We start from the raw sequence: 57,036 nt of genomic DNA on the forward strand, positions 1-57,036 counted from the left end.
AGCGCGAGGGCATCCACTCCGTGGGCGAGCTCGTGGCCCGCTCCGAGGCGGACCTGCTCGACATCCGCAACTTCGGTGCGAAGTCGATCGACGAGGTCAAGATGAAGCTGAACGGCATGGGTCTCGCGCTGAAGGACTCGCCTCCCGGCTTCGACCCGACCGCCGCCGCCGACGCCTTCGGCGCCGACGACGACGCGGACGCCGGGTTCGTCGAGACCGAGCAGTACTAAGAGCTCGGGCCCGACGGTTTGATTTTGGCTGCGCGTGCGGTTCGGTTGCTCGCGCAGTTCCTCGCGCCCCTTGTCGGGGCGCGTGCCACTGACTCCGGTACCTGATACGGCCGGGGCAGACAACAAGGAGAAACACCATGCCGAAGCCCACCAAGGGTGCCCGTATGGGCGGCAGCGCCGCGCACGAGAAGCTTCTTCTGGCGAACCTCGCCAAGCAGCTCTTCGAGTACGGCCGCATCACCACCACCGAGGCGAAGGCCCGTCGTCTGCGTCCCTACGCGGAGCGTCTGGTCACCAAGGCGAAGAAGGGTGACCTTCACAACCGCCGTCAGGTGCTTCAGGTGATCACCGACAAGAGCATCGTGCACACGCTCTTCACGGAGATCGGCCCGCGCTACGAGAACCGCCCCGGCGGTTACACCCGTATCACCAAGATCGGTAACCGTCGTGGCGACAACGCGCCCATGGCGATCATCGAGCTTGTCGAGGCCCTGACCGTGGCGCAGGCCGCCACCGGTGAGGCCGAGGCCGCCACGAAGCGCGCCGTCAAGGAAGACGCCCTCAAGAAGGACGACGCGCCCGTCGAGGACGCGAAGCCGGCTGAGGACGCTGCCGAGGAGTCCAAGGACGCCTGAGGCTCTGCCTTGCTGTGAGCGGGTCCGCCCTTCGGGGCGGGCCCGCTTTCGCGTGGTCGGCTTCCTGAGAGGATCTGTTCTGTGAGTGATGAAGTAGAGCCCGGGTTCGTGCGGGTGCGTCTCGACCTTTCGTACGACGGCAAGGACTTCTCCGGCTGGGCCAAGCAGCGGCAGGGGCAGCGGACCGTCCAGGGCGAGATCGAGGACGCGCTGCGGACCGTGACGCGGTCGCAGGAGACGTACGAGCTGACCGTCGCGGGGCGGACCGACAGCGGAGTGCACGCGCGGGGGCAGGTCGCCCACGTCGATCTGCCGGAGAGCGTGTGGGCCGAGCACAGCGACAAGCTGCTGCGCAGGCTCGCCGGGCGGCTGCCGCACGACGTGCGGGTCTGGAAGGTGGCCGAGGCCCCGGCGGGGTTCAACGCGCGGTTCGCGGCCGTGTGGCGGCGTTACGCCTATCGCGTGACCGACCACCCGGGCGGCGTCGACCCGTTGTTGCGCGGTCATGTGCTGTGGCACGACTGGGAGTTGGACCTCGACGCGATGAACGCCGCCGCCGAGAAGCTCGTCGGTGAGCACGACTTCGCGGCCTACTGCAAGAAGCGCGAGGGCGCCACGACCATCCGTACGCTCCAGGAACTGCGCTGGGAGCGGCGGGACGACGGGATTCTCGAGGCGACCGTGCGGGCCGACGCCTTCTGCCACAACATGGTGCGGTCCCTGGTCGGGGCCATGCTGTTCGTGGGCGACGGGCACCGGCCCGTGGAGTGGCCGGCCAAGGTGCTCGCCGCCGGGGTGCGGGACTCCGCCGTGCATGTCGTACGGCCGCACGGACTGACCCTTGAGGAAGTCGGTTACCCGGCCGACGAGTTGCTCGCCGCACGTGCCAAGGAGGCGCGCAACAAGCGGACGTTGCCCGGCGCCGGGTGCTGCTGAGCCCCGACCGCCGGGCTACTCGGGGGCGTTGGCCGCGGCGGAGGCCTGGGCCTCGCCCCGCCGGTTGATCTGGCCGAAGGCGAAGCGGGCGAGGTCGTCGCCGGTCGTGTAGACCTTGCGCTCCTTGGTCGTGACGTCCTTGTCGCTGGTGAAGCCGGACGTCGTGAAGTAGGCGTACCGGCCGTAGGCGTTGTAGGTGCCGCGGCAGACCGCCGTGCGGCAGAAGGCGGGCACGCCCTTGCCGGACAGCGAGAGGACCAGGCCTTCCTTCGCCTCTTCGTTGACCTTGGCGGCCTGGGCCGCCGTGTCGAAGACGGCGACGCCGACCGTGACGGCGATGTTGTCCTTCACGTAGCTGGCGCGGAAGAGCTGCGTGCAGTCGTTCTTGGTGAGGATCGCGCCGAGCTTGGCCTGCGTGACGCTCGCGCACTTCTTCGTGCCGTTCGTGGCGCCCTTCTTGTAGACGCGGTCGCCCGAGGTCAGCGACTTGCCGGGGAAGAGCGTGTCGGCGCTGAGCGGCGCCTTGTCCTTCTTGGCGCTGGAGATGAACTCCTTGGGGTCCGGCGGGGGCGGCGGCGTCGTCTCCTCGAAGGACGGGCCCGGGTTCGTGCTCGCGCCGGGGATGTCCGCGGTCGAGGGCAGCTCGCTGGCCGGTTTGTTCGACGCGGAGGTGTTGTCGCTGTTCGCGGAGACGACCGCGACGGCGACGGCGGCCGCGACCACGACGGTGGCGAGCGCGCCGCCGCCGATCATCAGCCATTTGCGGCGCCGGGTGCGCGATTCGGACGCCTCGGCGAGCGCCGCCCAGTCAGGGGTCTGTGAATCCCCTGGACCCCACTGAGGTCCCCCTTGCCCAAAGCTCATGCGCCGCATCTTAGACGGGGAGTTGGGGATGTTGAGCGGGGGCCGGGGGAGGGGCCCGGCCTAGCCTGATCCCTATGAATACGGGCAAAGCAGCTGTTAGTGGGTGGTTGTTGCGGCCGGTGACCTGGCACGCCTGGGCGGCGCTGGGGGCCGTGCTGCTCGCCGCGGTCGTCCGGGTGGGGCTGCGGGGCCCGGACGGCGGGATGGACAACGCCATCGTGGTGCGGGCGGCGGAGGCCTGGCTCGATGGGCGTTCGCCCTATGCCGACCGGCACTTCCTCTATCTGCCGGGAGCCGTACTCGCCGCGGTGCCGCAGGCGCTGCTGCCGCAGGCCGCGGTGCGGTTCCTCGTCCCGGCGGGGGTCACGGCCTGCCTGGTCTTCGGCTGGGGGTGTGCGCTGCGGATCCACGCGGTGGCGTGGCGCAGCCGGTTCGCGGTGCTCGGGCTGCTTGCGCTGGCCCTGGGGTTCGCGCCGTTCGGGCACCTGATCAAGCTCGGCAACTGGACCGTGGCGTCGGCGGCCGCGCTGCCGCTCGCGCTGCTCCTGGTGTGCCGGGGGAAGTGGCTGGCTGCGGGGCTCGTGATCGGGGCCGCGGTGGCCGTGAAGCCGCTGCTCGCGCCCGTGGTGCTGCTCTTCGTCTTCGCGCGGCGGTGGCGTGCGCTCGGGGGCGCGGTGCTCGTGCCGGCGGTGGTGTCGGTGGGGGCGGCGCTCGTGATGCCGGACCCGGCGGGGTTCTTCACGCGGACGCTGCCGTTCCTGCTGCGGGGCGACGACAGCTTCGTACGGCTCTACGAGGCGTCGCCCGCCGCGATCCTGCCGCGGCTCGGCGTGCCGCAGGGGGCGGCGACGCTGCTCGCCCTCGCGGCGGCGGCAGCGGGGGTGTGGTGCGCGTGGCGGCGCTGGCGGGACGGCGGGGGGCCCAGGGAGCCGCGGGTGGTCGAGACGGCCGTGATGCTGATGCTGGCGGCGTTCCTGGTCTCCAGGCCGTCGTACGACCACTATCTGCTCGTCGTCGTGCCGCTGCTGCTCGCGGGGGCGCTCGTGCCGGGGGCCGTGGCCCGGGGGAAGTGGTTCTGGCTTGCGCTCGTCCCGCAGATTCCCGGGTTCACCTGGCCTTGGCTGGAACCCGGCACCCGGCGGGCCTTCAGGGACTGCGTCACCCTGTGTGTGCTGGCCTTCACGGTCGCCCGCTCCTGTCTGCGGCACGGGGCGGTTACCCTGGATGGCGCAGAACCGCCCGAGGCGGTGGAGTCGGCGGTGCCGGTCTCCAGGTCCGCGTTTTGACCCGTGCGGGGCGCTGCGGGTACTCTCGGGGATTGTTATACGTATTGGCTTCGTCGTTCTCACGCGAAGGGCCTTACGTAGGTTCCCTGGAGCAGTTACCAGTGGCTCGCATACGGGCAGCGTCCCCGGCATTGTGAGCCCCAGCTGCATGATCGCCAAGATCGCTTCTGGGGTGCCGTGTGTCTGGACCCCATCCACTGAAGAAGCGAAGGCTACGAAGTGCGTACGTACAGCCCCAAGCCCGGCGATGTGACCCGCCAGTGGCACGTCATCGACGCTCAGGACATCGTCCTGGGCCGTCTGGCGACCACTGCCGCCAACCTCCTGCGGGGCAAGCACAAGGCGATCTACGCCCCCCACATGGACATGGGCGACTTCGTCATCATCATCAACGCCGACAAGGTTCACCTGTCCGGCAACAAGAAGACCCAGAAGATGGCGTACCGCCACTCCGGGTACCCGGGCGGTCTGCGTTCCGTCCGCTACGACGAGCTTCTTGCGAAGAACCCCGAGAAGGCCGTCGAGAAGGCCATCAAGGGCATGATCCCCAAGAACACCCTGGGCCGTCAGATGCTCTCGAAGCTGAAGATCTACGCGGGTGACCAGCACCCGCACGGCGCTCAGCAGCCGGTCCCGTTCGAGATCACCCAGGTCGCGCAGTAGTTCCGGCCACCCCCAAAGACGTAAAGAATTCTGAGGAGAATCGTGGCCGAGACCACCGTTGAGCAGCCGGTCGAAGAGACCGAGGTTGTTGACGTAGAGCAGTACACCACCGAGTCCGAGGCGCCCGTCGAGGGCGAGTACACCTCGGAGTCGAACGCCGCGCGCTTCGGCGACCCGCAGCCGGCCGCCGGCCTGGGCCGTCGCAAGAACGCCATCGCCCGCGTCCGGATCGTCCCGGGCACCGGCAAGTGGAAGGTCAACGGGCGCACGCTCGAGGACTACTTCCCGAACAAGGTCCACCAGCAGGAAGTCAACGAGCCCTTCAAGGTGCTCGAGCTCGACAACCGCTACGACGTCATCGCCCGCATCTCGGGTGGCGGCGTCTCCGGTCAGGCCGGTGCGCTCCGTCTCGGTGTCGCCCGTGCGCTGAACGAGGCCGACGTCGACAACAACCGCGCCGCCCTCAAGAAGGCCGGTTACCTCAAGCGTGACGACCGTGCGGTCGAGCGCAAGAAGGCCGGTCTCAAGAAGGCCCGCAAGGCTCCGCAGTACAGCAAGCGCTAATCTGCCTGCTTGTACTTTTCGTTCGCCCCGGCGGCACGTTGTGTGCTGCCGGGGCGTTCGTTTATCGGAAACCTGGTGATCCTGGTGATCCCGGGTCGGGACCCCGGTGATCCCGGGGTAGAAGTCCGGAGGAGGACAGCAGTGGGACGACTCTTCGGCACGGACGGCGTGCGCGGTGTCGCCAACGCGGATCTGACGGCCGAGCTCGCGCTCGGGCTCTCCGTGGCAGCGGCTCATGTGCTCGGCGAAGTGGGCACGTTCGAGGGCCATCGGCCGGTCGCGGTGGTCGGCAGGGACCCCCGCGCGTCGGGCGAGTTCCTGGAGGCCGCGGTGGTCGCCGGTCTCGCGAGCGCGGGCGTGGACGTCCAGCTCGTCGGTGTGCTGCCCACCCCCGCGGTGGCGCATCTCACCGGTGCGCTGGGCGCCGACCTCGGCGTGATGCTCTCCGCGAGCCACAACGCCATGCCGGACAACGGCATCAAGTTCTTCGCGCGCGGCGGCCACAAGCTGGCCGACGAGCTGGAGGACCGCATCGAGTCCGTGTACGAGGAGCACCGCACCGGTAATCCCTGGCAGCGCCCCACGGGCGCGGGCGTCGGCCGTGTTCAGACGTACGACCAGGGCCTCGACCAGTACGTGGCGCATCTCCTGGGCGTGCTGCCCAACCGCCTCGACGGACTGAAGATCGTCCTCGACGAGGCGCACGGAGCCGCCGCCCGCGTCTCGCCCGAGGCGTTCGCGCGCGCCGGTGCCGAGATCATCACGATCGGCGCCAAGCCGGACGGCCTGAACATCAACGACGGCTGCGGATCCACGCACCTGGGCCTCCTGAAGGCCGCCGTCGTCGAGCACGGCGCCGACTTCGGTGTCGCGCACGACGGCGACGCGGACCGCTGCCTGGCCGTGGACCACACGGGTGCCGAGATCGACGGGGACCAGATCCTCGCCGTCCTGGCGCTCGCCATGCGCGAGCACGGCACGCTGCGCGAGGGCACCGTCGTCGCGACGGTCATGTCGAACCTCGGCTTCAAGATCGCCATGGAGCGCGAGGGTCTCTCCCTGGTGCAGACCGCCGTCGGCGACCGCTATGTGCTCGAGTCGATGAAGCAGCACGGCTACGCGCTGGGCGGCGAGCAGTCCGGGCACGTGATCATCCTCGACCACGCGACCACGGGTGACGGCACGCTGACGGGTCTGCTGCTCGCGGCGCGCGTCGCCGAGACCGGGCGCAGCCTCGCCGACCTCGCCGGGGTCATGGAGCGGCTTCCGCAGGTCCTGATCAACGTGCCCGACGTCGACAAGTCGCGGGTCACCACCTCCGCCGAGCTGTCGGCCGCCGTCACCGAGGCCGAGCGCGAACTGGGCGCCACGGGACGGGTGCTGCTGCGTTCGTCCGGCACGGAGCCGTTGGTGCGCGTCATGGTCGAGGCCGCCGACATCGACCAGGCCCGGTCCGTGGCCGGGCGGCTCGCCGATGTGGTGAAGTCCGCGCTGGGCTAGGTCAGTTGTGACTTGGCGGTGCGCTCGTGCTGCCTGGCCCAGAAGAACTTCTGGGCCAGCAGCGTGAGGGTGCCCGCCAGGACGATGCCCAGCAGGTTGAGCAGGAGCTGTTCGGTGGAGCCCTGGGTCTGGCGCGCGTCCCCGTAGCTGAGCGCCACCGCCGCGTTGGCGGCCGCGGGGACCGTGGTCACCGAGATCGCGACGCCGACCAGGGCACCCGACTTCGCCGAGGTCAGCGAGAGCGTGCCCGCCGCGCCCGCGAGGACGGCCACGACGAACGAGAACCAGTCGGGCGCGTACACGAAGCCGGTGTTGGGGCGCTCCTGGTCCAGCTGCTTCTCGGTGAACAGGCCGACGGCGTCCATGAAGAAGCTGAAGCCGACCGTCACCGCCATGGCGATGGCGAAGCCCGCCAGGACCGCGATCAGGGAGCGCAGCGCGAGGCGCGGCGCACGCTGCACGATGGCCGTGCAGAAGCCCGCCAGGGGGCCGAACTCCGGGCCCACCGCCATCGCTCCGACGATCAGGATCGCGTTGTCGAGCACCACGCCGCAGGCCGCGATCATCGTGGCCAGCGTGATGAAGGCCACATACGTGATCGACAGCGTCGATTCCTCGTGCGTCACGTCGGAGAGCTGTTCCCACAGGACCGCGTCGGCGCCCTCGCCCGGTGCGTCGTCCTCCGCCTCGTCCGCGCGCCGGGAGAGCGAGAGGTCGATGTTCTCCAGCGCGATCGAGCCCGACTTGTCGATGCCCAGGGCGCGCAGGCCGCCGATCAGCGTGTCGCCCGCCTCCCGGGCGACGTCGCACATCACGACGTCACCCTCGGGGTCGCGGGCCGCTCCCGGCATGACGGCGAGGTGCGTGGCGCCGATGGTCTTCTCGATCAGGCGCACCACGTCGTCCGTCTTGTCCGCCGGGGTGATCAGGCGTAGATGCAGCATGGGCGCAGGGTAGCCGGGCCTTGGGGACCCTGGAGGTCAGAGCTTGCGCAGGCTCAGCTTGCGCACCTTGTGGTCGGCGCCCTTGCGGATGACCAGGGCGGCCCGGCCGCGGGTGGGGGCCACGTTCTCCAGGAGGTTGGGCTTGTTGATCGTGCGCCAGGTCGTACGGGCGTAGTCCAGGGCCTCTTCCTCCGAGACCTGGGTGTACTTGCGGAAGTACGAGGACGGGTCCTGGAACGCCGTGTCGCGCAGCTTCTTGAAGCGGTTCAGGTACCAGCGCTCGATGTCCTCGGCGCGCGCGTCCACGTACACGCTGAAGTCGAAGTAGTCGGCGAGGCCCACGCGGGTGCGGCCGTCCTTGCCGGGCAGGGCCGGCTGAAGGACGTTCAGGCCCTCGACGATGAGGATGTCGGGGCGGCGGACCGTCAGGCGCTGGTCCGGCACGATGTCGTAGATCAGGTGGGAGTAGACGGGCGCCGTCACCTCGTCCTTGCCCGCCTTGATGTCCGCGACGAAGCGGGTCAGGGCCCTTCTGTCGTACGACTCCGGGAAGCCCTTGCGGGACATCAGGCCGCGGGCCTGAAGCTCCTTGGTGGGCAGGAGGAAGCCGTCCGTCGTCACGCGCTCGACGCGGGGGTGCTCGGGCCAGCGGGAGAGGAGGGCCTGCAGGAGGCGCGCGACGGTCGACTTGCCGACGGCCACGGAGCCCGCGACTCCTATGACGAAGGGCGTGCCCGACTGGGAGCCCTTCTCGCCGAGGAAGGTGTTGAGCGCGCCGCGCAGGCCGTCCGTGGCGCCCACGTAGAGGTTCAGGAGGCGGGAGAGCGGGAGGTAGATGTCCCGCACCTCGTCCAGGTCGATGACGTCGCCGAGGCCGCGCAGCTTCTCCAGCTCCGCGGCGGTCAGGGGAAGCGGCGTCTTGTCACGCAGTGCGCTCCACTCGGTGCGGGTGAGGTCGACGTAGGGAGTCGCCTCCGGCCGGTGCCGGTGGGCGCTCCGCGCGGTCGGCGGGGGTTCGGAGACCGAAGAGATCACAGTCCATTGTTACGGCTGTTTGAACGGGCCGGGGGGTGGGGTGCGTCACCCCCCGCGGGGCTTGAACCGTTAGGGTGCCCGGCCTCGTAGGCTGCTGCTCGTGATTATTGGGGTCGGAATCGACGTGGCCGAGATCGAGCGGTTCGAGGCGGCGCTGGCGCGTACGGCGGGCATGGCAGGGCGGCTCTTCGTGGAGCGGGAGTTGCTGCTGCCGAGCGGGGAGCGGCGGGGGATCGCCTCGCTGGCGGCGCGGTTCGCGGCCAAGGAGGCGCTGGCCAAGGCGCTGGGGGCGCCGGGGGGCCTGCGGTGGACGGACGCGGAGGTGTTCGTCGAGGGGAGCGGGCAGCCGCGGCTGCGGGTGAAGGGGACGGTGGCCGCGCGGGCCGCCGAGCTGGGGGTGCGGTCGTGGCACGTCTCGCTCAGCCATGACGCGGGGGTGGCTTCGGCTGTGGTGATCGCTGAGGGGTAGGCGCTGTGTGCGGTGCTCGCGGCTGATCGCTGGGGGTAGGCGCTGTGTGCGGTGCTGGGTGACACTCGGGGTATGCGTACTGCGTACTCGGTGGAGACGGTCAGGGCCGCGGAGCGGGAGTTGATGGCGCGGGTGCCGGAAGGTGCCCTGATGCAGCGGGCCGCGGCGGGGCTCGCGGTGGTCTGTGCCGAGGTGCTCGGCAAGGTGTACGGCTCCCGGGTCGTGCTGCTCGTGGGGAGCGGGGACAACGGGGGCGACGCGCTGTACGCCGGGGCGCGGCTCGCGCGGCGCGGGGCGGGGGTTTCCGCGGTGCTGCTTTCGCCCGAACGGGTGCATGAGGGTGGGCTCCGCGCGTTGCGCAGGGCCGGGGGGCGGGTGGTCGCGCCCGACGGGGCCGAGGGGGTTCTCCGCGGGGCCGGTCTTGTCGTCGACGGGATCGTGGGCATCGGGGGCAAGGGTGGGCTGCGGGCCGCGGCTTCCCAACTCGTCGGTTCTGTACGGGAGTTGGGTGTGCCCGTGGTCGCCGTCGATCTGCCGAGCGGGGTCGACGCGGACAGCGGGGTGGTCGTCGGCGAGGCGGTGCGGGCCGATGTGACGGTGACCTTCGGGGCGTACAAGCCGGGGCTGTTGATCGATCCCGGGCGGGAGTACGCGGGGGTGGTGCGGCTGGTGGACATCGGGCTTGAGCTGGGTGGGGGTGCTGGCGGGGGCGCCGGTGGGGGTGCTGGTGGGGGTGCTGGTGGTGAGGTGGAGGCCCTTCAGTACGCCGATGTGGCCTCGCTCCTGCCCATGCCCACCGGGGAGAGCGACAAATACCGGCGGGGTGTCGTGGGGATCGTCGCCGGGTCGGCCCGCTACCCGGGGGCGGCGGTGCTTGCCGTCGCCGGTGCGTTGCGGGGCGGGGCCGGGGCGGTGCGGTACGTGGGGCATGCGGCGGATGCGGTGATCGCCCGCTTCCCGGAGACCCTCGTCTCCGCGGGGCCGCCGTCCAAGGCGGGGCGGGTGCAGGCCTGGGTGGCCGGTCCCGGGCTCGGGGACGATGCCGAGCGGCTGGCGGACGTGGTCGGGGCGGATGTGCCGGTGCTGATCGACGCTGACGGGTTGCGGCTGGCCGATGCGGGGGCGGTGCGGGGTCGGAGCGCGCCTACGTTGCTGACGCCGCATGCGGGGGAGGCGGCCGCGCTGTTGGGGGTGGCGCGGGAGGAGGTCGAGCGGGGACGCCTGGACGCTGTGCGGGAGTTGGCGGGGCGGTATGGGGCGACGGTGCTTCTGAAGGGGTCCACGACGCTGGTCGCGGCGCCTGGGCCTTCTGGTGGTGCCGCGGTGCGGGTGAACCCGACCGGGACGCCCTGGCTCGCCACGGCGGGCAGCGGGGACGTCCTTTCGGGGCTGGCGGGTGCGCTGCTGGCGGCGGGGCTCGATGCGGAGGACGCGGGGGCGGTGGGGGCGTATCTGCACGGCCTTGCCGGGCGGCATGCGGCGGATGGGGCGCCGGTGGGGGCACAGGACGTGGCGGAGGCGATTCCTGCGGCTTGGCGGGATGTACGGGGCTAGGCGGGGCCGGTCCGGCTGGGGATGCGGGGCCGTGCCGGTATGTCCGTCCTCGCTATCGTCGGGTGGCCGCTTGGTTGCTTCGGCGGGGGAGTGTTGGGAGCCGTGCTCCGGGCGGACATACCGGCCCGTCCCCTTGCGTCGCGCTGCCGTGTGCGGGGCGTGGGGGCGTGCTGCGGGGTCGGTCTGTGGGTGGGTGCGGTGCCGTGCCGGTATGTCCGTCCTCGCTATCGGCCGGTGGCCGCTTGGGTGCTTCGGCGGGGGAGTGCCGGGAGCCGTGCTCCGGGCGGACATACCGCCACGTCCCCTTGCGTCGCGCTGCCGCCTGCGGGTCGTGGGGGCGTGCTGCGGTCCCGGTCCGGCTGGGGGTGCGGGGCCGTGCCGGTATGTCCGTCCTCGCTATCGTCGGGTGGCCGCTTGGGTGCTTCGGTTCCGGAGTGTTGGGAGCCGTGCTCCGGGCGGACATACCGGCCCGTCCCCTCGCGCGCGCTGCCGACTGCAGCCGATCGGTCGTTGCTCCGGGGTAATCGGGTGAGTGGGCGGGAAAGGCTTGTTCGTTGCGGGTGAGGAGCCCTCCCTGGTTCACGCGGCTGCGTGAACATGTGGGTCGATGACGCGCGTGCCCTGTGGAAGACGCCGCACAAGGGCGACCGGGTCTATGCGTGGGGGCGCAGGCCCGGGGCCTGAGGCGCGCGGCTGCCGGGGTGTCAGCGGGCTCTGAGACACTGGTCGGCGTTATGACTGAGACCGCACCCTTGCGTGCCCGCGCCGAGATCGACCTGGCCGCCCTCCGGGCCAACGTGCGGACTCTGCGCGCCCACGCACCAGGCGCCGCCTTCATGGCCGTAGTGAAGGCCGACGCGTACGGCCATGGGATGGTGCCCTGCGCCCGGGCCGCCGTCGAGGCGGGCGCCACCTGGGTGGGCGCCGCGACCCCCGAGGAGGCGCTCGCGCTGCGGGCCGCCGGTATCCGGGGGCGTCTGATGTGCTGGCTGTGGACCCCGGGCGGGCCCTGGCGCGAGGGCGTCGAGGCCGATCTCGACATGTCGGTGAGCGGGCTCTGGGCGCTGCGCGAAGTGTCCGCCGCCGCGCGGGCCGCGGGCCGCACCGCGCGCATCCAGCTGAAGGCCGACACCGGGCTGGGGCGCAACGGCTGCATGCCCGCCGACTGGCCCGAGCTCGTCTCGCAGGCGATGCAGGCCGAGGCCGAGGGCCTGGTGCGCGTCACCGGCCTCTGGTCGCACTTCGCGTGTGCTGACGAGCCGGGGCATCCGTCCATCGCCGCCCAACTCGCGCTGTTCCGCGAGATGGTCGCCGCCGCCGAGGAGCGCGGCATCCGGCCCGAGGTGCGGCACATCGCCAACTCGCCCGGCACGCTCACGCTCCCGGAGACCCACTTCGATCTCGTACGTCCCGGGATCGCGATGTACGGCATCTCGCCCAGCCCCGAGGTGGGCACCCCGGAGGAGTTCGGCCTGCGGCCCGTCATGAGGCTCAGCGCCTCGCTCGCCCTCGTGAAGCACGCTCCGGGGGGTCATGGCGTGAGTTACGGGCATCACTACGTCACACCCGGTGAGACGACGTTGGGGCTCGTCCCGGTGGGGTACGGGGACGGGATCCCGCGGCACGCGTCCGGCACCGGACCCGTGCTCGTCGGCGGCAAGTTGCGGACGGTCGCGGGGCGCATCGCGATGGACCAGTTCGTGGTCGACCTCGGTGGTGACGAGCCCGCGGTGGGCTCCGAAGCCGTCCTGTTCGGCCCCGGCGACCGGGGCGAGCCGACCGCCGAGGACTGGGCACAGGCGGCGGGCACCATCGCGTACGAGATCGTCACCCGCATCGGATCGCGCGTTCCGCGCGTCTATGTGAACGAGTGACCGGCAGCGGGCGACCGGAGAGAGCGGCCAGGCGACTGAGGAGGAGCGGCACGTGAGCGAGACCAGCACGGGGGCGGCCGCACAAGCGGTGACGGAAGTCGCCGAGGCGGCCGGGAACTGGCGCAGGGCCGGCTTCGCCGGTGCCGCGATTGGTGTCGTCGCCGCGGGCGCCGCGGCCGGTGTCGCCATCGAGCGGCTGACCGTCGGCCGGGGCATGCGCAAGAAGGCGCGGCTCGCACTCGACGCGTCCGGGCCCTACGGCTCGCTGCGCGGCATGCCGGGCCAGGCGTACGCGGACGACGGCACCGAGCTGTCGTACGAGGTCGACGAGGTCGACAAGGCCTCGGCCGACAGCGCGCAGGCACCGCGTCGGCGCAGGCTCTTCGGGCGCAAGGCCCCCGCTCCCGTCACCGTCGTCTTCAGCCACGGCTACTGCCTGAGCCAGGACTCCTGGCACTTCCAGCGGGCGGCCCTGCGCGGTGTCGTGCGCTGTGTGTACTGGGACCAGCGCAGCCACGGCCGGTCGGGGCGCGGCGCGGCGCAGCTCACGGACGGGACGCCGGTCTCCATCGACCAGCTGGGGCGTGACCTGAAGGCCGTCATCGACGCGGCGGCGCCCGAGGGGCCGCTGGTCCTGGTCGGGCACTCCATGGGCGGCATGACGACGATGGCCCTCGCCGACCACTTCCCCGAGCTGATCCGCGAGCGCGTCGTCGGCGTCGCTCTGATCGGTACGTCGTCCGGGCGGCTCGGCAGCGTCAACTTCGGTCTGCCGGTCGCCGGGATGAACGCCGTGCGGCGCGTGCTGCCGGGTGTCCTGAAGGCGCTCGGCTCGCAGGCCGAGCTGGTGGAGAAGGGGCGGCGGGCCACCGCGGACCTCTTCGCCAGCATCATCAAACGCTATTCGTTCTCGTCCAGGGACGTGGACCCGGCGATCTCGCGGTTCGCCGAGCGGATGATCGAGTCGACGCCCATCGACGTGGTCGCGGAGTTCTACCCGGCGTTCGCCGAGCACGACAAGACGGAGGCGCTGAAGCACTTCGCCGAGCTTCCGGTGCTGGTCCTGGCCGGTGACAAGGACCTGGTCACGCCCAGCGAGCACAGCGAGGCCATCGCCGATCTGCTCCCGGACGCCGAGCTCGTGCTCGTCCCGGACGCCGGGCACCTGGTCATGCTGGAGCACCCCGAAGTGGTCACGGACCGCCTCGCGGACCTCCTCGGCCGCGTGGGCGCCGTTCCCACGGCGGCCGATGCACGCACCTCCAGCGGCTAACGTGGGTGGGCATGGAAGCACCGCACAACCCGGCCCCCGTGAACACGCTGGGCATCACCGTCACCTCCCCCGAGCAGATGGGCGACCTGGGCCGTCGCCTGGCCAAGCTGCTGCGCCCCGGTGACCTCGTGATGCTGACCGGCGAGCTCGGCGCGGGCAAGACGACACTGACCCGCGGCCTGGGCGAGGGCCTCGGCGTCCGGGGCGCCGTCACGTCCCCCACCTTCGTCATCGCCCGCGTCCATCCGTCCCTCTCCGACGGCCCGCCCCTGGTGCACGTGGACGCGTACCGCCTGGGCGGCGGGCTCGACGAGATGGAGGACCTCGACCTCGACGTCTCGCTGCCCGAATCGGTGATCGTCGTGGAGTGGGGTGACGGCAAGGTCGAGGAGCTCTCCGACGACCGGCTGCACGTCGTCATCGACCGTGCCGTCGGCGACACCACGGACGAGGTGCGCGAAGTGGCGCTGACCGGCGTCGGAACGCGGTGGGCCGAGGCCGACCTCACGCTGCTGTCGGCCTGAGCCTCGTCTTTTCGCCCGAACTTTCCGACAAGCCGTCGGCAAGATGTTGCGCGGCGCGCTCCGGGCGTGGTCACATGGATACCGGTACTGGTTAGGTCTACCTAACCACGTCTGCCCCCGGAGCCCAGGAGGCATCCATGTCGGCTTCAGAACGTGACGCACAGCCCCGGCCGCACGGGCTGTCGGGGCCATCGGGGATTTCCATGCGCGATCTGTTGGCGTCCTGCGCGGCCGCCAGCGCGGTCTCGACACCGCCGCGCGATCCCGCGCCCGCGGGGGACGTCCCTAGGGAACGACGACGACCTTCTTGCTGATCGTCGCGAACTCCCACATCGCGTTGCCGTCCTTGCGCGACTCGCGGATGCCGCCGGTCTTCTTCGACGGGTCCGGCTTCGGCGTCGAGCCGTCCACCGCCGCGCTGAAGCCGATCGCGATGCCGTCCACGTTCGCGAAGCGCACGACGTGCTCGATCGCCACGCCGTCCGTTCCGGTGACGGTGCCCGAGCGCGAGGTGACGGCGTACGTGCCGGGGACCGGGTCCACCGTGCTCGGCGTGACCTTGAACGTGCGCTGTGCCTTGCCGGATCCCGCGACCAGCCACACGCGGTCGTCGCCCACCGAGTAGACGACCCGCTCGCCCGCACCGGACTGCGCAGGGACCGCCGTCGGGTTCGCCTTGTCCTTGGGGGAGCGCGAGGCGGAGGCGGTGGGGGACTTGTCCGGCTTCTTGCCCAGGGAGTCCGGCGCGCTGGCCGAGGCCTGGTAGGCGAGGAAGCCGACCGCGGCGAGCGCGGCGGCGGTGAGCCCGGCCACGAATCCCGAGCTGCTCCTGGACAACTGCGCCACCCTCTTCGTACTCCGTACGGCTACGGGGTGACGTTAGCAGCAGGTGTGCGGCATCCTCGGTCGGCCGTGCTCCGGGCGCCGGAGCCGTAGGCTATTCGCGTGCTCTTGCTCGCTCTGGATACCGCCACTCCCGCCGTCACCGTCGCGCTGCACGACGGCTCGTCCGTCGTCGCAGCCTCCAGCCAGGTGGACGCCCGCCGCCACGGCGAGCTGCTGCTCCCCGCCGTCGACCGCGTGCTCGCCGACGCGGGGCTCAGACTCGACGCCGTGACCGGCATCGTCGTCGGCGTGGGCCCCGGCCCCTACACCGGTCTGCGTGTCGGCCTGATGACCGCCGACACCTTCGGCCTCGCGCTCGGCGTGCCGGTGCACGGGGTGTGCACGCTCGACGGCCTCGCGTACGAGTCCGGCATCGAGACCGGCCCCTTCGTCGTCGCCACGGACGCTCGCCGCAAGGAGGTCTACTGGGCGCGGTACGCGGACCCGCGCACCCGCCTCACCGAGGCCGCCGTGGACCGCCCCGCCGACATCGCGGACGAGGTGGCGGGCCTGCCCGCCGTCGGCGCGGGCGCGGTGCTCTACCCCGAGACCTTCCCGGACGCCCGCGCCCCCGAGCACGTGTCGGCGGCCTCGCTCGCGTCCCTCGCGGCGGAGAGGCTCGCCGCCGGCGAGGAGCTGCTGGCCCCCAGGCCGCTGTACCTGCGCCGCCCCGACGCGCAGGTCCCCAAGAACTACAAGGTGGTCACCCCCAAGTGACATCCGTGACGACAGTCGTCCTGCGCGAGATGCGCTGGTGGGACATCGAACCCGTCTTCGTCCTGGAGAAGGAGCTCTTCCCGGACGACGCCTGGTCGCGCGGCATGTTCTGGTCCGAGCTCGCCCACGCGCGCGGGCCGCTGGCCACCCGCCGCTATGTGGTGGCGACGGACGGGGACCGGCTCGTGGGGTACGCGGGGCTCGCGTCGGCCGGTGACCAGGCCGACGTGCAGACCATCGCGGTGGCCCCGAGCCACTGGGGCACGGGGCTCGGCTCCCGGCTCCTGACCGATCTGCTGTGCGCGGCCACCGCCTTCGAGTGCGGCGAGGTCATGCTCGAGGTGCGGGTCGACAACACCCGGGCGCAGAAGCTGTACGAGCGCTTCGGCTTCGAGCCCATCGGCTTCAGGCGCGGCTACTACCAGCCGGGCAACGTGGACGCCCTGGTGATGCGTCTGACCGATCCATCGACATCCGTACAAGGAACCGACACCCATGGCTGACTCGCGCGACCAACCTCTCGTTCTCGGCATCGAGACCTCCTGTGACGAGACCGGCGTCGGCATCGTCCGCGGCACCACGCTGCTCGCCGATGCCATCGCCTCCAGCGTCGACGAGCACGCCCGCTTCGGCGGTGTCGTGCCCGAGGTCGCGTCGCGGGCGCACCTGGAGGCGATGGTGCCGACCATCGACCGCGCCCTGAAGGAAGCGGGCGTGTCGGCGAAGGACCTGGACGGCATCGCGGTGACCGCGGGGCCCGGTCTCGCGGGCGCGCTGCTCGTGGGCGTCTCGGCGGCCAAGGCGTACGCGTACGCGCTCGGCAAGCCGCTCTACGGCGTGAACCACCTGGCCTCGCACATCTGCGTCGACCAGCTGGAGCACGGCACGCTGCCCGAGCCGACGATGGCGCTGCTCGTCTCCGGCGGCCACTCCTCGTTGCTGCTCTCCACCGACATCACCTCGGACGTACGCCCGCTGGGCGCGACCATCGACGACGCGGCGGGCGAGGCCTTCGACAAGATCGCGCGGGTGCTCGACCTGGGCTTCCCCGGCGGTCCCGTCATCGACCGGTACGCGAAGGAGGGCGACCCGAAGGCGATCGCCTTCCCGCGCGGTCTCACCGGGCCGCGCGACGCCGCGTACGACTTCTCCTTCTCCGGCCTGAAGACCTCCGTCGCGCGCTGGATCGAGGCCAAGCGGGCCGCGGGCGAGGAGGTTCCCGTCCGTGACGTGGCGGCGTCCTTCCAGGAGGCGGTCGTCGACGTGCTGACCCGCAAGGCCGTGCGGGCCTGCAAGGACGAGGGCGTGGACCACCTGATGATCGGCGGCGGCGTGGCCGCCAACACGCGGCTGCGCGCGCTGGCGCAGGAGCGGTGCGAGGCGGCCGGCATCCGGCTGCGGGTGCCGCGGCCGAAGCTGTGCACGGACAACGGCGCGATGGTGGCCGCGCTCGGCGCGGAGATGGTGGCACGCAATCGCTCGGCGTCCGACTGGGACCTGTCGGCCGACTCCTCGCTGCCGGTGACGGAGCCGCACGTGCCGGGCCACTACCACGGCCATGACCACGACCACGTGCACGAGGTCAGCAAGGAGAACCTGTACTCGTGACCGTCGCGCTGATGTGGGAGGCCCGCGCCGTCGAGGGCCGGGGCGAGGAACTGCTCGCGTGGGCCCGCGCCCAGCCCCTGGAGGGCACCCCGGTCCGCCGCGAGAGCTTCCGCGCCCCTCAGGACCGCGTCCTCGTCCTGACCTGGTGGGACGCCGCGTACGACGCCGACCTGCCCGAGCTGCCTGAGCCCGCGCCGGAGCTGGTGACGCGGGCGGTGCACCGGTGGCGCTTCGAGTCGGCGGGCCTGGACTGACGCGGCGACGCACGCCCGCGAATCCGCCCCCGGAAGAAAGTCCCGGAAATTTCCAAGACGGTGTCGATCGGGACGCCTGCCGTTCGACGCAGAGGTGAGAGGCGGGGGAAAGCCCCGCCCGTCGCGTGACCGGCAGGGCGCGCGACAGCCGAACGGAGACATGATCATGCCGCGCTTCCTGACGATGATCCGGGTCGACGAGAAGAACTCTCCCGAGGGCGGACCCAGCCCCGAGATGGGCGAGCGCATGGGCGCACTGCTCGAAGAGATCACCAAGGCCGGGGTGATGCTCGACACCGCGGGCCTCACGCCGAGCGCCCAGACCACCCAGGTGCACTGGAAGGGCGGGCAGGTGTCCGTCACGGACGGTCCGTTCACCGAGGCCAAGGAGGTCGTCGGCGGCTACTCGATCACGCAGTGCAAGGACAAGGCCGAGGCCGTCGAGTGGGCGAGCCGCTTCCTGAAGACCCACGACGAGCACTGGACCGTGACGGCGGAGGTCCGGGAGATCATCGAGGGCTGACGCGGCCGGTACCGGACCTTGGCGGTGCCCCGCGCAGGGTGCTCTGATGGGTGGCCGTGACGGCCCACTCTTCAGAGCACCCCCGCCAGGACGCTCCGCGCAGCGCCATCGAGACCGTCTTCCGGATCGAGTCCCCGCGCCTCGTCGCCGGTGTCGCGCGGATCGTGCGCGACGTGGGCATAGCGGAGGAGCTGGCCCAGGACGCGCTGGTCGCCGCGCTCGAGCAGTGGCCGCAGGCCGGTGTCCCCGACAATCCGGGCGCCTGGCTGATGACCACCGCCAAGCGCCGCGCCATCGACCTCGTACGCCGCAGGGAGCGCTACGCGCGCAAGCTCCAGGAGATGGGCCGAGACCTGGCGGCGGCCCCGCCGCACGTCGACGAACCCGCCGAACCCGCCGACCCCGACGACATCGACGACGATCTCCTGCGCCTGGTCTTCACCGCCTGTCACCCGGTGCTCTCCGCCGAGGCCCGCATCGCGCTCACGCTGCGGCTGCTCGGCGGCCTGACGACGCCGGAGATCGCCCGCGCGATGCTGGTCCCCGAGACGACGGTGGCCCAGCGCATCGTGCGCGCGAAGCGCACCCTCGCCGCCAAGGGCGTGGCCTTCGAAGTGCCGTACGGAGCCGAGCGCGAGGGCCGGCTCGGGTCGGTGCTCGACGTCATCTACCTCATCTTCAACGAGGGGTACGCGGCCACGGCGGGCGACGACTGGCTGCGGCCTTCGCTGTGCGAGGACGCGCTCCGCCTCGCCCGTGTCCTTGCCGGTCTGATGCCGCGCGAGCCCGAAGTGCACGGCCTGGCGGCGCTGTTGGAGCTCCAGGCGTCCCGCGCGGCGGCGCGCACCGGACCGAAGGGCGAGCCGGTGCTCCTGGCGGACCAGGACCGCCGCCACTGGAACCTGCCGCTGATCCGGCGTGGCTTCGCGGCGCTCGCCCGCGCGCACTCGGCGGCGCCGGGCGCGGCGGGCCCGTACGCTCTGCAGGCCGCGATCGCCGCCTGCCACGCGAACGCCTCCTCGTACGAGGACACGGACTGGTCCCAGATCGCCGTGCTGTACGAACTCCTCGCGGCCCGCACTCCCTCACCCGTGATCGAACTGAACCGCGCGGTGGCGGTGTCGATGGCATCGGGCCCGGCGGATGCGCTGCGCCTGGTGGACGCGCTCGCGGACGAACCCGCCCTGAAGGACTACCACTTGCTGCCGAGCGTGCGGGGCGACCTGCTGGTGAGGCTGGGGCGGGCGGCGGAGGCGCGGGAGGAGTTCGAGCGTGCGGCGGGGCTCACGCGCAACGAGCGGGAGCGGGAGCTTCTGCTGGGGCGGGCCGGAGAGTGCGGGTAGTTCCTCAAGCGCCGGAGGGGCCGCTCTCCGTGACCGGGTGTCCGATCAGCATGGCCGGCGCCCCCGCCACCCGCGTCAGGAAGACCGTCGCCGAGTTCTTGCCCTGCGGCTTCACCTTCCGGCGCAGCTCCTCCGGTTCCACCGCGGAGCCCCGCTTCTTCACCGTCAGGATTCCGACCTCGCGCTCCCGGAGGAGTGCCTTCAACTTCTTGACGCCGAAGGGCAGTTGATCGGTGATCTCGTACGCCACCGCGTACGGCGTCGCGTGTAGCGAGTCGGAGGTGACGTACGCGATGGTCTCGTCGATCAGGCCGCCCTCCACCCGCGCGGCCACCTCCGCCACCAGATGCGCACGGATGACGGCGCCGTCCGGCTCGTACAGATAGCGCCCCACCGCCCGCACCTGCGGGTCCGGCAGCATCGCGTCGAGCGGTGACCACAAGGAGGCGCCCGAGGGCAGCAGCGTCGCGCGGTGCGATGAGGGGGCGTCCGTGCCGAACCACAGCACGGCCTCCTTCACGTCCCCGCCGTCCGAGATCCACTCCGCGGCGGCCTCGGCGGGCACCGCCTCGTGCGGAATGCCGGGAGCGATCTTCAGGGCCGCGTGCGGGGCCTTGCGGGCGGCCTGGACGGCCCAGGAGAGGGGCGGGGAGTAGGCCTCGGGGTCGAAGATGCGGCCCCGTCCGCCGCGCCGCGCCGGGTCCACGAAGACCGCGTCGTACGAGGTCGTGTCGACCTCGGTGACATCGGCCTCGCGGACTTCGATCAACTCGGCGAGTCCCAGGGCGTCCGCGTTCGCGCGCGCCACCGCGCAGGTCAGCGGGTCGCGGTCGACGGCGAGGACGGCGATCCCGGCCCGCGCGAGGGCGATCGCGTCGCCGCCGATGCCGCAGCAGAGATCGGCCACGCTCCGGACGCCGAGGGACTCGAAGCTCTCGGCTCGGTGCGCGGCCACGCTCGTACGGGTCGCCTGCTCGACGCCGTTGGGCGTGAAGAACATCCGCCCCGCGTCCTCGGCCCCGAACTTCGCCACCGCCCGCCGGCGCAGCCGCGCCTGTGCGAGCACGGCCGTGACCAGCTCCGCCGGGTGCTCGCGGCGCAGGCGGGTGGCGACGGCCAGCTCCCGGGCCGGATCGGCCTCCCGCACCTCGTCGAGATCGAGCAGGGACCGGCCCTCGGCGGTGAGCAGCGCGGCGAAGGAGGTCAGGGCGGCGTCGAGGTCGTTCACCCGGCCCATTGTGGGCCAGTCGGTGGATGGTGCGCGCCCGGCGGCGGTGTCGCCCCTGTGGCACGCCTGTGAGCTGCAAAGATCCGGCGCCATGCAACTAGTACGACAAAACGACAAATTCAGTGCAAGACGGAAGGGCCGGGGGTGGGGTCCGGAGCGGGTCCGGGCGAGGGGCCGCATGTCGGGTCGTGTACGGGGCCGGGTGCGGGTCGGGGCCGCCGTGCTGACCGCCGCCGCGATCGCCTCCGGCTGTGCGTCGGGCGCCGACGGCGGCGCCAACCCCGCCCCCGGCCAGCAGCGCCTGGACGCGCCGCCCGCCCGCGCCCTCGACTCCTACGCCCAGAAGCTCCGCGTCGCCCAGGTCGCCCGCGCCGCCGCCGCGAAGCGCTGGGGACTGGCGAAGACCCCGCTGGCCGCACCGGCCGCCCCGGCGAAGAAGCCGTTGATCACCACCCGCAAGGGGTTCGAGGTCAAGGGGCAGGCGGGCCTGCCGCCCGTCTTCACGACCATCCCGACCAAGAAGAAGATCGTCTTCCTGACCATCGACGACGGCGCCGAGAAGGACCCGGCGCTGCTGAAGATGATGAGCGAACTGAAGATCCCGTACACCGCGTTCCTCAGCGACTACCTGGTCAAGGAGGACTACGGCTACTTCAAGAAGATGCAGTCCCGCGGTGTCTCGCTGAACAACCACACCCTCAACCACCGCTACATGCCGGGGCTTTCGTACGCGGGCCAGCGCCGCGAGATCTGCGGCATGCAGGACACCATCCAGAAGCGCTACGGCAAGCGGCCCGAGCTCTTCCGCCCGCCGTACGGCAACTACAACGTGGACACGCTGCGCGCCGCCAAGTCCTGCGGCATCAAGGCGGTCCCGCTGTGGGCGTCCGAGGCCTTCCCCAACCGCATGGACTGGCGCGAGTGGGACCGGGACCTGCACCCCGGCGACATCATCCTCACGCACTTCCGGGGGCGCGAGGACTGGAAGGGCACGATGCCCGACATGGTCCGCAAGGTCATGAAGACGGTCACCGACAAGGGGTACGCGGTGGCCAGGCTGGAGGACTACCTGTGACCGGGCGGGCGCGGGCGCACCACCACGTCGCCGCGGCCCTCGCGGCGGCCGTGCTCGCGCCCGCGCTGCTCACGGGGTGCGCGCAGTCGGTGGACCCGATCGAGCGGCTCGGCAGGAAGGCGGCGGAGAAGGTTCCCAGGCCGAAGCAGGCGTCACCGTCCGCCTGTGCGCCGCCCGCGGGACCGCAGAAATCCGGGCGGCGCCTGGCCACGGAGACGGAACCGCCCGCTGCCCCGGAGCGTTGCCCCGAGGGGCGTGGGGCCACCCCCGTACCCCTGAAACGCACCCCGTCCGGATAAGACCCGCGTCAGCGAATTAGCAGTCCGCTTGACCGAGTGCTAATCGGCGTCCTAGTCTCGGCGTTGGCACTCACCACTGGAGAGTGCCAACAGCGACGGGCAGGTCCGGCACCCGCGACGACGGATCCACCTGGTCGCCACCCCAGACTGTTAACCCCGTAGATCTCCGAAGGGGGAGACCGGATCGTGACGACCGCCAGCTCCAAGGTTGCCATTAAGCCGCTCGAGGACCGCATTGTGGTCCAGCCGCTCGACGCCGAGCAGACCACGGCCTCCGGCCTGGTCATTCCGGACACCGCGAAGGAGAAGCCCCAGGAGGGTGCTGTCCTCGCTGTGGGCCCGGGCCGCTTCGAGAACGGCGAGCGCCTGCCGCTCGACGTCAAGGTCGGCGACGTCGTTCTGTACAGCAAGTACGGCGGCACCGAGGTGAAGTACAACGGCGACGAGTACCTCGTCCTCTCGGCCCGCGACGTGCTCGCGATCGTCGAGAAGTAATTCACCTGCTTCACCAGTTTTGATTTTGAGCTGCGCCCCTGGTCACCCCGCTGATTGCCGGGCGGCGAGGGGCGCAGTTCGTTAAACCCGAGTTTCGAGAGGGCTGAACCGCTCCCATGGCGAAGATCCTGAAGTTCGACGAGGACGCCCGTCGCGCCCTCGAGCGCGGCGTCAACAAGCTTGCCGACACGGTCAAGGTGACGATCGGCCCCCGCGGCCGCAACGTCGTCATCGACAAGAAGTTCGGCGCCCCCACGATCACCAACGACGGCGTCACGATCGCCCGTGAGGTCGAGGTCGAGGACCCGTACGAGAACCTCGGCGCGCAGCTCGTCAAGGAGGTGGCGACCAAGACCAACGACATCGCGGGTGACGGCACCACCACCGCGACCGTGCTCGCCCAGGCCCTGGTCAAGGAAGGCCTGCGCAACGTAGCCGCCGGCGCCTCCCCGGCCGCCCTGAAGAAGGGCATCGACGCCGCCGTCAAGGCTGTGTCCGAGGAGCTTCTCGCGACCGCGCGCCCGATCGACGACAAGGCCGACATCGCGGCCGTCGCCGGTCTGTCCGCCCAGGACCCGCAGGTCGGCGAGCTCATCGCCGAGGCGATGGACAAGGTCGGCAAGGACGGTGTCATCACCGTCGAGGAGTCCAACACCTTCGGCCTGGAGCTGGACTTCACCGAGGGCATGGCCTTCGACAAGGGCTACCTGTCCCCGTACATGGTGTCCGACCAGGAGCGTATGGAGGCCGTCCTCGACGACCCGTACATCCTGATCCACCAGGGCAAGATCTCGTCCATCCAGGACCTGCTCCCGCTGCTCGAGAAGGTCATCCAGACCAACGCCTCGAAGCCGCTGCTGATCATCGCCGAGGACGTCGAGGGCGAGGCCCTGTCGACCCTGGTCGTGAACAAGATCCGCGGCACCTTCAACGCCGTCGCGGTGAAGGCCCCGGGCTTCGGCGACCGCCGCAAGGCCATGCTCGGTGACCTCGCCACCCTCACCGGCGGCACCGTCATCGCCGAAGAGGTCGGCCTCAAGCTCGACCAGGTCGGCCTGGACGTGCTCGGCACCGCCCGCCGCGTGACCATCACCAAGGACGACACCACCGTCGTCGACGGCGGCGGCGACGCCTCCGAGGTCGCGGGCCGCGTCAACCAGATCAAGGCCGAGATCGAGTCCACGGACTCGGACTGGGACCGCGAGAAGCTGCAGGAGCGCCTGGCGAAGCTCGCCGGTGGCGTCTGCGTGATCAAGGTCGGCGCCGCGACCGAGGTCGAGCTCAAGGAGAAGAAGCACCGTCTGGAGGACGCCATCTCCGCGACCCGCGCCGCGGTCGAGGAGGGCATCGTCTCCGGTGGTGGCTCCGCTCTGGTGCACGCCGTCAAGGTCCTCGAGGGCAACCTCGGCAAGACCGGCGACGAGGCCACGGGTGTCGCGGTCGTCCGCCGCGCCGCCGTCGAGCCGCTGCGCTGGATCGCCGAGAACGCCGGCCTCGAGGGCTACGTCATCACCTCGAAGGTCGCCGAGCTCGACAAGGGCTTCGGCTTCAACGCCGCGACCGGTGAGTACGGCGACCTGGTCAAGGCCGGCGTCATCGACCCGGTCAAGGTCACCCGCTCCGCCCTGGAGAACGCCGCGTCCATCGCGTCGCTGCTCCTCACGACCGAGACCCTGGTCGTCGAGAAGCCGGCCGAGGACGAGGGCGACGCCGCGGGCCACGGGCACGGTCACTCTCACTGACCCGTCGCTCCGCTGAGCTGAGCCGAGGCCCGGTGCCCCCTCGGGGGCGCCGGGCCTCGGTGTTTTTCGGATTCTCGTCTGCCGGGTTCCGCGCCGGTGCCGACCGCGTGTCGCGGTCCGCCCTCGCGCAGTTCCCCGCGCCCCTGACGGGGCGCTCCTTTGGGAGCTCTTACTGCGGGCCGTACTTGCGGCCGGTACGGGAGGTCACTCCGCCCAGCAGCGCCCTCGGCGTCACCTTCACCACGCCCATCAGCGCCTTGTAGCGGGGGTCCGGGATGGACAGGGTCTTGCCCCGCGCCAAGTCGGAAAGCGCCGCCGCGACCAGCTTGTCCGCGTCGAGCCACATCCACTTGGGGATGTTGGACGTCCCCATCCCGGCCCGCTCGTGGAACTCGGTCCGTACGAACCCGGGGCACAGGGCCATCAGCCGCACCCCGGAGCCGGCCAGGTCCTTCGCCGCGCCCTGCGTGAACTGCACGACCCACGCCTTCGACGCGCCGTACGTCCCGCGCGGCACGAACGCCGCCACCGACGCGACGTTGACGACGCCGCCGCGGCCGCGCTCGCGCATCGACTCCGTCGCCGCCGACGTCAGGCGCAGCACCGCCTCGCAGTGCACCTTCAGCATCGTCAACTCGTCCTCGATGGACACCTCCAGGTACCGGCCCTTGTTGCCGAACCCGGCGTTGTTCACCAGCAGGTCGACGGGGCTCCTGCGGTCCGCGAGCCGCTTCTCGACGGCGGCGATGCCGTCGTCCGTCGCGAGGTCCGCGGTGAGGACCTCGGCCTCGATGCCGTGCCGGTCGTGCAGTTCGGTCGCCTGTTCCCGCAGTCGCTCGGTGTTCCGTGCCACCAGGACCAGGTTGTGGCCGTCACCGGCGAGCCGCCGGGCGAAGGCCGCGCCGATACCGGCGGTCGATCCCGTAATCAGAGCCGTAGTCATGGCCCAAGGCTAGTGAGATCCGGTGACCGCCGTGTTACCCGGATGGCCGTCGGGACCGCCGTGCTTCTCCGCGTACTTCCGAGCCGTCTCGATCAGCTCGGGATGCAGCGCGTCCCCGGCGGCGAGCAGGCTCGGCAGCAGGTGCTTCTCCGTCATCACGGCCCTGAACTGGAGAGCGACGGTGATGTCGTGCGCCGGCCGGTGCACGACCTCGATCGTGTCCCCGCCCTGGATCTCACCCGGTTCGATCACCCGCAGATAGGCGCCGGGAGCGCCCTGTCGGGTGAAGCGCTTGACCCATTTCGTCTCGCCGAGATGGCCCTGGAACGTCTGGCAGGGAATGCGGCCCGACGTCACCTCGAGGAGCAGATCGGGGCCGACGCGCCAACGCTCGCCGATCTTCGCGCCGTTCACGTCGAGCCCGGACGTCGTGAGGTTCTCGCCGAAGGAGCCGTTGGCCAGCGGACGGCCGAGCAGACGCTCCCACTCGTCGAGGTCCTCGCGCGCGTAGGCGTACACCGCCTGGTCGTCGCCGCCGTGGTGCCGCCGGTCGCAGACCTCGTCCCCGGCCACCCCGCTCCCGGCGGCCCCCTTCGCGCCGGGAGCCGCCACCCGAACGGCCCCATCGGCGGGCTGCTTGTCGATGCCGGTGCCGCCCGAGGGAGCGTCGGTGTACTCCACGGCTTTGAACCGGCCCAGATTCACGGAGAGAAGCTTCATGGCGGAAGGCTAGGCGAGCTCGCTCAAAGTGGCGACGCATTATTGGGCGTTCGCCCCAAGCGTCACTTATGCTTCATTCATGATCGAGGCCCGTCATCTCCGCGTCCTGCGTGCCGTCGCCGCCACCGGCTCCTTCTCGGCCGCCGCGCGCGAGCTCGGCTGCACCCAGCCCGCCGTCAGCCAGCAGATGAAGGCGCTCGAAGCCTCCGCGGGTACGACGCTGCTGATCCGCACCGGGCGCGAGATGCGCCTGACCCAGGCGGGCGAGGCCCTGGTCCGGCACGCCGCCGGGATTCTGGCGGGGCTGACCGCCGCCGAGGAGGAGGTCGCCGCGATCGCGGGCCTGCGGGCGGGCCGGGTCCGCCTGGTCTCCTTCCCCAGCGGCAGCTCGACGCTGGTGCCGAGCGCGCTCGCCGCCCTGCGTGCCGCGCACCCCGGCACCCGGGTCTCGCTGGTGGAGGCCGAACCGCCGCGCTCGGTGGAGATGCTGCGCGAGGGCGACTGCGACGTGGCGCTCGCCTTCCGGTACGACGGCGCGTCCGCCGCCGAGGAATGGGACGACCTGGTCGTGCGCCCGCTGCTCGCCGACCGGCTCGTCGGCCTCGTGCCCGAGGGGCATCGGCTCGCCAGGGCGGATTCGGTCGCCATCGGGGAGCTGGCCGACGAGCCGTGGATCGCGGGCTGTCCGCGCTGCCGCAGGCAGCTGGTCGAGGTCTGTGAGGGGGCGGGATTCGTGCCCCGCATCGACTTCGCGACGGACGACTATCCGGCGGTGATCGGCCTGGTCGGCGCCGGCCTGGGAGTGGCGGTGCTCCCCGAGCTCGCCATCGAGTCCGTACGCCCCAAAGGTGCACGCACAGTGACGGTGGAGCCTGCCGTCCAGCGCGAGATCGTCGCGCTCACCCTGCCGGATCTGGCGCAGGTGCCCGCCGTGGCGGCCACCCTGGACCACCTGGCGCGGGCCGCGGAGCGCTGAGCGCCCGCGAAGAAACGTTCCTTCAAGTGCGCGTGACCATGCCGCCGCTCGACGAGGAAGCCGACGCCGACGGCGCGGACGTCGTGACGAGGCGGTTGCGGGCGCGGCCCATGAGCTCCTCGCGCTCGTCCTCGGTAAGACCGCCCCAGACGCCGTACGGCTCCCGTACCGCGAGGGCGTGAGCGGCGCACTCCGCGCGTACGGGGCACCTCATGCAGACCTCCTTGGCGGAGTTCTCACGTGCGCTGCGTGCCGCGCCCCGCTCGCCCTCGGGGTGGAAGAAGAGCGAGCTGTCGACCCCCCGGCAGGCGGCGAGGAGCTGCCAGTCCCAGAGATCTGCGTTCGGTCCGGGAAGGCGGGAGAAATCTGCCATTGCTTGTCTCCTGGTAGCCGTTCTGCGCGGATACGGTGCCCATGACCGTACATCTACTGTCTAAGGAGATGAAAATATGACTCATTGGAAAATCTAGCCACAGACACCAGCAAAAGGGAAGGAAGGCGGCTAAATGGGGCATGGGTTGTGATGAAAGGTTGAGGGTCTCTTGCGCTGCCTGCTCTGTGTCCGCGCCCTCACGTAGAGTGCCGAACGTGGCCCACCGCCCCGTAACTCTTTCGGGTGACCGTCGTTGAGAGTGCGAGGCGGTTGAAAGAACAAGCGCTCGGGCAGATGTCCGAGAGCGTCAACCGCACAGGTGACGAATATGTACCAGCCTGGAGGCTCAAGGTGACGCGCATCAGCTGCGGAGGGCGGCCATGACATCCGTCCTCGTCTGCGACGACTCCCCGCTTGCCCGAGAGGCGCTCCGCCGCGCGGTCGCGACCGTGCCCGGCGTCGAGCGCGTGACGACAGCGGCCAACGGCGAGGAAGTCCTCCGCCGCTGGGGCGCCGACCGCTCGGACCTGATTCTGATGGACGTACGCATGCCCGGACTGGGCGGCGTCGAGACGGTCCGGCGGCTGCTGTCCGCCGACCCCGGTGCGCGCATCATCATGCTCACCGTGGCCGAGGATCTGGACGGTGTCGCGCTCGCGGTCGCCGCCGGTGCCCGCGGCTATCTGCACAAGGACGCCTCGCGCGCCGAACTGCGGGCGACCGTGACCCAGGCGCTCGCCGACCCGACGTGGCGGCTCGCTCCGCGCAGACTGCGCTCGGCCGAGATGGGCGCGGCGCCCACACTCACCGCGCGTGAGATCCAAGTGCTCGAGGGCATGAGCCACGGCCGGTCGAACGCCGAGATCGGACGTGAGCTTTTTCTCTCCGAGGACACGGTCAAGACCCACGCCCGGCGGTTGTTCAAGAAGCTCGGCGCCTCGGACCGCGCGCACGCCGTGGCGCTCGGTTTCCGCTGGGGCCTGGTCCGATAGGTGTGCCGCCGTGCGGGCACGGCGACCCCCGCCCGCCGTGTGGTGGGCGGGGTGACGGACGCCCGTCGCTCCCTCTCGCGGGAGCGGTTGCCGTTGCTTCGCCGCCGATGCCGCATCCTTGAGGTGTGGAGTTCCTCGGGGACAGGTCGGTCGAGCGGGAGGGGAGGGCGCACGAGATGAGTTCCGGCGCACCTGCTCATAACGCTTCGGTGCACAACTACGGACGTGGTGCCACGGATCAATCGGCGCCAAGGCACCATGGACCGATGCGCGATGACAAGACGACGGTGATCGGTGCCCTCGTCCTTCGCGCGGTCGAGGGTGATGAGCAGGCCACGCACGATCTGCTGGCTCATGTGCACCCCCTGGCGCTGCGGTACTGCCGCACGCGGCTCTCCCGACTGCCGGGTGACGCACGGCACTTCGTGGAGGACCTGGCGCAGGAAGTGTGCGTCGCGGTCCTCCTCGCCCTGCCGCGTTACAAGGACACGGGGCGCCCCTTCGAGGCCTTCGTCTTCGCGATCGCCGCGCACAAGGTCGCCGACCTGCAGCGCGCGGCGATGCGCCATCCCGGTTCCACGGCGGTGCCGTCGGACGAGATGCCGGAGCGGCCCGACGACTCCCTCGGTCCCGAGGAGCGCGCGCTGCTCAGCAGCGACGCCGAATGGGCCAAGAAGCTCATGGCCAACCTTCCGGAGAACCAGCGCGAGCTGCTGCTCCTGAGGATCGCCGTCGGGCTCACCGCCGAGGAGACCGGGCAGATGCTGGGCATGTCGCCGGGGGCCGTGCGGGTCGCGCAGCATCGCGCGCTGAGCCGGCTGCGGGCACTGGCCGAGCAGTAACGATCACCGGTCGCCCGATCGTCGCCTTCCCTGTCCGTTCATGACGTATGAACGTACAAACATGGTCGATGATCTTGATCGTGGAATGAGACACCCTCCGTTCCCGTTAGCATGGACATCCGCACCGATCAAGGCCATTTGGGGAAGGTGTCATGACTGCAAACGTCGACGGAGTGCCCGAGAAGTTCGCGACGCTCGGGCTGACCTACGACGACGTGCTGCTGCTGCCCGGCGCGTCGGAAGTCCTCCCGAACGCGGTCGACACCTCGTCCCGTATCTCCCGCAACGTGCGCGTGAACATTCCGCTGCTGTCCGCGGCGATGGACAAGGTCACCGAGGCCCGCATGGCGATCGCCATGGCGCGCCAGGGTGGTGTCGGCGTGCTGCACCGCAACCTGTCGATCGAGGACCAGGTCAACCAGGTCGACCTGGTGAAGCGCTCCGAGTCCGGCATGGTCACCGACCCGATCACCGTGAACCCGGACGCCACGCTGGGCGAGGCCGACGCGCTGTGCGCCAAGTTCCGCATCAGCGGCGTCCCGGTGACCGACCCGGCGGGCAAGCTGCTCGGCATCGTCACCAACCGCGACATGGCCTTCGAGAACGACCGCAGCCGCCAGGTGCGCGAGGTCATGACGCCCATGCCGCTCGTGACCGGCAAGGTCGGCATCTCCGGCGTCGACGCCATGGAGCTGCTGCGCCGCCACAAGATCGAGAAGCTGCCGCTCGTCGACGACGCGGGCATCCTCAAGGGCCTCATCACGGTCAAGGACTTCAAGAAGGCCGAGCAGTACCCGAACGCGGCCAAGGACGCCGAGGGCCGTCTCCTCGTCGGTGCCGCCGTCGGCGCGAGCCCCGAGGCGCTGGAGCGCGCGCAGGCCCTGGCCGGCGCGGGCGTGGACTTCCTCATCGTCGACACCTCGCACGGGCACAACAGCAACGCCCTGAGCTGGATGTCGAAGATCAAGTCGGGCGTGGGCGTCGACGTCATCGGCGGCAACGTCGCGACGCGTGACGGCGCGCAGGCACTGATCGACGCCGGTGTCGACGGCGTCAAGGTCGGTGTCGGCCCGGGTTCCATCTGCACCACGCGCGTGGTCGCCGGAATCGGCGTCCCGCAGGTCACCGCCATCTACGAGGCGGCGGTCGCGGCGCGTGCGGCCGGCGTCCCGGTCATCGGCGACGGCGGCCTCCAGTACTCCGGTGACATCGGCAAGGCGCTGGCCGCCGGCGCCGACACCGTGATGCTCGGTTCGCTGCTCGCGGGCTGCGAGGAGTCGCCGGGTGAGCTGATGTTCATCAACGGCAAGCAGTTCAAGTCCTACCGCGGCATGGGTTCGCTCGGTGCCATGCAGTCCCGTGGCCAGGGTCGTTCGTACTCGAAGGACCGCTACTTCCAGGCGGAGGTCTCCTCGGACGACAAGCTCGTCCCCGAGGGCATCGAGGGCCAGGTGGCCTACCGCGGCCCGCTGGCCAACGTGCTGCACCAGCTCGTCGGCGGCCTGCGTCAGACGATGGGTTACGTGGGCGCCGCCTCCATCGACGAGATGGAGTCCAAGGGCCGCTTCGTGCGCATCACGTCGGCGGGCCTCAAGGAGAGCCACCCGCACGACATCCAGATGACGGTCGAGGCGCCGAACTACACGAACAAGCGCTGACCCTTCCGTGGAGCGCTGACAGCGCTCCACGCGCGCGTGGGGGCGGTCCGGATTCCCGGGTCCGCCCCCTTTGCGTGCGTCGGGGATACTGGAGCGGCAGACCGAGTGCCGAAGTGCCGAAGAAGTGCGAAGTACCGAAGAAAGCTGAAGGGCCACCCACGTGACTGAGATCGAGATCGGGCGCGGCAAGCGCGGCCGCCGGGCGTACGCCTTCGACGACATCGCCGTCGTGCCTAGCCGTCGTACCCGCGACCCGAAGGAGGTCTCGATCGCCTGGCAGATCGACGCCTACCGCTTCGAGCTGCCCTTCCTGGCGGCGCCGATGGACTCGGTCGTCTCGCCGCAGACCGCGATCCGCATCGGTGAGCTGGGTGGTCTGGGCGTCCTGAACCTCGAGGGCCTGTGGACGCGGTACGAGGACCCGCAGCCGCTGCTCGACGAGATCGCGGAGCTGGACACCGACAACGCGACCCGTCGCCTCCAGGAGATCTACTCCGCGCCGATCAAGGCCGACCTGATCGGGCAGCGCATCAAGGAGGTGCGCGACTCGGGCGTGGTCACCGCCGCCGCGCTCTCCCCACAGCGCACCGCCGAGTTCTCCAAGGCCGTCGTGGACGCCGGCGTGGACATCTTCGTCATCCGCGGGACCACCGTCTCCGCCGAGCACGTCTCCGGTGCCGCCGAGCCGCTCAACCTCAAGCAGTTCATCTACGAGCTCGACGTCCCGGTGATCGTCGGCGGCTGCGCCACGTACACCGCGGCGCTGCACCTGATGCGCACGGGCGCGGCCGGTGTCCTCGTCGGCTTCGGCGGCGGCGCCGCGCACACCACGCGCAACGTCCTGGGCATCCAGGTGCCGATGGCCACGGCCGTCGCGGACGTCGCGGCCGCCCGCCGTGACTACATGGACGAGTCCGGCGGCCGGTACGTGCACGTCATCGCCGACGGCGGCGTGGGCTGGTCCGGCGACCTGCCCAAGGCCATCGCCTGCGGCGCCGACTCGGTGATGATCGGCTCCCCGCTGGCGCGCGCCACGGACGCGCCCGGCAAGGGCCACCACTGGGGCATGGAGGCCGTGCACGAGGACGTGCCGCGCGGCAAGCGCGTCGACCTCGGTGTGGTCGGCACGACCGAGGAGATCCTCAGCGGTCCCTCGCACATCCCGGACGGCTCGATGAACTTCTTCGGGGCGCTGCGCCGTGCGATGGCGACGACGGGCTACAGCGAGCTCAAGGAGTTCCAGCGCGTCGAGGTGACGGTCGCGGACGCGCAGCACAAGCGCTGATCGACTTCTTCTTTAAGAAGGGCCCCGGTACTCGTACCGGGGCCCTTCTTCGTGTGTCGGAGCTCCGTGTGTCAGAGCTTCGTGTGTCGGAGCTCCGTGGGTCAGAGCCGGTGGGCGGCGCCGGCCGGGGTCGCGCCCCTCGTGTCGAGGAGCAGCTGGGCCTTCACGGCCAGACCCTGCAGGTCGTACGTGCGGTGGTGCTGGAGCAGGATCGTGAGGTCGGCGTCGGCCGCCGCTTCGTAGAGGGAGTCCGCGCGGGGGACGGGGTGGCCCAGGACGCTCCAGCTGGGCACGTAGGGGTCGTGGTAGCTGACGGCGGCGCCCATCTCCATCAGGCGGGTCGCGACCTCCTGGGCGGGGGAGCCCTGCTGGTCGGCGAGGTCGGGCTTGTAGGTGACGCCGAGGAGCAGGACGCGGGCGCCGCGGGCGGACTTGCCGTGTTCGTTGAGCAGGGTCGCCGAGCGCTGGATCACGTACCGGGGCATGCGGTCGTTGACCTGCTGGGCCAGTTCGACCATGCGCAGGGGGCGGGCGCCGCGGCCGGGGCCCGGGATGTCCAGGGGGACTCCGTGCCCGCCGACGCCGGGTCCCGGGCGGAAGGCCTGGAAGCCGAAGGGCTTGGTCTCGGCGCAGCGGATGACGTCCCACAGGTCGATGCTCAGGTCGTGGCAGAGCACGGCCATCTCGTTGACCAGGGCCATGTTCACGTGCCGGTAGTTGGTCTCCAGGAGGTGCACGGTCTCGGCCTCGCGCGGGCCACGCGCGCGTACGACCTTGTCGGTGAGGCGGCCGTAGAAGGCGGCGGCCGATTCGGTGCAGGCCGGGGTGAGACCGCCGATGACCTTGGGGGTGCCCGCGTAGCCGTGGGTGCGGTTGCCCGGGTCGAGGCGGCCGGGCGAGTGCGCGAGGTGGAAGTCGCGGCCGGCGCGCAGGCCTGAGCCCTCTTCGAGGATGGGGCGCAGGAATTCCTCCGTGGTTCCGGGGTACGCGGGTGACTCGAGGATGACCGTGGTGTGCGGGCGCAGCCGTGCGGCGAGTGCGCGGGCGGCTTCGGCCACCTGGCTCAGGTCGAGGGAGCGGTCCGCCGCCGGAGGGGTGGGAGCGCAGATGACCGCGGTGCGGACCCGGCCGAGCTGGACCGGGTCGGTGGTGGGCCGGAAGCCCCCCGAGAGCATCCGGCGGACATCGGCGGCGGTGAGGGTTCCCTCGGCGCCGTCGCAGGGCAGGCGGCCGCTTGCCAGGTCGACGGCGCGTACGGGGTCGTAGCCGATGGTGGCGATGCCGCCGGAGACGGCGGCCTGGGCGAGGGGCAGGCCGAGGTGGCCGAGTCCGATGACGGCGAGATCTGCGGGCATGGCGGTGGGCCGTCCTCCCAATAGCCGGAGCGGGACGAGCGCGCAAGCCCTGTGGACAAGGTGGACCAGCGCAATGTCAGACTAGGAGTAAATATGACCGTTATGCGGCATTGCGCTGCGCCGGGCGTCGGAGTGTTGGCCCCGGGTTGTCCACAGGCGGCGGTCGAACAAAGCGGACCCGACCAGAATCTGGGCATGATGTGAGCGCGACCACACCCGACAGCTAACGGGAGGCAGCGGTGAGGACAGCGACCTTGGGGCCGGCGGAGCGTGCCGAGTCACTTGCGGGAATGGCCGAGCGGGAGCTGGATGTCCTGGTCGTGGGCGCGGGAGTGGTCGGTGCGGGCACCGCACTGGACGCCGTGACCCGCGGCCTGTCCACCGGCCTCGTCGAGGCGCGGGACTGGGCGTCGGGCACGTCGAGCCGATCCAGCAAGCTGATCCACGGCGGCCTGCGCTATCTGGAGATGCTCGACTTCGCGCTGGTGCGCGAGGCGCTGAAGGAGCGCGGCCTGCTCCTGGAGCGGCTCGCCCCGCACCTCGTGAAGCCGGTGCCGTTCCTGTACCCCTTGCAGCACAAGGGCTGGGAGCGGATCTACGCCGGATCGGGCGTCGCGTTGTACGACGCCATGTCGATGTCGCGAGGGCACGGCCGAGGCCTGCCCATGCACCGCCACCTGACCCGGCGCCACGCCCTGCGCGTCGCCCCGTGCCTGAAGAAGGACGCGCTGACGGGGGCCATGCAGTACTACGACGCGCAGATGGACGACGCGCGCTATGTGGCCACCCTGGTGCGCACAGCGGCGGCGTACGGCGCGAAGGTCGCCAACCGCGCGCGGGTCACGGGCTTCCTGCGCGAGGGCGAGCGCGTCGTCGGCGCCCGGGTGCAGGACGTCGAGGGCGGCGGGGAGTACGAGGTCCGGGCCAAGCAGGTGGTGAACGCCACCGGCGTGTGGACGGACGACACCCAGGCGATGGTCGGCGAGCGCGGACAGTTCCACGTCAGGGCCTCCAAGGGCATCCACCTGGTCGTGCCCAAGGACCGGATCAACTCGACGACCGGGCTGATCCTGCGGACGGAGAAGAGCGTCCTCTTCGTCATCCCGTGGGGACGGCACTGGATCGTGGGGACCACCGACACCGACTGGGACCTGGACAAGGCGCATCCGGCGGCGTCCAGCGCCGACATCGACTATCTGCTCGAGCATGTGAACTCGGTGCTCGCGGTGCCCCTTTCACGCGACGACGTCCAAGGGGTGTACGCCGGCCTGCGACCGCTGCTCGCGGGCGAGTCGGACGCCACGAGCAAGCTGTCGCGCGAGCACACGGTGGCACATCCGGCGCCCGGCCTCGTGGTCATCGCGGGCGGCAAGTACACGACGTACCGAGTAATGGCGAAGGATGCCGTGGACGAGGCGGTGCACGCGCTCGACCAGCGGGTCGCCGACTGCGTCACCGAGGACATTCCGCTGGTCGGCGCCGAGGGATACAAGGCGCTGTGGAACGCGCGCGCCAGGATCGCCGCCCGCACCGGGCTCCATGTGGTGCGCGTGGAGCACCTGTTGAACCGGTACGGCTCGCTGGCCGAGGAAGTCCTCGAGCTCGTCACGGCCGACCCCACGCTGGGCGAGCCGCTCCAGGCCGCGGACGACTATCTGCGCGCCGAGATCGTCTATGCCGCCTCGCACGAGGGGGCACGGCACCTGGACGACGTGCTGACCCGGCGCACGCGCATCTCGATCGAGACGTTCGACCGGGGCACGCGCAGCGCGCGGGTCTGCGCGGAGCTGATGGCGCCGGTCCTCGGCTGGGACAAGGACCAGGTGGAGCGGGAGGTGCAGCACTACGAGAAGCGGGTGGAGGCGGAGCGGGAGTCGCAGCGGCAGCCGGACGACCTGACGGCGGACGCGGCGCGGCTGGGCGCACCGGACATCGTGCCGCTCTAACCCCGGGTTGAGCGCCGGGGACAGAACTCAGCCGTCAGGAGTGTCCGTTCGAGGCCCGGGTCGGCTATCGCGTCCGTGTTGACCCGGAACGTGAGGACGCGGTCGCCGTCGCGGGTGGCCGCGGTGCGCACGTAGCTTCCGGGGATGCGTCCGTTGTGGCCCCAGACCGTGGTGCCGCAGGGCAGCTTCTGCGGGTAGAGGCCCATGCCGTAGCGGCCATCCGCCGCCCGGGTGTTGAGCATCTGGCGGAGCTGGGGCGCGGGGAGCAGCCGGCCGGCGAGCAGGGCGGCGTAGAAGCGGTCCAGGTCGGTGAGCGTGGAGATCAGCTCGCCCGCGGCGCCCGCGACGCTCGGGTCGAGGGCGGTGACGTCCTGGCCCTCGCTCGTGTACGCGCGGCCGTGCGGGGACGGCAGCGTGGTGCGGGTGCCGGGGAAGGAAGTGCCGGACAGACGGAGGGGGGTGATGATGCGGCGTTCGGTCTCGGTGGCGTACGAGCGGCCGGTGACCTGCCTGATCACCATGCCGATGACGACGTAGTTGGTGTTGGAGTACGACCAGCGGCCGGGTGTGGTCGCGGGGAGGGCGAGGGCGGTGCGGACCGCCTCCGTCGGAGTGAGGGGGACGAGGCCTTTGGTGCCGGTGGTGTAGTCCGCGAGGCCGCTGGTGTGGGTGAGCAGGGAGCGCAGCGTGAGGGTGCGGCCGTCGAGCCCTCTGCCGCGGATGAGGCCGGGCAGATGGCGGTCCACGGGGTCGGACAGGGACAGACGCCGTTCGGCGGCGAGTTGGAGCGCGACCGTCGCGATGAACGTCTTGGTGATGCTGCCGGCGCGGAAGTGGTCGGTGCGGCGGATGCGGATGCGGTCGGCGTCACCGGTGCCGCGCGCGCCGGGGAGTCGGCGGGCGCTCTCGGTGTCGGCCCCGCTGCCGCTACTGACGTCGCTGCCGCCCTTGCCGTTGCCCGTACCGGTGTTGGGTGTCGGGGTTTTGTCCGTGCCTGTGGTGGTGTCGGCGGCGGTGAGCTGGTCGGCGTGCGCGAAGTGCCAGCGGGGCCGTTGGGCCCTCTGCTGTCCCGTTTGTGGGTCCGGGGCATCCGGCACGGGCGTTGACCAGGAGGCTTCGCGGGCCAACAGAGCCGCGGCGGGGGCCTTGCCTCGGGTGACGAGCAACGGAAGAGTGGCGTCCGTGGCCGGTTTCGAGGCCGGCGGCGCACTGGCGGAAGCCAGGCCGATGAGGGCCACCACAAGGGGTATGGCCAGCAGTGTCCGTTGATTGGGCATGGCGGTCCCTCCCTGTGCGGAGCCCATCATGAGGGACGTTGGACCCTGGGCGTAGACCGGTCCCGAAGTGAGGGACAATGGAGGCTCTGTCAGGGCGGGTTGCGCGGGTAGCAGCGGTAGCAGCAGAGGGGACGCATGTCGGACGCGGAGCAGGCGGGTCAGTCCCGCCAGGACAAGAGCGAACGTCTCCTCTCCGGGCGCTACCGGCTGGGAGAAGTGCTCGGCCGCGGCGGAATGGGAACCGTCTGGCGCGCCAAGGACGAGACACTCGGCCGGACCGTCGCGGTGAAGGAACTGCGCTTTCCCTCGAGCATCGACGAGGAGGAGAAGCGCCGGCTCATCACGCGTACGTTGCGTGAGGCCAAGGCGATCGCGCGGATCCGCAACACCAGTGCGGTCACCGTGTACGACGTGGTCGACGAGGACGACCGGCCGTGGATCGTGATGGAGCTCGTCGAGGGCAAGTCGCTCGCCGAGGCCATTCGCGAGGACGGGCTGCTCACGCCGAGGCGCGCGGCCGAGGTCGGCCTCGCGGTGCTCGACGTCCTGCGGTCCGCGCACCGCGAGGGGATTCTGCACCGTGACGTGAAGCCGTCCAACGTGCTGATCGCCGAGGACGGCCGGGTCGTCCTCACGGACTTCGGCATCGCGCAGGTGGAGGGCGACCCGTCGATCACGTCCACCGGCATGCTCGTCGGAGCGCCCTCGTACATCTCGCCGGAGCGGGCGCGTGGGCACAAGCCGGGCCCGGCGGCCGACATGTGGTCGCTGGGCGGTCTGCTGTACGCGGCGGTGGAAGGCGTTCCTCCGTACGACAAGGGGTCGGCGATCGCGACCCTCACCGCGGTGATGACCGAGGACGTCGAACAGCCGACGAACGCGGGCCCCTTGGAGAAGGTCATCTACGGCCTGCTCGCCAAGGACCCCGAGCAGCGGCTCGACGACGCGGGGGCGCGTGCGCTCCTGGTCGACGTGATTCACGCGCCCGAGGTCAAGGACGAGCCGGAGCCGGTCGACGCGACGAAGGTCGTGCCGTTGCCTCCGGTGCCGCCGACCTTGGGGAAGCGGTTCGGCAAGGGCAGGAGCAAGAGCGGCGTCGGCCGTGCGGCCGGGGCGGGTGCGGCGGCCGGTGGCGCAGCTGCGGGTGCTGTCGGCGGCGCGGGTACCGCTGGTGCCGCGGGTTCTGCTGGCGCTGTGGGTGCCGCGGGTGCTTCTGGTGCGGCGGCCACGCCCGAGTCCGCCGGGGCCTCCGGGACCACTGAGTCCTCCGTGGACTCCGGTGGCCGTAAGGGCGAGGAGGCCGCTGAGCGGCTCAAGGGCGCGCTCCGGTCGGTGCGGAAGGCCGCGGCCGCGGCCACCACGCGGGGTGCGGGGGCGGGCGCTGGCGCCGGGGCGGCTGCTTCCGGTTCTGCTTCGCCTTCCGGCGCCGGCTCAGGAGCCGGTACCGGTTCTGGCGCGGTGGCGGGGAAGCCGTCGCGTTCCGGGGCGGCCGGAGCAGCCGCAGGGGCGGCTGCGTCTGCACCCGCATCTGGTTCTGGTTCAGGTTCTGGGTCTGTACCTGCTTCCTCCGCTTCCGCTCCGCCGGTTCCCGCCACGCCACCGCGTGCGACGCCGCCCAAGGCCTCGCTCACCGACGTGGTGCCCCGGCGCACGCTGGTGATCATCTCGGTGGCCCTCGTGCTCGCGGTCCTCGGGACCGTGCTGGCCTTCGCCCTGAACAGCGGGGACGAGAGCGGTGGGCAGGACAGCAAGGGCGGCGGGGACAAGGCCGCGTCCAGCGGGGCGACCGCGGGCAGCGGCAAGCAGGACAAGGAGGAGGAAAAGAACACCGGGCAGGACGACGCCGAGAAGGACCGGGACAAGACGGAAGCCAGCGCCGGTTCGGGTGCGAGCCCCGGTACGGACGAGAGCAAGGACCCGGGCGAGGGCGACGACGACAGTGGCAAGGACCCCGGCAAGGAGCCGGGCGCCGGCGCCGACTCGACGTACAAGCACTCCCAAGGTTTCTCGGTGGGCCTGCCCAAGGGCTGGAAGTACCAGACCACGGCTGCCGCGGGCGCGCGTTTCACCGGTCCTGACGGGCAGAAGCTGCTGATCGGCTGGACCCCCACCCCCAAGTCCGACCCCGTGGGCGACTGGAAGAAGCAGGAGTCGTACATGGTCCGGTCGCAGTACAAGCGGATCCGGATAGAGAAGGTCGACTACCGCGGCTGGAACACGGCGGACTGGGAGTTCACGTACGTCGACGGCGGCACGAAGTACCGCTCGATAGACCGCGGCTTCGTCGTCAACGGCAGTCTGGGCTACGGAATGATGTACACGGCCAAGGCTGACAAGTGGGACAGCGCCGAGCGCAAGGACACGTGGAAGACCTTCACGAAGTCGTTCGAGCCGAAGAAGTAGCGGCGGCCTGACGGGGAGTCCGCGGAACAGCCCTGACGGGGAGTCCGCGGAACAGGTCCCGGCGAGATCTCGAATCCCCTCAATGTGGTTTGCCTCCGGCACGTATCGTGAGTGCCTGCGGACCGTACGCAGCCGCAACAGGGCGTAAGACGAACGGAATTGACCACCGGGCGGACGGGGGAGGCGTCGTGGACGAATACGCGGGGCGGGTACTCGCCGACCGCTACCGCCTGCCGCTGCCTCCCGCGGACGAGTACGAACTCGCCGAGACGCGGGCCTTCGACACCTACAGCGGGCAGGAAGTCCTGGTCAGGCAGGTCCCCTTGCCTGAGGTCGTCGACGCGGAAGTGCTCGAGCTCGACGAGCGCGACCTCCCGGAGGGAGAGCTTCCGGCGGGGTTCGTGAGCGCGGGGGCGGTGCGGCGGCCGTCGGCGCGTACGACGCGGAGGCCGTCGGACCCGGCCGTGCGGCGCGCGATAGAGGCGGCGCAGGCCGCCGCGCAGATTCCCGACCATCCGCGGCTCGACCAGGTCTTCGACGTGTTCGCCGAGGGCGGTTCGCTGTGGATAGTCAGCGAGTTGGTGGCGGCGAGGCCGCTGGCAGCGCTGCTCGCGGACCGGCCGCTGAGCCCGTACCGCGCGGCGGAGATCGCGTCGGACGTGGTGACGGCGCTGCGGGTGCTGCACGCGCACGGCTGGGTCCACCGGAACATCACCGCCCGCACGGTCCTGGTCTGCGACGACGGCCGGGTGGTCCTCACGGGCCTGGCGGCGGGCGCGGCGGAAGAGGCGCTGTGCGGGTACGACCCTCGCCCCGAGGAGTTCCTCGCGGGGTTCGAGGACGGGGCTGGTGCCGGTGCCAGTGCTGGTTCCGGTGGCGGGTCCGATACGGATGAGCCCGATGCCGGGCAGCCCGACCAGGCCCATGAGGTCGAAGAGGCACGCCCCAGCGCCATAGCCGCGTATCGCGCCGGGGCTCGGGCCGCGGCGCGGGTGAGCGAGGACGAGGGGCGGCGCGGCCCGGCCGCGCCGGGTGGGGAGTTGCCGGGGCCCAGGGGCGGTGAATCGGCGCAGGTCGAGGGATACCAGGGACATCAGGGACCTCAGGGCTACGAGGGCTACGAGGGGTACGACGATGAAGGGCCGCGCGGGTACGGCGCGGAGGGCGGGAGCGGGGGCGGCAGCCGCAGCGGGGGCCGTGACGAGGCGGAGGCTGCCGGGCGCATCCTGGACCCGTATGGCGTCGGGGAGACGAAGCAGTGGCACGGGGCCGTGCCGAGGAGCCGGGGCACGGGGGCGTCGAACTCCGGTGCTGGTGCCGGTGCTGGTGCCGGTGCGGGCAAGGGCGTTGGGGGTGCTGGGGGCGTTGAAGGGGTTGGCGGGGCGCCTGGCCGCCGGGCCGGGCGTGGATTTGATGGGCAGGGGCTTGGGGGCGGCCGGGACGAGCTGACCCAGCCGGGTCAGCTGGGCCCCGCCGGTGACCGTGGCAGGCGGGGCGCTAGGTCCGGCTCCGGCCACGACGCCGGCTCCGGCCACAACTCCGACCCCGGCACCGGCTACAGCTCCGGCACTGGCTACAGCCACGGCACCGGCTCTGACTACAGCCACGGCTCCGGCATCGGTTACAGCCAGGGCTCCGGCTCTGACTACAGCCAGGGCTCCGGCTACGGAGGACAAGGCTTCAGCCCCGCGTCCCGGCACGACGCCCCGGCATCCACCCCCAGCCACACCCAGCCCTCAGCCACACCCACCCCCGCTCCTGCCACCCCCTCCACATCCGGCCACAGCTACTGGGACGCCCTCGTCGCCGAGCGGAGTGGGGCCCGGCGTGGGCCCGCCACCGCCCTCGCCGCCGAACGCGCCCGGCATGCGCGCATGACCGTGGTCGGTGGCGTGACCGAGCGGTGGGCGCCCGAGCAGGCCGGGCCCGTGCACGAGAACTGGCAGCTTGCCCCGCCCATCGGGCCCGCCACCGACCTCTGGGCGCTGGGCGCCCTGCTGTTCCGGGCCGTGCAGGGCCACGCGCCCTACCCGGAGGAGAGCACCTTCGAGCTCGTTCAGCTGGTGTGCGCCGAGCCGCCCGCCTTCGCGGAGGAGTGCGGTCCGCTCCGGCCCGTCGTCGAGTCGTTGCTGCGCCAGGACCCCACCGAGCGGCTCGACTTCGAGGAGCTGAACGGCTGGCTGCGGTCGCTGGTCCGCTCCGCGCCCGAGCCGGAAGCCGGTGTGAACGTCGTGCCCGCGCCGCCGTTCGACGCCAGGCGGCTGCCCGTCGTACGCCGTCGCGGTGATCTCGTACGCCGCAAGAAGCGGCGCGCCCCCGCGCCCGCCGCCACGCCCAAGCCGAACTCCCGGCAGAACGGGCGCCGCAAGCACAAGCAGCACAAGCGGGGGCGGGAGGCCAGGCCGGTCGCCCCGGCTCCCGCGGCCGCCTCCGCCGCCGCGTTCGGATCCGCCTCCGCCTTCGCGTCCGGACCCGCACCCGCACGCGCGGCCGCACCCCCGCGCGCACCCGCGCCCAAGCGCGGCGGGACGGGGCGGCCGCGTTCCCTGGGGCGCCTGCTGCTCATCCTCATCCTGGTCGGGCTCGTCGCGGCCGTCGCGTACGCCGTGGCCTTCATGCCCAAGGCGGGGGAGAACGAGGGCAGCGATCGCGCGGGCTCCGCAGGGGACCCCGGCACCAGCCAGTCGCCCGACCCCGGCAGCAGCTCAAGCGCCAGGCCCAGCGAGGACGGCACGTCCGACAAGCCCGATGACAAGCCCAGCGACAAGCCCGAGAAGAGCCCCGACTCGCAGCAGCCGCAGACCAGCGGGCCCGAACTGCCCAAGGGCTTCACGCTCCGCAAGGACGCCGAGGGCTTCCGGGTCGCCGTCGCGAGCGGCTGGGACCGGCAGCCCAAGAACGGGCGGGGGCAGGTCGTCTACACGCAGGGCGACTTCGAGCTGATCGTCGTGCCGGGGCGGGACGGCACGGACGAGTACGGCAGCGACCCGATGAAGTACCAGCGCGAGCACGAGCGTGAACTTCAGCCCTTCCGCGACTCGACCTGGGCGGAGTCCTCCGGGATGCGCAGGATCGATGTGGGCGGACGGGTCATGGGTGAGGGGCAGTTCACCTGGCAGGGGCCGGGCGGCGGCGAGGTCTTCGTACGCAATCTGGCGATGATCGTCGGCGGGAAGTACCACGTCGTGCAGATCCGGGGGCCCGAGTCCGAGCGGGACGAGGTGGACCGGTTCTACGAGCAGGCATCGGCGACCTACCAGGTCACCGATTGATGCCGTCCGATCGCCTTGATGCCATCCCGGCGCCGCTCGGCAGACACCATCTGTCCCTTTGAGCACGGGATTTGACCGTTCTTCGGCCACAGTGGGCGAATCGGTTTCACTGCGTGACGCATCACAGTGAGGTCTCCGAGTACCCCGGAGGTTCCCCGTGCGCCACCCGCTACCTAATCTGGGCCTTGTCAGAACCAATGCGGGGGATCGTGAATCAGATGCAGGGCCTGCTCCTCGCGGGCCGCTACCGGCTCGGAGAGTCCATCGGCCGCGGCGGCATGGGACGGGTGTGGCGCGCACGGGACGAGGTGCTGCACCGGGCCGTCGCCGTAAAGGAGCTGACGGCTGCCCAGTTCGTGGCGGAGGCCGACCGGGCGGTCCTCTTCGCGCGTACGCACGCGGAGGCGCGGGCCGCGGCCCGGATCAACCACCCCGCGGTCGTCACCGTCCACGACGTCCTGGAGTACGACGACCGGCCCTGGATCGTGATGGAGCTGGTCGAGGGCTGTTCGCTCGCGGACGCCGTCAAGGAGCAGGGCCGCATCGACCCCGTCGAGGCCGCCCGCATCGGCCTGTGGACCCTGAAGGCCCTGCGCGCCGCGCACGCCGCCGGGGTGCTGCACCGTGACGTCAAGCCCGGCAACGTGCTCCTGGCGAACGACCGGCGCATCCTGCTCACCGACTTCGGGATCGCCGCGATCGAGGGGGACTCGACGATCACGCGGACCGGCGAGGTCGTCGGCTCCGTCGACTATCTGGCGCCCGAGCGCGTCAGCGGCGCCAACCCCGGGCCCGCGTCCGACCTGTGGGCGCTCGGCGCCACGCTGTACACGGCGGTCGAGGGGAACTCCCCGTTCCGGCGCACGTCCCCGCTGGGCACCATGCAGGCCGTGGTCACGGAGGAGCCCGCGCCTGCCGAGCACGCGGGGGCGCTCACCTCTGTCATCAGCGCGCTCCTGCGCAAGGACCCGAACACCCGCCCGACCGCCGAAGTGGCCGAGTTGATGCTCGCCGAGGCGGCGGAGGGGCGGCAGCCGAGCGCGGCGCAGGCGTACGTGCCGACGCAGGTCCACGCCACGTCCCAGCAGCCACAGCACCAGCAGCCACAGCACCAACAGGCTCAGCACCAGCAGCCACAGCACCAGCAGGCTCAGCCACAGCCGCAGGCCTACCACCCCGCGGAGTCCGGCACCCTCGTCAACGGGAGCGGCGCCCACGCCCCGGTGCCCCACAACTCCGGCACCACCGTCGTCCCGGGCCACACCCACCAGCCCTCCGACCACCCCGCGAGCCGCCCCCCGAAGCGCCGCAAGTGGCCCGCGATCGTCGCGGCCGTCGCGGCGGTCGTGCTGCTCGGCGGCGGAACCGCCGGCTACCTGTACTACGCGGACGGCGACGACGGCCGTACGGAGCAGTCCAGTGGCGGAAAGCCGGGCAAGACCGTCGGTGGCATCCCCGACGACTGGCAGCGGGTGAAGGACGCCGAGGGCTTCAGCCTCATGCTGCCCAAGGGCTGGGAGCGCGAGGTCGACGGAAGCCAGATCGACTACACCCCCGACCATGGGCGGCACTTCGTACGCATCGGCATCGACCGCAACTCGACGTTCGAGAGCCCTTACACGCACCAGCTGGAGCTGGAGAAGGGCCTGAGTCCCAAGCTGCCCGGCTACAAGCGGCTCCAGCTGGACCAGAACACCTACCGCGACCGGGCGGGCTCGCTCTGGGAGTTCAGCTGGACGGCGGGGGCGAACGACACGACCGCGGGTCCGCGTCGCGCCATCTCACAGACCTATCTCAGCCGTGACGGCGTCGAGTACGCGATTTACATGTCGTCCCCGGCCGACGACTGGAACAAGGCACGCCAGCAGTTCGACGCGATACTCCGGGGCTGGCGGGAGGGCTGAATGCGGCCGACCGCAACCGGGGTGGCTGGGACGGGCGGCCTGAACCAGCCCGCCGCTCAGGCCCACAGGGTCCGTCCGCACACGTGTGGGGCATGATGGCCGCATGGGGAGCGTGGGGGACAACGCCCGGGTCATAGCTGGCCGTTACCGCCTGGATGTGCGGCTCGGCAGGGGTGGCATGGGCGTGGTCTGGCAGGCCACGGATCAGTTCCTCGGCCGCAAGGTCGCCGTCAAGGAACTCGTGCTCGACGACACGCTCTCCGAATCCGACGCGATGCAGCAGAGCGAGCGCACCCTGCGCGAGGCGCGGGCGGCCGCGCAGCTCAGGCATCCGCACATCATCGTCGTCCACGACGTCGTCGTGCAGGGCGAGCATCCGTACATCGTCATGGAGTTGATCGAGGGCGGTTCGCTGGCCGGGCGGATCGCGCGGTCGGGTCCGATGAACGCGCGTGCGGTGGCCCGGATGGGCATCGACCTGCTCGGCGCGCTGCGCGTCGCGCACGCCGCCGGGGTCCTGCACCGCGACATCAAGCCCGCGAACGTCCTCATGGAGGAGGCCACCGGGCGCGTCGTCCTCACCGACTTCGGGATCGCGCAGGTCAGCGGGGCGACGACGCTCACGGAGATCGGGTCGTTCGTGGGATCGCCCGAATACACCGCGCCCGAGCGGATGTCGGGCGAGCGGACGGGGCCCGAGTCCGACCTCTGGTCGCTCGGCGCGCTCCTCGTGGCCGCGCTCACCGGCGAGTCGCCCTTCCGCCGTGACTCGATCAGCGGCGTGCTGCATGCCGTCGTCTTCGACGAGATCCGTCCGCCGCCCGCCGCCGCACCGCTGCTGCCGGTCGTCCTCGGCCTCCTCGAACGCAACCCGGACCGACGGCTCGGTCTGGACGACGCGGAGCGGCTGCTGCGGACGTACGTCGAGACGGGGCGGATGCCGTCCACGCCCGCGGGCCGGGCCGGCGGTCAGCCGTCGGCGCTGCCGGGCGGGCGGCTCGGCGGCTACACGCCCACCTACCGTGACCTGCCCACGCGTCCGCCCGAGCACCCGGCGGGCGGCTCCCGGCGCCGGCGCCGGGTCGTGCTGATCGCCGCCGCGCTGGTGGCCGCGGTGGCCGGGGCCGCGGTGTCCGCCGTCGCGCTCCTGATGGGCAGGGACGGCGACGGGGGCGGTACGCCCACGACACCCTCGCGGAGTTCGCAGACCGCGCAGACGCAGACGGTGACCCCGACGCCGTCGCCGACCCCGACGGTGACGGTCACGCGCGGCTCCCGCACGCCGAAGCCCTCCACGCCCGAGGCCCCCGAGGGCTACCGCGTCGCGGAGGACCCCAGGGGCTTCACGCTCGCGGTGCCGGACGGCTTCACTCGCCGGGTGGACGGGCCCCGCACCTTCTACATGTCGCCCGGTGAAACGTTCCGCATCGGCATCAAGGAGTCGGCCCCGGAGCCGGGCGGCCCGCTCGCGGTGCAGCGGCGCTCCGCCGCCAAGGGCCCGCAGAACAACCCCGGTTACCGGGACGGCGAGGTCACCGAGACCTCGCACAACGGACGGCCCGCGGCCCTCTGGGAGTTCAGCTGGGACGGCTTCACGGAGGCGGAGGGCGAGCGGCAGACGTACGACCTGTGCTGGGAGGAGGGCGGCCGGATGTACGACGTGTGGGTCTCGGCGCCGGTCGGCATGGCGGAGGAGGGCAGGCGGTACTTCGACACGGCGGTGGACTCGTTCGTACGGAACTGAGGATGCGCGTCGTACGCGGCTGAGGGTTCGCCTCGTACGAGGCCGGCGGTTCGCGTCGTACGCGGCCGGGGATTCGCCCGGCGCATCACCCCTGTCACAAGTCAGTGACCCGAGTGGAACCGGACACCTCCGGCAGGGTACTGATGTGGGCATGAGTAATGACGGGGGACCCAACCACGGCCCGTACGAGCCCACCAGTTTCGGCCTTCAGCCGCCCCAGCGGCAGCCGTACGGCCAGGACGGCAATCCGTACGCGCAGGAGCCGCACCAGGCGCAGCACCCGCAGCAGCCCTCGCAGGCGCAGCCCCCGCAGTCGCAGCAGCAGACCGCGCAGTACTCCGCGGGGCCGCAGCAGCCCGCCGCGCCGACGCCGCCCCCGTCGCCGTACGCACAGCCCACCCAGGTGGTGCCGAACCAGCCGTCCGAGACGGACCCGGGAGCGGGCCGCCTGATCGCGGGCCGCTACCGCCTCCTCTCCAAGCTCGGCCACGGCGGCATGGGCACGGTCTGGCGCGCGAAGGACGAGACGGTGGACCGCGAGGTCGCCGTCAAGGAACCCCGCATCCCCGACCACCTCCCCGAGCGCGAGCGCGCCAACGTCTTCGAGCGGATGCGCCGCGAGGCGCGCGCCGCGGCCCGCCTCGACCACCCGGCCGTGGTCAACGTCCACGACGTGGCGGTGGAGGACGGCCAGCCGTGGATCGTCATGGAGCTGGTCCAGGGCCGCTCGCTGGGCGCCGCGCTCCAGGAGGGCACCCTGGGCGCCCGCGACGCCGCCCGGATCGGCCTGGAGGTGCTCGGCGCCCTGGACGCGGCCCACCAGGCGGGCATCCTGCACCGTGACGTGAAGCCGGACAACGTGATGCTGGGCCAGCACGACCGCGTCATCCTCACGGACTTCGGCATCGCCCAGATCGAGGGCGAGACGAACCTGACGGACACCGGCGGCTTCGTCGGCTCGCCCGAGTTCATCGCCCCGGAGCGGGTGCTGGGCCAGCGCCCCGGCCCGGCGTCGGACCTCTGGTCGCTGGGCGTGGTGCTCTACGCCGCGACGGAGGGCGTCTCTCCGTTCCGCCGCAACAACACTCCCGCGACGCTGCAGTCCGTCCTGAACGCGACGCCCGCGGCGCCGGCTTCGGCCTCGGGCCCGCTGGCGCAGGCGATCAACGGGCTCCTCAGCAAGGAGCCGGGCCAGCGCCCGCGCGCCGCGCAGGTCCGCGCCCTCCTGGAGGAAGCGTCGAAGCCGCCGGAGGTGGCGCCTACGCGGGTCGTCCAGGTCGGCGGGGGCGGAATCGGCGGCAGCAAGGGTGTCACCCTCGGCCGGAAGGCCCTGCTGGGCATCGGCGCGGTCGTCGTGGCCGCGGCCGTGGCGGCGTACCTGGTGATCGCCGACCCGTTCGCGGGGCCGCTGCCCGACGGTTGGAAGGAGCAGCAGGCGAAGGAGCTCGGCGCGACGGTGGCCGTGCCCGCGGGGTACGTGAAGTCGGTGCCGGAGGCCGACGCGGACGCGAAGGACCACTGGGTCACGTACACCGACCCGAGCGGCAGCGTGTGGGTCACCCTGAGCCTCGACAAGAAGTCCGAGGACGACTCGGACGAGATCTCCGATTCCGCCGGCTCCGAGATGTACGACGACAACGGCGAGTTCAAGGAGTCCGGCAACTACGAACTCGGCATGGCCTCCGATCCCGCTCCCAAGAGCAGCCCCGAGGACGAGGTCAAGTACAAGGAGAAAGAGGCCGCGCAGAACACGGTCGTCTACAACACCACGGACTCCGAGAATCCGCGCCCCCGCGAGCTCAAGGCCTTCTACTACAAGACCACGTCCGGTGACATGTACAAGTTGCTGATCGGCTACCCGGGCAAGGGCGACTTCACCGCCCGTGGCCGCGAGGTCGCCAAGACCGCCATCGCGAACCTGGAGATCGACAAGCTCTGACCCGGCCCCTTCCGCGCGCGCCGTCGAAATTGCCGACCCGTTGTTGATCAACTCCGGTTAAGCCCCTGATCAGGGGCTTTGCCGCCAGCGATCGCTGGCATCGTGTGTCTGTGCGGTGAAAGCTGATTACCGACGGGTACCCAAAACCCTGACCTGGGCCTACGCTCACCTCCATGACGGACTCGCAGGCCACCGCAGCGCCCCTCGGAACGAACCCGATAGCCACCGCCCCCCAAGGCGCGCGCACCGCCGCCGACGTGGTGACTCCCGAGCTCATCGCGCAGCTCACCCGGGACGTGGTCGGTACGGGCCGGACCGCCAACCACACGCCGTTCACCGGCGAGAAGCTGGCCGACCTGCCCGAGTCCACCCCCGAGGACGTGGCGACCGCCTTCGAGCGCGCCCGCGTGGCCCAGGTCGCCTGGGAGCGCACTCCGGTCCGCCGCCGCGCCGCGGTCCTGCTCCGCTTCCACGACCTGGTGCTCCAGCGCCAGGCCGAGGTCCTCGACCTCATCCAGCTGGAGACCGGCAAGGCCCGGCTGCACGCGCACGAGGAGCTCCAGGCCGTCGCCGTCGCCGCCCGGCACTACGGCCGCAAGGCCCCCGCGTATCTGAACCCCAAGCGGCACACCGGAGTCGTACCGACCCTCACGAAGGTCACCGAGAACCGGCAGCCGCGCGGTGTGGTCGGCCAGATCGCGCCCTGGAACTACCCCCTGGAACTGTCCATCGGCGACGCCCTTCCCGCGCTCGTCGCGGGCAACGCGCTGGTGATGAAGCCCGACACGGAGACCTGCCTGACCGCCCTGTGGGCGCGGGACCTGATCATCGAGGCAGGTCTGCCCTCCGAGGTCTTCCAGGTCGTCCTCGGCGAGGGACCCGTCGTCGGGCCCGAGATCGTCAAGCACGCCGACTACGTCTCCTTCACCGGCTCCACCCGCGTCGGCCGCGAGGTCGCCCAGGGCGCGGCGGGCCGGCTCGTCGGCGTCTCGCTCGAACTCGGCGGCAAGAACGCCATGCTGGTCCTGCACGACGCCGACATCGACAAGGCGGCGGCGGGCGCGGTGCGCGCCTGCTTCTCGTCGGCGGGCCAGCTCTGCATCTCCATCGAGCGGCTGTACGTCCACGAGGCGATCGCGGACGAGTTCGTGGAGCGCTTCGTGGCGCGGACGAAGGCGATGCGGCTCGGCCGCTCCCTCGCGTACGGCGCGGAGATGGGCTCGCTGGTCGGCGAGCGGCAGCTGGAGACCACCAGGCGTCACGTCGACGAGGCGGTCGCCAAGGGCGCAACGCTGCTCGCGGGCGGCGTCGCACGTCCCGACATCGGCCCGTTCTTCTTCGAGCCGACGATCCTGGACGGCGTCGAGTCCCCGATGGCGGTGTGCGGCGAGGAGACCTTCGGTCCGGTCGTCTCCATCTACCGCTTCACCGACGAGAACGAAGCGGTCGAGCTCGCCAACTCCACGTCGTACGGCCTGAACTCCTCGGTCTGGACGAAGGACGGCAGCCGCGGTCGCAAGATCGCGGCCCGCCTGCGCACCGGCACGGTCAACGTGAACGAGGGCTTCGCGCCCGCCTACGGCAGCGTGCAGTCGCCGATGGGCGGAATGAAGGACTCGGGCCTCGGCCGCCGGCACGGCTCCGAGGGCATCCTGAAGTACACCGAGGCGCAGACCGTCGCGCACCAGCGCCTGATGCCGCTCGCGCCGTCCTTCGGCATGGACGACGAGAAGTACGCGGCGTTCATGAGCCTGAGCCTGAAGGTCATGAAGTCCCTGCGGCTGCGCTAGCAGGGAGCCGAGCGTGGGTCCTCAAGAGCCGTTCTCTAGGGGTTAGTTCTCAACGAGGAGAGTCAATGTCACAGGAGAGCTCTGTCCAGAAACAGTCGGACAGTGAGGCGGGTGGGTACGACGACGCGTCGTACGACTACGACGTCGTCGTCGTCGGGTCCGGCTTCGGCGGCTCCGTCTCCGCCCTGCGTCTGACGGAGAAGGGCTACCGCGTCGGCGTGCTCGAAGCGGGGCGCCGCTTCACCCGTGAGTCGCTCCCGAAGAACTCCTGGGACCTCAAGAACTACCTCTGGGCACCGGCGCTCGGCCTCTACGGCATCCAGCGCATCCACCTGCTGGGCAACGTGATGGTGCTGGCCGGGGCGGGCGTCGGCGGAGGTTCGCTGAACTACGCGAACACGCTCTACGTGCCCCCCGCGCCGTTCTTCAACGACGCGCAGTGGAAGGACATCACGGACTGGCAGGACGAGCTCGGCCCCTACTACGAGCAGGCCAAGCGCATGCTCGGGGTGCGGCTCAACCCGACCACGACTCCGTCCGACGTCCACCTGAAGGCGACCGCCCAGGCCATGGGAGTGGGCGACAGCTTCCACATGGCGCCGGTCGGCGTCTTCTTCGGCGACGAGCAGGACGCCTCGGGTACTTCAACGGCCAAGCCGGGCGAGGAAGTTCCCGACCCCTACTTCGGCGGCGCGGGCCCGTCCCGCAAGGCCTGCAGCGAGTGCGGCGAGTGTATGACGGGCTGTCGGCACGGCGCCAAGAACACCCTCAACGAGAACTACCTCTACCTGGCGGAGAAGGCGGGCGCCGTCATCCACCCGATGACATCCGTCGTCACCGTCACCGAGGACTCGCGGGGCGGGTACGCCGTCGCCACCCTGCCCACCGACAACAAGCGCAAGGGCAAGGGACGTACGTTCACGGCGCGCGAGGTCGTCGTCGCGGCGGGCACCTACGGCACGCAGACGCTGCTGCACCGCATGAAGGACACCGGCATGCTGCCGCGCATCTCGGGGCGGCTCGGCGCGCTGACCCGCACGAACTCCGAGGCGCTGGTGGGCTCGCAGACCACCGACCGCCGCTACCGCAAGCTGCACGGCGCCGAGAAGGTGGACTTCACCAAGGGCGTCGCGATCACCTCGTCGATCCACCCGAACGCCACCACGCACATCGAGCCGGTCCGCTACGGCAAGAAGTCCAACGCGATGGGCGGCATGACGATCCTCCAGGTGCCGTACAGCATCAAGGGCGGCAAGGCGCGCGTCGCGGGGTGGCTCGGCAACGCGGTCAAGCACCCCTGGCTGATGGCCCGTTCGCTCTCCAACCGGCGCTGGTCGGAGCGGACCATCATCGGCCTGGTGATGCAGACGCTCGACAACTCCCTGACCACGTACCGCAAGGAGAAGGGCATCGGCAAGGGCCTGCTGACCGCACGGCAGGGCCACGGCGCGCCCAACCCGACGCAGATCCCCGAGGCCACCGAGGCCGCGACGCTGCTCGCCAAGGAGATCAACGGCTTCGCGGGGTCGAACATCGGTGAGCTGATGGGCACCCCGCTCACCGCGCACTTCCTGGGCGGCTGTCCGATCGGCGACTCCGCGGACACCGGGGTCATCGACCCCTACCACCGCCTCTACGGCCACCCCGGCATCTCGGTCGTCGACGGCGCCGCGGTCTCCGCGAACCTGGGCGTGAACCCGTCCCTCACGATCACCGCGCAGGCCGAGCGCGCGATGTCGTTCTGGCCCAACAAGGGCGCCGAGGACACCCGTCCCGCACAGGGCGCGCGGTACGTACGCCTCGCCGCCGTCGAGCCGAAGTCCCCGGCGGTACCGGCGGACGCGTTCGGCGCGCTGAAGCTTCCCTTCCTGGGAATGCCCGCGGTGCCGGCCAAGAAGTAGCCACGCCCTTCCCTGGGGCGCCCCAGGGAACGTACGTACGCGAAAGGACCTGCGCCCCCCTCCGAGCGCAGGTCCTTTCGCGTGTTCAGGTGCCGCTGAGCGGCGTGCCGTTGTCCGGCGGACCGATACCGGCGTGCTTACGCGGTGGCGTCGGCCTTCTTGCGGCGGACGACGAAGACCGCGCCCGCACCGGCGATGACGGCGACACCGCCGACGAGGCCGATGGTCGGCAGCACGGAGCTGGAGCCGGTCTCGGCGAGGCTGCCGGTGGTCGGGATGACCTTGGCGCCGCCCTGGGGCGTCTTGCCGGTGTCGGGCGTCTTGCCGCCCTTGTTCTCGTCGGCCTCGCCCGGGTTCTCGTTGTCGCTGCCGGGCTTCAGGACCGTGAACTCGTAGAAGGAGAACGCGTTGTGCACGCAGTTCGCCTCGGAGTCCAGGTAGCCGCCGAGGCCGAGCGCGTATCCGTCGCCGGCCGGTGCCTTCGCGCTGACGTTGAGGCGCAGCTTGATGTCGACCTTCTCCTTGGCGCCCAGCTCGGTGGTGCCGAAGTAGAGGCCGCCCGAGACCTCGTCCGAGATGGACTCCCAGGCCTTGGAGTCGGGGTTGAAGTACTGGATCTGCGCGTAGTTGGCGAGCCAGTCCTTCTCGTCCTCGCTCTCCGTGAAGTTGTCCACGGCGGCGAGCCACTGGACCTCGCCGAGGTCCTCGTCGCTCGGGTTCGAGGCGGTCAGCTTGAACTGGTGCCAGCCGCTGCCCGCGACGATCTTGCCGGGCAGACCCGAGAGGCCGAGCTCCAGCTTCGAGTCGGCGTCGGTGCCGTCCTCGTCGACCGGGCACTCGGTGGGCTCCTCGGAGGGCTCGTCGGTCGGCTCCTCCGTCTCGGCCGGCGGGGTCGTCTCGGCCGGGGTGGTCGGCGGGGTCTCGGCCGGCGTGGTGGGCGGCGTTTCCGCGGGCGTGGTCGGCGGCGTCTCACCAGGGGTGGTGGGCGGCGTCTCGCCGGGCGTGGTCGGCGGCGTCTCGGACGCGGGGGCCGACGTGCTCGGAGGCGGAGTCGTGGGGTCGTCGGTCGCGAAGGCGGCAGGGGCCGAAAGCAGCGCGAGCGGGGCTATGGCAGCGGTCGCGGCCGCTGCGGCCATGACACGACGAAGCTTCATGAAGACCTCAGTGAGTCCGGCGTACCGCCTGGTGAGCGATACGGAGGTGGAGGCCTCCGCGGTGGGGACGCGGGTGTGGCCGTTGTTACGCATGCATGACCCGTGTCCCCTGTGAATGGTTGTCCTGGAACTCACAGAATTCTTATGTGGCTTGGATCACACAGCTTGTGCGGTTGTCGCCGGGTGCCGTAGAAATTCCTCCGCTCTACGGCGATCCGTCGGGAGCCAGGGGCGGCAGGAGGGGGCGGCGTGGCGAAGCCGGACGAGATACCGGACGAGATACCGGGCGGGATGCCGGAGGAGCTGCCGGACGACGTGTGGGAGCGGTTCGAGCGCGACAGTCTGCGCGACATCCGCACCTCGGCGCCGAAGGAGCCGTCCGCGCGGGCGCGCATGGTGGCCGAGCGGCTGCGGCGCCTCGACGAGGAGGCGGCGCGCCAACAGGCGGCGGACTCGCGGGTATTGGGCCGCAGGCGCAGGAAGCGCAAGGCGGCGCGGGGGGAGGGGGCGGCCGGGGCGTGGCGGCCGGACGAGTGGCGGTCCACGCCGACCGGGCCGCGGCGCGGCGGGCGTTCGGAGCGCAGCCGCCGGGTGTGGAGTGTGGTGATCGTGGTGGGCTGCATGGCGCTGGCGATCGTGGTCCTGAGCCCGTTCCGGTTCTGGATCTGGCGGTAGCTCACTCTGGCGGTGGCTCTCGGGTGGTGGCCGGTTCCGGGGGTGGGAACCGTCCGTAACGATCTTCCGTCGTAGAAGGGGTGCGGGTGACTCCGCATGAGCGGGTGACTCTGCACGACCGGGTGACTCCGCACGATGCGAGACGAGAGTGGGGGAGCGGGAACGTGAAGTCAGCTGTGGCGCGTGGCGTGGTGGCTGTTTCGACCGTGGCGGTGCTGGGCCTTACGGCGGCGTGCAGCGGCAGCGGCAGTGACGGCAAGGGTGACGGTGACGGGGGCGGGAAGCCGTCGAAGTCCGCGCAGTCGGGCGCCCCCTCCGCCACGGCGAAGCTGGAGAAGGCGGCTCTCGCCTCGGGCGACGTGAAGAAGTACAAGGTCGCGAAGGAGCCCGAGGGTTCCAAGGAGCCTGCGGATTCCGCGGCCCGTGCGAACCCGGCCGAGTGCCGCCCGCTGGCCGAGATGCTGACGGCCGCCGCCCCGCCGAAGTCGAAGGCGCACGTCAGCCGCACGCTGACCAGCACCGACGTCGCGGACACCACCACGACCGAGGTCGTGCTGCTCGCGTACGGCCAGGCCGACGCCGAGAAGACCATGGACACGCTGCGTACGGCGACGAAGTCGAGGAAGTGCGCCACGTTCGGGGACGGCGGGCGCCGGTACATCGGCGTCAGGCCGCAGCCCGCGCCGGTCGGCGGCGACGAGGCCGTCTCGTACAAGCTCGCGAGCCGTGCCGGTGAGTTCCTCGACCGGGACCGCGTCACCGTCGTACGCAGCGGCTCGACGCTGGTCGCCTTCCGTGCCTCGAACGTCTTCGACCCGGAGTCGGCCCAGGCCGACAAGGAGGGTGAGGCCGCCGGCCTGCCCGAGAAGTTCCAGGACGGGGTGAAGGCCGACCCGAAGGTCGCCGACGCGATCGTCGACGCGCAGCTCGCGAAGCTGGCCGAGGCGAAGTAGGAGCACAGACCGAAGGGCCCCGCGGGACGGATCCGCGGGGCCCTTGGCTTCAGCACCGACGTCAGGGCAGCGTCGGTGCCACGGAGCGGCGCCGGGGGGAGTGCGCCGCGAGTCTGCGACCACCGGTGGCCGACCCGGCGCACGAGGGGCGCACTAGTGGTCTCGACCAATGGCAATGGAGTTGTGCAGTGCTGGGCGTGCGACCTGTCCTGCTAGGCATCGTGCTCGATGCGCGGCGACCCGCGCAACCGGTTCGACGTGATCCAGACGAACAGGGACAGCTGGGGGCTTTTCCACGGGGACGGAAGAGCTGAAAACCGGGGACAGGGGGACCGGGAGAAGGCTGGGGGCGGCTGGGGGGCGCATTGGGGGACGGACGGTTCGGGACTTCGGGTGGACGCCGGGGGATGTCGAGGGACTTCGGGGGACGTCGGGGGACGTCGAGGGATGTCGAGGGAGTGAGGCCGGTCGGCTCCGGGCGTCCCCGAAGCCGACCGTTCCCTGGGTGACCGGGCTGCTGTCCCCTGCCGTCCGGTCACGTCTCTGGAGCGAGGTCCCACGGCGCACACGATGTGTGCGCCTCATCGCTCCAGCGGAGCCACGCGTGGTTTTTCCGTGCCCGCCCCTGGCTGGCACGGACATCGGGACCAACGAAGCCGCTCCGGACCCGGTCACGCGCCGTACGGGTGAGAGCGGACCCGAACTCAGGTCCGGGGGCCCGGGGCGAAGCTGCGCGGGGGCTCAGACCCGGCCCCGGCACAGCTCCAGGAGCGTCATCGCGAGCGACGTACCGGGCTTGCCGAGCGCGTCCCTGTAGTGGCCGAGGACCTCCATCTCGCGCGAGAGGTTGACGCGGCGGCCGCCCGAATTGATCCGGGCCTCCTGGATGACGGCCGACACGGCCATCCGTTCCTGTACGAGACCGATGATGCGGTCGTCGAGTGCGTCGATGCGGTCACGCGCGCCCTCGATCACGTCGGCGGCCTCGGGGGTGCGGGCGCCGGTCTTGTCGGTCGTGGCGGTGGTCATCTGGGGCTCCTCTGTCGGATGCGGATCTCGGGATCTCGGATCTCGGTGGATCTCGGTGATCCCGGCGGATCTCGGTGGGAGCGCCCCGGAGCGACAAGGCCCGGAAATGACAGAACGCCCCGGGCCTTGTCGGCCCGGGGCGCCTGGGAAGTCGCTTGTCAGTGGATCAAGCAGCTCGACCATGGCAGCCGGCGGGCCGGGTGCCATAGGTAAAGAGGAAGCCGAGGTGCTTGTTCACGGGGCCAGTATGCCCCCACGCGCGCGTGCCTGGTCAACACGGGTTCCGCCGCGGCTCGGATACTGAGACGCCCCGTCCCGCGACCGCCCGCTCGTGCCGGGCTCCGTCGGATGCGACGAAGGGGGGTGTCCGCGAGCCCGTTAGAATCGACAAAACAGACCCCTGCTCACGCACGAGCCCCAGCTCACGCTCAAGCTCACGCTTCAACGCCGGAAGGCCGCCGCCGTGCCATCAGCGTCCCCCGCTGCCGCCGCTCCCGACACCGTTCTGGTCGTCGACTTCGGAGCGCAGTACGCCCAGCTCATCGCCCGCCGCGTCCGTGAGGCCCGGGTCTACAGCGAGATCGTGCCGAGCACCATGCCGGTCTCCGAGATGCTCGCGAAGAACCCCGCCGCGATCATCCTCTCCGGCGGCCCCTCGTCGGTGTACGCGGAGGGCGCCCCGCGCCTGGACCGCGCGCTGTTCGAGGCCGGTGTCCCCGTCTTCGGCATGTGCTACGGCTTCCAGCTGATGGCGACCACCCTCGGCGGCACCGTCGACAACACGGGCGCCCGTGAGTACGGCCGCACGCCGCTGCACGTCTCCAAGTCCGGATCGACTCTCTTCGAGGGCACCCCGGCCGAGCAGCCCGTGTGGATGTCGCACGGCGACGCGTGCAGCGCGGCGCCCGAGGGCTTCACCGTCACCGCGTCCACGGACGTCGTACCGGTCGCAGCCTTCGAGAACGACGAGAAGAAGCTGTACGGCGTGCAGTACCACCCCGAGGTCATGCACTCCACGCACGGCCAGCAGGTGCTCGAGCACTTCCTCTACCGGGGCGCGGGCCTGAAGCCCGACTGGACCACCGGCAACATCGTCGAGGAGCAGCTCGCCGCGATCCGCGAGCAGGTCGGCAACAAGCGCGCGATCTGTGGCCTGTCCGGCGGCGTCGACTCCGCGGTGGCCGCGGCTCTCGTGCAGAAGGCCATCGGTTCGCAGCTGACCTGTGTGTATGTCGACCACGGTCTGATGCGCAAGGGCGAGACCGAGCAGGTCGAGAAGGACTTCGTCGCGGCCACGGGCGTACAGCTCAAGGTCGTCGACGCCCAGGAGCGCTTCCTGAGCGCCCTTGCCGGGGTCTCCGACCCCGAGCAGAAGCGGAAGATCA

General features: G+C 71.1%; 50 protein-coding genes (1 of these 50 only partly in view). 38 read left to right on the plus strand and 12 right to left on the minus strand.

Translation table 11 applies throughout. The features are described 5' to 3' along the window. The 3 genes from ACZ6ZP_RS32330 to truA form a co-directional block, all read left to right on the plus strand. A partial coding sequence (locus tag ACZ6ZP_RS32330) for a DNA-directed RNA polymerase subunit alpha C-terminal domain-containing protein (RefSeq protein WP_351172014.1) occupies window positions 1-230 on the plus strand: 230 nt, incomplete at its 5' end. Between the two features lie 137 nt (window positions 231-367). Next, window positions 368-865 carry a 50S ribosomal protein L17 gene (rplQ, locus tag ACZ6ZP_RS32335; protein WP_351172017.1) on the plus strand — a complete coding sequence of 166 codons (498 nt, stop codon included), beginning with the start codon at window positions 368-370 and terminating at the stop codon, window positions 863-865. Window positions 866-946: 81 nt separating this feature from the next. Then, complete coding sequence (truA, locus tag ACZ6ZP_RS32340; RefSeq protein WP_351172020.1) at window positions 947-1,801, plus strand: tRNA pseudouridine(38-40) synthase TruA; 855 nt, start codon at window positions 947-949, stop codon at window positions 1,799-1,801. A gap of 15 nt (window positions 1,802-1,816) precedes the next feature. Here truA and ACZ6ZP_RS32345 read toward each other — a convergent pair whose 3' ends face one another. Next, entirely contained in the window at window positions 1,817-2,665 is an 849-nt protein-coding gene (locus tag ACZ6ZP_RS32345; RefSeq protein WP_351172023.1) for a hypothetical protein, read from the minus strand. Window positions 2,666-2,739: 74 nt separating this feature from the next. On the opposite strand from ACZ6ZP_RS32345, the gene ACZ6ZP_RS32350 reads away from it, so the two are divergent. The 4 genes from ACZ6ZP_RS32350 to glmM all read left to right on the plus strand — a co-directional run bounded on the left by ACZ6ZP_RS32350 (window position 2,740) and on the right by glmM (window position 6,678). Then, window positions 2,740-3,951, plus strand: coding sequence for a glycosyltransferase family 87 protein (locus ACZ6ZP_RS32350; protein WP_469409356.1), 1,212 nt, complete (start codon window positions 2,740-2,742; stop codon window positions 3,949-3,951). Between the two features lie 219 nt (window positions 3,952-4,170). Next, window positions 4,171-4,614 carry a 50S ribosomal protein L13 gene (gene rplM / locus ACZ6ZP_RS32355; RefSeq protein WP_351172026.1) on the plus strand — a complete coding sequence of 148 codons (444 nt, stop codon included), beginning with the start codon at window positions 4,171-4,173 and terminating at the stop codon, window positions 4,612-4,614. A gap of 42 nt (window positions 4,615-4,656) precedes the next feature. Beyond that, window positions 4,657-5,178, plus strand: coding sequence for a 30S ribosomal protein S9 (gene rpsI / locus ACZ6ZP_RS32360; protein ID WP_249588321.1), 522 nt, complete (start codon window positions 4,657-4,659; stop codon window positions 5,176-5,178). Between the two features lie 141 nt (window positions 5,179-5,319). Continuing rightward, window positions 5,320-6,678: a phosphoglucosamine mutase gene (gene glmM, locus ACZ6ZP_RS32365; protein WP_351172030.1), complete on the plus strand. Its 1,359-nt coding sequence runs from the start codon at window positions 5,320-5,322 to the stop codon at window positions 6,676-6,678. Here the strand turns inward: glmM and ACZ6ZP_RS32370 are convergent. Both ACZ6ZP_RS32370 and coaA read right to left on the minus strand, forming a co-directional pair. Further along, the gene (locus ACZ6ZP_RS32370) at window positions 6,675-7,622 is read right to left on the minus strand and encodes a DUF389 domain-containing protein (protein WP_351172033.1); all 948 of its coding nucleotides are present in this window, start codon (window positions 7,620-7,622) and stop codon (window positions 6,675-6,677) included. The two genes, glmM and ACZ6ZP_RS32370, sit on opposite strands and share 4 nt — an antisense overlap. Before the next feature lie 36 nt (window positions 7,623-7,658). Next, the gene (coaA, locus tag ACZ6ZP_RS32375) at window positions 7,659-8,657 is read right to left on the minus strand and encodes a type I pantothenate kinase (protein ID WP_351172036.1); all 999 of its coding nucleotides are present in this window, start codon (window positions 8,655-8,657) and stop codon (window positions 7,659-7,661) included. Window positions 8,658-8,757: 100 nt separating this feature from the next. Between coaA and ACZ6ZP_RS32380 the strand changes: the two genes are divergently transcribed. The 5 genes from ACZ6ZP_RS32380 (at window position 8,758) to tsaE (ending at window position 14,351) form a co-directional block, all read left to right on the plus strand. Beyond that, complete coding sequence (locus ACZ6ZP_RS32380; protein ID WP_351172039.1) at window positions 8,758-9,126, plus strand: holo-ACP synthase; 369 nt, start codon at window positions 8,758-8,760, stop codon at window positions 9,124-9,126. Between the two features lie 72 nt (window positions 9,127-9,198). Further along, entirely contained in the window at window positions 9,199-10,680 is a 1,482-nt protein-coding gene (locus tag ACZ6ZP_RS32385) for an NAD(P)H-hydrate dehydratase (protein ID WP_469409359.1), read from the plus strand. A gap of 734 nt (window positions 10,681-11,414) precedes the next feature. Then, the gene (gene alr / locus ACZ6ZP_RS32390; RefSeq protein WP_351172045.1) at window positions 11,415-12,554 is read left to right on the plus strand and encodes an alanine racemase; all 1,140 of its coding nucleotides are present in this window, start codon (window positions 11,415-11,417) and stop codon (window positions 12,552-12,554) included. 52 nt (window positions 12,555-12,606) lie between these two features. After that, window positions 12,607-13,827, plus strand: a complete 1,221-nt coding sequence (locus ACZ6ZP_RS32395) for an alpha/beta fold hydrolase (protein ID WP_469409360.1) — start codon at window positions 12,607-12,609, stop codon at window positions 13,825-13,827. A gap of 11 nt (window positions 13,828-13,838) precedes the next feature. Beyond that, window positions 13,839-14,351: a tRNA (adenosine(37)-N6)-threonylcarbamoyltransferase complex ATPase subunit type 1 TsaE gene (tsaE, locus tag ACZ6ZP_RS32400; RefSeq protein WP_351172048.1), complete on the plus strand. Its 513-nt coding sequence runs from the start codon at window positions 13,839-13,841 to the stop codon at window positions 14,349-14,351. Window positions 14,352-14,636: 285 nt separating this feature from the next. On the opposite strand, the gene ACZ6ZP_RS32405 is transcribed toward tsaE, so the two are convergent. Beyond that, a complete protein-coding gene (locus ACZ6ZP_RS32405) occupies window positions 14,637-15,188 on the minus strand; it encodes a hypothetical protein (RefSeq protein ID WP_351172051.1) in 552 nt (183 codons plus the stop codon). 108 nt (window positions 15,189-15,296) lie between these two features. Between ACZ6ZP_RS32405 and tsaB the strand changes: the two genes are divergently transcribed. From tsaB to ACZ6ZP_RS32435, 6 genes are all read left to right on the plus strand, one after another. After that, window positions 15,297-15,953 carry a tRNA (adenosine(37)-N6)-threonylcarbamoyltransferase complex dimerization subunit type 1 TsaB gene (gene tsaB, locus ACZ6ZP_RS32410; RefSeq protein ID WP_351172054.1) on the plus strand — a complete coding sequence of 219 codons (657 nt, stop codon included), beginning with the start codon at window positions 15,297-15,299 and terminating at the stop codon, window positions 15,951-15,953. A 29-nt stretch (window positions 15,954-15,982) separates the two neighbouring features. Next, complete coding sequence (gene rimI, locus ACZ6ZP_RS32415; RefSeq protein WP_351172213.1) at window positions 15,983-16,456, plus strand: ribosomal protein S18-alanine N-acetyltransferase; 474 nt, start codon at window positions 15,983-15,985, stop codon at window positions 16,454-16,456. Further along, a complete protein-coding gene (gene tsaD / locus ACZ6ZP_RS32420; RefSeq protein WP_469409363.1) occupies window positions 16,449-17,561 on the plus strand; it encodes a tRNA (adenosine(37)-N6)-threonylcarbamoyltransferase complex transferase subunit TsaD in 1,113 nt (370 codons plus the stop codon). Before rimI ends, tsaD begins: the two co-directional genes overlap by 8 nt. Then, window positions 17,558-17,815, plus strand: a complete 258-nt coding sequence (locus ACZ6ZP_RS32425) for a hypothetical protein (RefSeq protein WP_399984441.1) — start codon at window positions 17,558-17,560, stop codon at window positions 17,813-17,815. Before tsaD ends, ACZ6ZP_RS32425 begins: the two co-directional genes overlap by 4 nt. 166 nt (window positions 17,816-17,981) lie before the next feature. Further along, on the plus strand, window positions 17,982-18,338 hold the full coding sequence (locus ACZ6ZP_RS32430; RefSeq protein WP_351172063.1) for a YciI family protein: 357 nt from the start codon (window positions 17,982-17,984) through the stop codon (window positions 18,336-18,338). 56 nt (window positions 18,339-18,394) lie between these two features. Continuing rightward, a complete protein-coding gene (locus tag ACZ6ZP_RS32435; protein WP_366463631.1) occupies window positions 18,395-19,681 on the plus strand; it encodes an RNA polymerase sigma factor in 1,287 nt (428 codons plus the stop codon). A gap of 4 nt (window positions 19,682-19,685) precedes the next feature. Here ACZ6ZP_RS32435 and ACZ6ZP_RS32440 read toward each other — a convergent pair whose 3' ends face one another. Continuing rightward, a complete protein-coding gene (locus tag ACZ6ZP_RS32440) occupies window positions 19,686-20,909 on the minus strand; it encodes a class I SAM-dependent methyltransferase (RefSeq protein ID WP_469409365.1) in 1,224 nt (407 codons plus the stop codon). Window positions 20,910-21,000: 91 nt separating this feature from the next. Between ACZ6ZP_RS32440 and ACZ6ZP_RS32445 the strand changes: the two genes are divergently transcribed. From ACZ6ZP_RS32445 to groL, 4 genes are all read left to right on the plus strand, one after another. Next, a complete protein-coding gene (locus ACZ6ZP_RS32445; RefSeq protein ID WP_468613823.1) occupies window positions 21,001-21,984 on the plus strand; it encodes a polysaccharide deacetylase family protein in 984 nt (327 codons plus the stop codon). Next, window positions 21,981-22,283, plus strand: coding sequence for a hypothetical protein (locus tag ACZ6ZP_RS32450; RefSeq protein ID WP_351172075.1), 303 nt, complete (start codon window positions 21,981-21,983; stop codon window positions 22,281-22,283). Before ACZ6ZP_RS32445 ends, ACZ6ZP_RS32450 begins: the two co-directional genes overlap by 4 nt. Before the next feature lie 186 nt (window positions 22,284-22,469). Next, the gene (gene groES, locus ACZ6ZP_RS32455; RefSeq protein WP_006347174.1) at window positions 22,470-22,778 is read left to right on the plus strand and encodes a co-chaperone GroES; all 309 of its coding nucleotides are present in this window, start codon (window positions 22,470-22,472) and stop codon (window positions 22,776-22,778) included. Window positions 22,779-22,894: 116 nt separating this feature from the next. Continuing rightward, window positions 22,895-24,520 carry a chaperonin GroEL gene (gene groL, locus ACZ6ZP_RS32460; protein WP_351172079.1) on the plus strand — a complete coding sequence of 542 codons (1,626 nt, stop codon included), beginning with the start codon at window positions 22,895-22,897 and terminating at the stop codon, window positions 24,518-24,520. A gap of 169 nt (window positions 24,521-24,689) precedes the next feature. Here groL and ACZ6ZP_RS32465 read toward each other — a convergent pair whose 3' ends face one another. Together ACZ6ZP_RS32465 and ACZ6ZP_RS32470 are read right to left on the minus strand one after the other, a co-directional pair. Further along, window positions 24,690-25,463, minus strand: coding sequence for an SDR family NAD(P)-dependent oxidoreductase (locus ACZ6ZP_RS32465; protein WP_351172082.1), 774 nt, complete (start codon window positions 25,461-25,463; stop codon window positions 24,690-24,692). 9 nt (window positions 25,464-25,472) lie between these two features. Beyond that, on the minus strand, window positions 25,473-26,183 hold the full coding sequence (locus tag ACZ6ZP_RS32470) for an MOSC domain-containing protein (RefSeq protein ID WP_469409370.1): 711 nt from the start codon (window positions 26,181-26,183) through the stop codon (window positions 25,473-25,475). Window positions 26,184-26,262: 79 nt separating this feature from the next. Here ACZ6ZP_RS32470 and ACZ6ZP_RS32475 point away from each other — a divergent pair, with 79 nt between their 5' ends. After that, window positions 26,263-27,159 (plus strand): LysR family transcriptional regulator, encoded by an 897-nt coding sequence (locus ACZ6ZP_RS32475; protein WP_351172088.1) that lies wholly within the window; start codon window positions 26,263-26,265, stop codon window positions 27,157-27,159. A 22-nt stretch (window positions 27,160-27,181) separates the two neighbouring features. On the opposite strand, the gene ACZ6ZP_RS32480 is transcribed toward ACZ6ZP_RS32475, so the two are convergent. Next, window positions 27,182-27,532, minus strand: a complete 351-nt coding sequence (locus ACZ6ZP_RS32480) for a WhiB family transcriptional regulator (protein WP_351172091.1) — start codon at window positions 27,530-27,532, stop codon at window positions 27,182-27,184. A 380-nt stretch (window positions 27,533-27,912) separates the two neighbouring features. On the opposite strand from ACZ6ZP_RS32480, the gene ACZ6ZP_RS32485 reads away from it, so the two are divergent. The 4 genes from ACZ6ZP_RS32485 to ACZ6ZP_RS32500 all read left to right on the plus strand — a co-directional run bounded on the left by ACZ6ZP_RS32485 (window position 27,913) and on the right by ACZ6ZP_RS32500 (window position 32,309). Then, complete coding sequence (locus tag ACZ6ZP_RS32485) at window positions 27,913-28,524, plus strand: response regulator transcription factor (protein WP_003948568.1); 612 nt, start codon at window positions 27,913-27,915, stop codon at window positions 28,522-28,524. Window positions 28,525-28,790: 266 nt separating this feature from the next. Continuing rightward, window positions 28,791-29,366 carry a sigma-70 family RNA polymerase sigma factor gene (locus ACZ6ZP_RS32490; RefSeq protein WP_055549856.1) on the plus strand — a complete coding sequence of 192 codons (576 nt, stop codon included), beginning with the start codon at window positions 28,791-28,793 and terminating at the stop codon, window positions 29,364-29,366. 152 nt (window positions 29,367-29,518) lie between these two features. Next, window positions 29,519-31,024 (plus strand): IMP dehydrogenase, encoded by a 1,506-nt coding sequence (guaB, locus tag ACZ6ZP_RS32495; protein ID WP_361468404.1) that lies wholly within the window; start codon window positions 29,519-29,521, stop codon window positions 31,022-31,024. Between the two features lie 160 nt (window positions 31,025-31,184). Beyond that, complete coding sequence (locus ACZ6ZP_RS32500; protein WP_351172098.1) at window positions 31,185-32,309, plus strand: GuaB3 family IMP dehydrogenase-related protein; 1,125 nt, start codon at window positions 31,185-31,187, stop codon at window positions 32,307-32,309. A 101-nt stretch (window positions 32,310-32,410) separates the two neighbouring features. Here ACZ6ZP_RS32500 and ACZ6ZP_RS32505 read toward each other — a convergent pair whose 3' ends face one another. Continuing rightward, a complete protein-coding gene (locus ACZ6ZP_RS32505) occupies window positions 32,411-33,664 on the minus strand; it encodes a nucleotide sugar dehydrogenase (RefSeq protein WP_351172101.1) in 1,254 nt (417 codons plus the stop codon). A 239-nt stretch (window positions 33,665-33,903) separates the two neighbouring features. Here ACZ6ZP_RS32505 and ACZ6ZP_RS32510 point away from each other — a divergent pair, with 239 nt between their 5' ends. Continuing rightward, a complete protein-coding gene (locus ACZ6ZP_RS32510) occupies window positions 33,904-35,610 on the plus strand; it encodes a glycerol-3-phosphate dehydrogenase/oxidase (protein ID WP_351172104.1) in 1,707 nt (568 codons plus the stop codon). Here the strand turns inward: ACZ6ZP_RS32510 and ACZ6ZP_RS32515 are convergent. Continuing rightward, entirely contained in the window at window positions 35,607-36,887 is a 1,281-nt protein-coding gene (locus ACZ6ZP_RS32515; RefSeq protein ID WP_469409375.1) for a serine hydrolase domain-containing protein, read from the minus strand. The genes ACZ6ZP_RS32510 and ACZ6ZP_RS32515 overlap by 4 nt on opposite strands. A gap of 135 nt (window positions 36,888-37,022) precedes the next feature. Here ACZ6ZP_RS32515 and ACZ6ZP_RS32520 point away from each other — a divergent pair, with 135 nt between their 5' ends. From ACZ6ZP_RS32520 to ACZ6ZP_RS32550, 7 genes are all read left to right on the plus strand, one after another. Beyond that, window positions 37,023-39,290, plus strand: a complete 2,268-nt coding sequence (locus ACZ6ZP_RS32520; RefSeq protein WP_469409376.1) for a serine/threonine-protein kinase — start codon at window positions 37,023-37,025, stop codon at window positions 39,288-39,290. 188 nt (window positions 39,291-39,478) lie between these two features. Further along, entirely contained in the window at window positions 39,479-42,562 is a 3,084-nt protein-coding gene (locus ACZ6ZP_RS32525; protein WP_469409379.1) for a protein kinase, read from the plus strand. A gap of 218 nt (window positions 42,563-42,780) precedes the next feature. Beyond that, the gene (locus ACZ6ZP_RS32530; protein WP_469409610.1) at window positions 42,781-44,466 is read left to right on the plus strand and encodes a serine/threonine-protein kinase; all 1,686 of its coding nucleotides are present in this window, start codon (window positions 42,781-42,783) and stop codon (window positions 44,464-44,466) included. A 103-nt stretch (window positions 44,467-44,569) separates the two neighbouring features. After that, window positions 44,570-46,210, plus strand: coding sequence for a serine/threonine-protein kinase (locus ACZ6ZP_RS32535; protein WP_351172115.1), 1,641 nt, complete (start codon window positions 44,570-44,572; stop codon window positions 46,208-46,210). Window positions 46,211-46,361: 151 nt separating this feature from the next. Continuing rightward, window positions 46,362-48,149, plus strand: coding sequence for a serine/threonine-protein kinase (locus tag ACZ6ZP_RS32540; RefSeq protein ID WP_469409381.1), 1,788 nt, complete (start codon window positions 46,362-46,364; stop codon window positions 48,147-48,149). Window positions 48,150-48,322: 173 nt separating this feature from the next. After that, window positions 48,323-49,939, plus strand: a complete 1,617-nt coding sequence (locus tag ACZ6ZP_RS32545) for a succinic semialdehyde dehydrogenase (protein WP_366463638.1) — start codon at window positions 48,323-48,325, stop codon at window positions 49,937-49,939. 65 nt (window positions 49,940-50,004) lie between these two features. Further along, window positions 50,005-51,840: a GMC oxidoreductase gene (locus ACZ6ZP_RS32550; RefSeq protein ID WP_399984476.1), complete on the plus strand. Its 1,836-nt coding sequence runs from the start codon at window positions 50,005-50,007 to the stop codon at window positions 51,838-51,840. Between the two features lie 137 nt (window positions 51,841-51,977). On the opposite strand, the gene ACZ6ZP_RS32555 is transcribed toward ACZ6ZP_RS32550, so the two are convergent. Continuing rightward, on the minus strand, window positions 51,978-52,994 hold the full coding sequence (locus ACZ6ZP_RS32555) for an LPXTG cell wall anchor domain-containing protein (RefSeq protein WP_351172127.1): 1,017 nt from the start codon (window positions 52,992-52,994) through the stop codon (window positions 51,978-51,980). Between the two features lie 249 nt (window positions 52,995-53,243). Between ACZ6ZP_RS32555 and ACZ6ZP_RS32560 the strand changes: the two genes are divergently transcribed. Together ACZ6ZP_RS32560 and ACZ6ZP_RS32565 are read left to right on the plus strand one after the other, a co-directional pair. Next, on the plus strand, window positions 53,244-53,669 hold the full coding sequence (locus ACZ6ZP_RS32560) for a hypothetical protein (protein ID WP_351172130.1): 426 nt from the start codon (window positions 53,244-53,246) through the stop codon (window positions 53,667-53,669). Window positions 53,670-53,833: 164 nt separating this feature from the next. Continuing rightward, complete coding sequence (locus tag ACZ6ZP_RS32565; protein ID WP_469409384.1) at window positions 53,834-54,622, plus strand: hypothetical protein; 789 nt, start codon at window positions 53,834-53,836, stop codon at window positions 54,620-54,622. Between the two features lie 741 nt (window positions 54,623-55,363). Here the strand turns inward: ACZ6ZP_RS32565 and ACZ6ZP_RS32570 are convergent. Then, on the minus strand, window positions 55,364-55,858 hold the full coding sequence (locus tag ACZ6ZP_RS32570) for a chorismate mutase (protein ID WP_361468433.1): 495 nt from the start codon (window positions 55,856-55,858) through the stop codon (window positions 55,364-55,366). Between the two features lie 256 nt (window positions 55,859-56,114). Here ACZ6ZP_RS32570 and guaA point away from each other — a divergent pair, with 256 nt between their 5' ends. Continuing rightward, window positions 56,115-57,036, plus strand: partial view of a glutamine-hydrolyzing GMP synthase gene (gene guaA, locus ACZ6ZP_RS32575; RefSeq protein ID WP_351172136.1) — the 5' portion only. It continues 665 nt past the right edge of the window; 922 of the gene's 1,587 nt are visible here — the first part of the coding sequence; its start codon is at window positions 56,115-56,117; its stop codon lies off the right edge, out of view.

The sequence above is a fragment of the Streptomyces sp. NPDC054047 genome (assembly GCF_055585065.1).

What these genes read in the sequence shown, in the direction of transcription:
- rplQ (WP_351172017.1), top strand. Translation starts at nt 368, where the DNA reads ATGCCGAAGCCCACCAAGGGTGCCCGTATGGGCGGCAGCGCCGCGCAC.
- ACZ6ZP_RS32345 (WP_351172023.1), bottom strand. Translation starts at nt 2,665, where the DNA reads ATGAGCTTTGGGCAAGGGGGACCTCAGTGGGGTCCAGGGGATTCACAG.
- ACZ6ZP_RS32350 (WP_469409356.1), top strand. Translation starts at nt 2,740, where the DNA reads ATGAATACGGGCAAAGCAGCTGTTAGTGGGTGGTTGTTGCGGCCGGTG.
- ACZ6ZP_RS32370 (WP_351172033.1), bottom strand. Translation starts at nt 7,622, where the DNA reads ATGCTGCATCTACGCCTGATCACCCCGGCGGACAAGACGGACGACGTG.
- ACZ6ZP_RS32385 (WP_469409359.1), top strand. Translation starts at nt 9,199, where the DNA reads ATGCGTACTGCGTACTCGGTGGAGACGGTCAGGGCCGCGGAGCGGGAG.
- alr (WP_351172045.1), top strand. Translation starts at nt 11,415, where the DNA reads ATGACTGAGACCGCACCCTTGCGTGCCCGCGCCGAGATCGACCTGGCC.
- tsaE (WP_351172048.1), top strand. Translation starts at nt 13,839, where the DNA reads ATGGAAGCACCGCACAACCCGGCCCCCGTGAACACGCTGGGCATCACC.
- rimI (WP_351172213.1), top strand. Translation starts at nt 15,983, where the DNA reads ATGCGCTGGTGGGACATCGAACCCGTCTTCGTCCTGGAGAAGGAGCTC.
- tsaD (WP_469409363.1), top strand. Translation starts at nt 16,449, where the DNA reads ATGGCTGACTCGCGCGACCAACCTCTCGTTCTCGGCATCGAGACCTCC.
- ACZ6ZP_RS32430 (WP_351172063.1), top strand. Translation starts at nt 17,982, where the DNA reads ATGCCGCGCTTCCTGACGATGATCCGGGTCGACGAGAAGAACTCTCCC.
- ACZ6ZP_RS32445 (WP_468613823.1), top strand. Translation starts at nt 21,001, where the DNA reads ATGCAACTAGTACGACAAAACGACAAATTCAGTGCAAGACGGAAGGGC.
- groL (WP_351172079.1), top strand. Translation starts at nt 22,895, where the DNA reads ATGGCGAAGATCCTGAAGTTCGACGAGGACGCCCGTCGCGCCCTCGAG.
- ACZ6ZP_RS32465 (WP_351172082.1), bottom strand. Translation starts at nt 25,463, where the DNA reads ATGACTACGGCTCTGATTACGGGATCGACCGCCGGTATCGGCGCGGCC.
- ACZ6ZP_RS32470 (WP_469409370.1), bottom strand. Translation starts at nt 26,183, where the DNA reads ATGAAGCTTCTCTCCGTGAATCTGGGCCGGTTCAAAGCCGTGGAGTAC.
- ACZ6ZP_RS32475 (WP_351172088.1), top strand. Translation starts at nt 26,263, where the DNA reads ATGATCGAGGCCCGTCATCTCCGCGTCCTGCGTGCCGTCGCCGCCACC.
- ACZ6ZP_RS32480 (WP_351172091.1), bottom strand. Translation starts at nt 27,532, where the DNA reads ATGGCAGATTTCTCCCGCCTTCCCGGACCGAACGCAGATCTCTGGGAC.
- ACZ6ZP_RS32485 (WP_003948568.1), top strand. Translation starts at nt 27,913, where the DNA reads ATGACATCCGTCCTCGTCTGCGACGACTCCCCGCTTGCCCGAGAGGCG.
- ACZ6ZP_RS32490 (WP_055549856.1), top strand. Translation starts at nt 28,791, where the DNA reads ATGCGCGATGACAAGACGACGGTGATCGGTGCCCTCGTCCTTCGCGCG.
- guaB (WP_361468404.1), top strand. Translation starts at nt 29,519, where the DNA reads ATGACTGCAAACGTCGACGGAGTGCCCGAGAAGTTCGCGACGCTCGGG.
- ACZ6ZP_RS32505 (WP_351172101.1), bottom strand. Translation starts at nt 33,664, where the DNA reads ATGCCCGCAGATCTCGCCGTCATCGGACTCGGCCACCTCGGCCTGCCC.
- ACZ6ZP_RS32515 (WP_469409375.1), bottom strand. Translation starts at nt 36,887, where the DNA reads ATGCCCAATCAACGGACACTGCTGGCCATACCCCTTGTGGTGGCCCTC.
- ACZ6ZP_RS32520 (WP_469409376.1), top strand. Translation starts at nt 37,023, where the DNA reads ATGTCGGACGCGGAGCAGGCGGGTCAGTCCCGCCAGGACAAGAGCGAA.
- ACZ6ZP_RS32530 (WP_469409610.1), top strand. Translation starts at nt 42,781, where the DNA reads ATGCAGGGCCTGCTCCTCGCGGGCCGCTACCGGCTCGGAGAGTCCATC.
- ACZ6ZP_RS32535 (WP_351172115.1), top strand. Translation starts at nt 44,570, where the DNA reads ATGGGGAGCGTGGGGGACAACGCCCGGGTCATAGCTGGCCGTTACCGC.
- ACZ6ZP_RS32540 (WP_469409381.1), top strand. Translation starts at nt 46,362, where the DNA reads ATGAGTAATGACGGGGGACCCAACCACGGCCCGTACGAGCCCACCAGT.
- ACZ6ZP_RS32545 (WP_366463638.1), top strand. Translation starts at nt 48,323, where the DNA reads ATGACGGACTCGCAGGCCACCGCAGCGCCCCTCGGAACGAACCCGATA.
- ACZ6ZP_RS32550 (WP_399984476.1), top strand. Translation starts at nt 50,005, where the DNA reads ATGTCACAGGAGAGCTCTGTCCAGAAACAGTCGGACAGTGAGGCGGGT.
- ACZ6ZP_RS32555 (WP_351172127.1), bottom strand. Translation starts at nt 52,994, where the DNA reads ATGAAGCTTCGTCGTGTCATGGCCGCAGCGGCCGCGACCGCTGCCATA.
- ACZ6ZP_RS32570 (WP_361468433.1), bottom strand. Translation starts at nt 55,858, where the DNA reads ATGGCACCCGGCCCGCCGGCTGCCATGGTCGAGCTGCTTGATCCACTG.